General features: G+C 72.1%; 81 protein-coding genes (2 of these 81 cut by a window edge). 64 read left to right on the top strand and 17 right to left on the bottom strand.

Annotated features, from left to right (window positions below; genetic code table 11):
- From ACFWPT_RS08285 to ACFWPT_RS08275, 3 genes are all read right to left on the bottom strand, one after another.
- On the bottom strand, window positions 1-150 hold the 5' portion of the coding sequence (locus ACFWPT_RS08285) for a hypothetical protein (protein WP_380480598.1). The gene continues 135 nt to the left of window position 1, outside the view; only the first 150 of its 285 coding nucleotides appear in the window; it begins with the start codon at window positions 148-150; its stop codon lies beyond the left edge, outside the window.
- Window positions 147-1,871: a nitrite/sulfite reductase gene (locus tag ACFWPT_RS08280; protein ID WP_363368688.1), complete on the bottom strand. Its 1,725-nt coding sequence runs from the start codon at window positions 1,869-1,871 to the stop codon at window positions 147-149. The genes ACFWPT_RS08285 and ACFWPT_RS08280 overlap by 4 nt, the downstream gene beginning before the upstream one ends.
- Window positions 1,872-2,070: 199 nt before the next feature.
- Window positions 2,071-2,154, bottom strand: coding sequence for a putative leader peptide (locus ACFWPT_RS08275; protein WP_347878562.1), 84 nt, complete (start codon window positions 2,152-2,154; stop codon window positions 2,071-2,073).
- Between the two features lie 178 nt (window positions 2,155-2,332).
- Between ACFWPT_RS08275 and ACFWPT_RS08270 the strand changes: the two genes are divergently transcribed.
- Complete coding sequence (locus ACFWPT_RS08270; RefSeq protein ID WP_079135509.1) at window positions 2,333-3,625, top strand: YihY/virulence factor BrkB family protein; 1,293 nt, start codon at window positions 2,333-2,335, stop codon at window positions 3,623-3,625.
- A 211-nt stretch (window positions 3,626-3,836) separates the two neighbouring features.
- Here the strand turns inward: ACFWPT_RS08270 and ACFWPT_RS08265 are convergent, their stop codons facing one another.
- On the bottom strand, window positions 3,837-5,531 hold the full coding sequence (locus ACFWPT_RS08265) for an FtsW/RodA/SpoVE family cell cycle protein (RefSeq protein WP_380372427.1): 1,695 nt from the start codon (window positions 5,529-5,531) through the stop codon (window positions 3,837-3,839).
- A 302-nt stretch (window positions 5,532-5,833) separates the two neighbouring features.
- On the opposite strand from ACFWPT_RS08265, the gene ACFWPT_RS08260 reads away from it, so the two are divergent.
- From ACFWPT_RS08260 to ACFWPT_RS08245, 4 genes are all read left to right on the top strand, one after another.
- Window positions 5,834-6,829, top strand: a complete 996-nt coding sequence (locus ACFWPT_RS08260) for a cytochrome c oxidase assembly protein (protein WP_380372425.1) — start codon at window positions 5,834-5,836, stop codon at window positions 6,827-6,829.
- Window positions 6,830-7,152: 323 nt separating this feature from the next.
- A complete protein-coding gene (rsgA, locus tag ACFWPT_RS08255; RefSeq protein ID WP_380480550.1) occupies window positions 7,153-8,310 on the top strand; it encodes a ribosome small subunit-dependent GTPase A in 1,158 nt (385 codons plus the stop codon).
- A 530-nt stretch (window positions 8,311-8,840) separates the two neighbouring features.
- Entirely contained in the window at window positions 8,841-10,409 is a 1,569-nt protein-coding gene (locus ACFWPT_RS08250; protein ID WP_380480548.1) for a DNA-3-methyladenine glycosylase 2 family protein, read from the top strand.
- The gene (locus ACFWPT_RS08245) at window positions 10,406-10,915 is read left to right on the top strand and encodes a methylated-DNA--[protein]-cysteine S-methyltransferase (RefSeq protein WP_363368700.1); all 510 of its coding nucleotides are present in this window, start codon (window positions 10,406-10,408) and stop codon (window positions 10,913-10,915) included. Before ACFWPT_RS08250 ends, ACFWPT_RS08245 begins: the two co-directional genes overlap by 4 nt.
- A gap of 26 nt (window positions 10,916-10,941) precedes the next feature.
- Here ACFWPT_RS08245 and ACFWPT_RS08240 read toward each other — a convergent pair whose 3' ends face one another.
- Window positions 10,942-11,460, bottom strand: a complete 519-nt coding sequence (locus tag ACFWPT_RS08240) for a GNAT family N-acetyltransferase (RefSeq protein WP_380480546.1) — start codon at window positions 11,458-11,460, stop codon at window positions 10,942-10,944.
- Window positions 11,461-11,578: 118 nt separating this feature from the next.
- Window positions 11,579-12,085, bottom strand: a complete 507-nt coding sequence (locus ACFWPT_RS08235; protein ID WP_063347089.1) for a MarR family transcriptional regulator — start codon at window positions 12,083-12,085, stop codon at window positions 11,579-11,581.
- A gap of 191 nt (window positions 12,086-12,276) precedes the next feature.
- Here ACFWPT_RS08235 and ACFWPT_RS08230 point away from each other — a divergent pair, with 191 nt between their 5' ends.
- On the top strand, window positions 12,277-13,812 hold the full coding sequence (locus tag ACFWPT_RS08230) for an MFS transporter (RefSeq protein ID WP_380480544.1): 1,536 nt from the start codon (window positions 12,277-12,279) through the stop codon (window positions 13,810-13,812).
- A 16-nt stretch (window positions 13,813-13,828) separates the two neighbouring features.
- Here the strand turns inward: ACFWPT_RS08230 and pth are convergent, their stop codons facing one another.
- The 4 genes from pth to ACFWPT_RS08210 form a co-directional block, all read right to left on the bottom strand.
- A complete protein-coding gene (pth, locus tag ACFWPT_RS08225; RefSeq protein ID WP_380346131.1) occupies window positions 13,829-14,416 on the bottom strand; it encodes an aminoacyl-tRNA hydrolase in 588 nt (195 codons plus the stop codon).
- A gap of 110 nt (window positions 14,417-14,526) precedes the next feature.
- A complete protein-coding gene (locus ACFWPT_RS08220; RefSeq protein WP_380372410.1) occupies window positions 14,527-15,255 on the bottom strand; it encodes a DUF305 domain-containing protein in 729 nt (242 codons plus the stop codon).
- Window positions 15,252-15,917, bottom strand: a complete 666-nt coding sequence (locus ACFWPT_RS08215) for a DUF3105 domain-containing protein (protein ID WP_063347086.1) — start codon at window positions 15,915-15,917, stop codon at window positions 15,252-15,254. Before ACFWPT_RS08215 ends, ACFWPT_RS08220 begins: the two co-directional genes overlap by 4 nt.
- 103 nt (window positions 15,918-16,020) lie before the next feature.
- Entirely contained in the window at window positions 16,021-16,530 is a 510-nt protein-coding gene (locus ACFWPT_RS08210) for a hypothetical protein (RefSeq protein WP_380480542.1), read from the bottom strand.
- A 342-nt stretch (window positions 16,531-16,872) separates the two neighbouring features.
- Here ACFWPT_RS08210 and ACFWPT_RS08205 point away from each other — a divergent pair, with 342 nt between their 5' ends.
- Window positions 16,873-18,363, top strand: a complete 1,491-nt coding sequence (locus ACFWPT_RS08205) for a hypothetical protein (RefSeq protein WP_380480540.1) — start codon at window positions 16,873-16,875, stop codon at window positions 18,361-18,363.
- Window positions 18,364-18,425: 62 nt separating this feature from the next.
- On the opposite strand, the gene ACFWPT_RS08200 is transcribed toward ACFWPT_RS08205, so the two are convergent.
- Window positions 18,426-18,896, bottom strand: a complete 471-nt coding sequence (locus tag ACFWPT_RS08200; protein WP_380372403.1) for a hypothetical protein — start codon at window positions 18,894-18,896, stop codon at window positions 18,426-18,428.
- Window positions 18,897-19,042: 146 nt separating this feature from the next.
- Between ACFWPT_RS08200 and ACFWPT_RS08195 the strand changes: the two genes are divergently transcribed.
- Together ACFWPT_RS08195 and ACFWPT_RS08190 are read left to right on the top strand one after the other, a co-directional pair.
- Window positions 19,043-20,323: a sensor histidine kinase gene (locus tag ACFWPT_RS08195; protein WP_380372400.1), complete on the top strand. Its 1,281-nt coding sequence runs from the start codon at window positions 19,043-19,045 to the stop codon at window positions 20,321-20,323.
- Window positions 20,308-20,955 carry a response regulator transcription factor gene (locus ACFWPT_RS08190; protein ID WP_063347082.1) on the top strand — a complete coding sequence of 216 codons (648 nt, stop codon included), beginning with the start codon at window positions 20,308-20,310 and terminating at the stop codon, window positions 20,953-20,955. The genes ACFWPT_RS08195 and ACFWPT_RS08190 overlap by 16 nt, the downstream gene beginning before the upstream one ends.
- Window positions 20,956-20,987: 32 nt before the next feature.
- Here ACFWPT_RS08190 and ACFWPT_RS08185 read toward each other — a convergent pair whose 3' ends face one another.
- The 4 genes from ACFWPT_RS08185 to ACFWPT_RS08170 form a co-directional block, all read right to left on the bottom strand.
- Window positions 20,988-21,587, bottom strand: coding sequence for a TetR/AcrR family transcriptional regulator (locus ACFWPT_RS08185; protein WP_380372397.1), 600 nt, complete (start codon window positions 21,585-21,587; stop codon window positions 20,988-20,990).
- A 243-nt stretch (window positions 21,588-21,830) separates the two neighbouring features.
- A complete protein-coding gene (locus tag ACFWPT_RS08180; protein ID WP_380480538.1) occupies window positions 21,831-23,090 on the bottom strand; it encodes a tyrosine-type recombinase/integrase in 1,260 nt (419 codons plus the stop codon).
- A gap of 1 nt (window position 23,091) precedes the next feature.
- Window positions 23,092-23,298: a hypothetical protein gene (locus ACFWPT_RS08175; RefSeq protein WP_380480536.1), complete on the bottom strand. Its 207-nt coding sequence runs from the start codon at window positions 23,296-23,298 to the stop codon at window positions 23,092-23,094.
- A 107-nt stretch (window positions 23,299-23,405) separates the two neighbouring features.
- Window positions 23,406-23,828 (bottom strand): helix-turn-helix domain-containing protein, encoded by a 423-nt coding sequence (locus tag ACFWPT_RS08170; RefSeq protein ID WP_380480534.1) that lies wholly within the window; start codon window positions 23,826-23,828, stop codon window positions 23,406-23,408.
- A 164-nt stretch (window positions 23,829-23,992) separates the two neighbouring features.
- Here ACFWPT_RS08170 and ACFWPT_RS08165 point away from each other — a divergent pair, with 164 nt between their 5' ends.
- The 33 genes from ACFWPT_RS08165 (at window position 23,993) to ACFWPT_RS08005 (ending at window position 38,845) form a co-directional block, all read left to right on the top strand.
- A complete protein-coding gene (locus tag ACFWPT_RS08165) occupies window positions 23,993-24,235 on the top strand; it encodes a helix-turn-helix domain-containing protein (protein ID WP_380480532.1) in 243 nt (80 codons plus the stop codon).
- A gap of 1 nt (window position 24,236) precedes the next feature.
- Complete coding sequence (locus ACFWPT_RS08160; RefSeq protein ID WP_380480530.1) at window positions 24,237-24,482, top strand: hypothetical protein; 246 nt, start codon at window positions 24,237-24,239, stop codon at window positions 24,480-24,482.
- A 96-nt stretch (window positions 24,483-24,578) separates the two neighbouring features.
- Window positions 24,579-24,842, top strand: coding sequence for a hypothetical protein (locus ACFWPT_RS08155; protein WP_380480528.1), 264 nt, complete (start codon window positions 24,579-24,581; stop codon window positions 24,840-24,842).
- 14 nt (window positions 24,843-24,856) lie between these two features.
- On the top strand, window positions 24,857-25,195 hold the full coding sequence (locus tag ACFWPT_RS08150; RefSeq protein WP_380480526.1) for a hypothetical protein: 339 nt from the start codon (window positions 24,857-24,859) through the stop codon (window positions 25,193-25,195).
- The gene (locus ACFWPT_RS08145) at window positions 25,192-25,635 is read left to right on the top strand and encodes a hypothetical protein (protein ID WP_380480524.1); all 444 of its coding nucleotides are present in this window, start codon (window positions 25,192-25,194) and stop codon (window positions 25,633-25,635) included. The genes ACFWPT_RS08150 and ACFWPT_RS08145 overlap by 4 nt, the downstream gene beginning before the upstream one ends.
- Complete coding sequence (locus tag ACFWPT_RS08140) at window positions 25,632-25,805, top strand: hypothetical protein (RefSeq protein WP_380480522.1); 174 nt, start codon at window positions 25,632-25,634, stop codon at window positions 25,803-25,805. The genes ACFWPT_RS08145 and ACFWPT_RS08140 overlap by 4 nt, the downstream gene beginning before the upstream one ends.
- A 175-nt stretch (window positions 25,806-25,980) precedes the next feature.
- A complete protein-coding gene (locus tag ACFWPT_RS08135) occupies window positions 25,981-26,364 on the top strand; it encodes a hypothetical protein (RefSeq protein ID WP_380480520.1) in 384 nt (127 codons plus the stop codon).
- A complete protein-coding gene (locus tag ACFWPT_RS08130) occupies window positions 26,364-26,516 on the top strand; it encodes a hypothetical protein (RefSeq protein WP_380480518.1) in 153 nt (50 codons plus the stop codon). Before ACFWPT_RS08135 ends, ACFWPT_RS08130 begins: the two co-directional genes overlap by 1 nt.
- Window positions 26,513-26,638 (top strand): hypothetical protein, encoded by a 126-nt coding sequence (locus ACFWPT_RS08125; RefSeq protein ID WP_380480516.1) that lies wholly within the window; start codon window positions 26,513-26,515, stop codon window positions 26,636-26,638. The genes ACFWPT_RS08130 and ACFWPT_RS08125 overlap by 4 nt, the downstream gene beginning before the upstream one ends.
- Before the next feature lie 52 nt (window positions 26,639-26,690).
- Window positions 26,691-27,677, top strand: a complete 987-nt coding sequence (gene bet / locus ACFWPT_RS08120) for a phage recombination protein Bet (protein ID WP_380480514.1) — start codon at window positions 26,691-26,693, stop codon at window positions 27,675-27,677.
- Window positions 27,674-28,201: a hypothetical protein gene (locus tag ACFWPT_RS08115; RefSeq protein WP_380480512.1), complete on the top strand. Its 528-nt coding sequence runs from the start codon at window positions 27,674-27,676 to the stop codon at window positions 28,199-28,201. The genes bet and ACFWPT_RS08115 overlap by 4 nt, the downstream gene beginning before the upstream one ends.
- On the top strand, window positions 28,198-28,953 hold the full coding sequence (locus tag ACFWPT_RS08110; protein WP_380480510.1) for a 3'-5' exonuclease: 756 nt from the start codon (window positions 28,198-28,200) through the stop codon (window positions 28,951-28,953). Before ACFWPT_RS08115 ends, ACFWPT_RS08110 begins: the two co-directional genes overlap by 4 nt.
- Window positions 28,950-29,390 carry a hypothetical protein gene (locus ACFWPT_RS08105; protein WP_380480508.1) on the top strand — a complete coding sequence of 147 codons (441 nt, stop codon included), beginning with the start codon at window positions 28,950-28,952 and terminating at the stop codon, window positions 29,388-29,390. The genes ACFWPT_RS08110 and ACFWPT_RS08105 overlap by 4 nt, the downstream gene beginning before the upstream one ends.
- A complete protein-coding gene (locus ACFWPT_RS08100) occupies window positions 29,387-29,572 on the top strand; it encodes a hypothetical protein (protein WP_380480506.1) in 186 nt (61 codons plus the stop codon). The genes ACFWPT_RS08105 and ACFWPT_RS08100 overlap by 4 nt, the downstream gene beginning before the upstream one ends.
- A gap of 142 nt (window positions 29,573-29,714) precedes the next feature.
- Window positions 29,715-30,740: a hypothetical protein gene (locus tag ACFWPT_RS08095; protein ID WP_380480504.1), complete on the top strand. Its 1,026-nt coding sequence runs from the start codon at window positions 29,715-29,717 to the stop codon at window positions 30,738-30,740.
- Window positions 30,741-30,823: 83 nt separating this feature from the next.
- Window positions 30,824-31,687 (top strand): hypothetical protein, encoded by an 864-nt coding sequence (locus ACFWPT_RS08090; RefSeq protein WP_380480502.1) that lies wholly within the window; start codon window positions 30,824-30,826, stop codon window positions 31,685-31,687.
- Window positions 31,687-32,430, top strand: coding sequence for an ATP-binding protein (locus ACFWPT_RS08085; protein ID WP_380480500.1), 744 nt, complete (start codon window positions 31,687-31,689; stop codon window positions 32,428-32,430). Before ACFWPT_RS08090 ends, ACFWPT_RS08085 begins: the two co-directional genes overlap by 1 nt.
- An 11-nt stretch (window positions 32,431-32,441) precedes the next feature.
- Window positions 32,442-32,630 carry a hypothetical protein gene (locus ACFWPT_RS08080; protein ID WP_380480498.1) on the top strand — a complete coding sequence of 63 codons (189 nt, stop codon included), beginning with the start codon at window positions 32,442-32,444 and terminating at the stop codon, window positions 32,628-32,630.
- Window positions 32,631-32,640: 10 nt separating this feature from the next.
- On the top strand, window positions 32,641-32,823 hold the full coding sequence (locus ACFWPT_RS08075; RefSeq protein ID WP_380480496.1) for a hypothetical protein: 183 nt from the start codon (window positions 32,641-32,643) through the stop codon (window positions 32,821-32,823).
- A gap of 10 nt (window positions 32,824-32,833) precedes the next feature.
- Window positions 32,834-33,184, top strand: coding sequence for a hypothetical protein (locus ACFWPT_RS08070; RefSeq protein ID WP_380480494.1), 351 nt, complete (start codon window positions 32,834-32,836; stop codon window positions 33,182-33,184).
- Between the two features lie 27 nt (window positions 33,185-33,211).
- Window positions 33,212-33,499 carry a hypothetical protein gene (locus ACFWPT_RS08065; protein ID WP_380480492.1) on the top strand — a complete coding sequence of 96 codons (288 nt, stop codon included), beginning with the start codon at window positions 33,212-33,214 and terminating at the stop codon, window positions 33,497-33,499.
- Complete coding sequence (locus ACFWPT_RS08060; RefSeq protein WP_380480490.1) at window positions 33,496-33,687, top strand: hypothetical protein; 192 nt, start codon at window positions 33,496-33,498, stop codon at window positions 33,685-33,687. The genes ACFWPT_RS08065 and ACFWPT_RS08060 overlap by 4 nt, the downstream gene beginning before the upstream one ends.
- The gene (locus tag ACFWPT_RS08055; RefSeq protein ID WP_380480488.1) at window positions 33,684-34,094 is read left to right on the top strand and encodes a hypothetical protein; all 411 of its coding nucleotides are present in this window, start codon (window positions 33,684-33,686) and stop codon (window positions 34,092-34,094) included. Before ACFWPT_RS08060 ends, ACFWPT_RS08055 begins: the two co-directional genes overlap by 4 nt.
- Window positions 34,091-34,606 (top strand): hypothetical protein, encoded by a 516-nt coding sequence (locus ACFWPT_RS08050; protein ID WP_380480486.1) that lies wholly within the window; start codon window positions 34,091-34,093, stop codon window positions 34,604-34,606. The genes ACFWPT_RS08055 and ACFWPT_RS08050 overlap by 4 nt, the downstream gene beginning before the upstream one ends.
- A 2-nt stretch (window positions 34,607-34,608) precedes the next feature.
- Window positions 34,609-35,220, top strand: a complete 612-nt coding sequence (locus tag ACFWPT_RS08045) for a hypothetical protein (RefSeq protein ID WP_380480484.1) — start codon at window positions 34,609-34,611, stop codon at window positions 35,218-35,220.
- 129 nt (window positions 35,221-35,349) lie between these two features.
- The gene (locus tag ACFWPT_RS08040; RefSeq protein WP_380480482.1) at window positions 35,350-36,834 is read left to right on the top strand and encodes a DNA cytosine methyltransferase; all 1,485 of its coding nucleotides are present in this window, start codon (window positions 35,350-35,352) and stop codon (window positions 36,832-36,834) included.
- Between the two features lie 65 nt (window positions 36,835-36,899).
- Window positions 36,900-37,232 (top strand): hypothetical protein, encoded by a 333-nt coding sequence (locus ACFWPT_RS08035; RefSeq protein WP_380480480.1) that lies wholly within the window; start codon window positions 36,900-36,902, stop codon window positions 37,230-37,232.
- Entirely contained in the window at window positions 37,229-37,429 is a 201-nt protein-coding gene (locus tag ACFWPT_RS08030) for a hypothetical protein (RefSeq protein ID WP_380480478.1), read from the top strand. Before ACFWPT_RS08035 ends, ACFWPT_RS08030 begins: the two co-directional genes overlap by 4 nt.
- A 56-nt stretch (window positions 37,430-37,485) precedes the next feature.
- Window positions 37,486-37,623 carry a hypothetical protein gene (locus tag ACFWPT_RS08025; protein WP_380480476.1) on the top strand — a complete coding sequence of 46 codons (138 nt, stop codon included), beginning with the start codon at window positions 37,486-37,488 and terminating at the stop codon, window positions 37,621-37,623.
- A gap of 58 nt (window positions 37,624-37,681) precedes the next feature.
- A complete protein-coding gene (locus ACFWPT_RS08020) occupies window positions 37,682-37,927 on the top strand; it encodes a hypothetical protein (RefSeq protein WP_380480474.1) in 246 nt (81 codons plus the stop codon).
- A gap of 59 nt (window positions 37,928-37,986) precedes the next feature.
- Window positions 37,987-38,235 (top strand): hypothetical protein, encoded by a 249-nt coding sequence (locus tag ACFWPT_RS08015; protein ID WP_380480472.1) that lies wholly within the window; start codon window positions 37,987-37,989, stop codon window positions 38,233-38,235.
- A complete protein-coding gene (locus ACFWPT_RS08010) occupies window positions 38,232-38,435 on the top strand; it encodes a LuxR C-terminal-related transcriptional regulator (protein ID WP_380480470.1) in 204 nt (67 codons plus the stop codon). The genes ACFWPT_RS08015 and ACFWPT_RS08010 overlap by 4 nt, the downstream gene beginning before the upstream one ends.
- Window positions 38,432-38,845 (top strand): hypothetical protein, encoded by a 414-nt coding sequence (locus tag ACFWPT_RS08005; protein ID WP_380480468.1) that lies wholly within the window; start codon window positions 38,432-38,434, stop codon window positions 38,843-38,845. The genes ACFWPT_RS08010 and ACFWPT_RS08005 overlap by 4 nt, the downstream gene beginning before the upstream one ends.
- A gap of 11 nt (window positions 38,846-38,856) precedes the next feature.
- Here ACFWPT_RS08005 and ACFWPT_RS08000 read toward each other — a convergent pair whose 3' ends face one another.
- Window positions 38,857-39,003: a hypothetical protein gene (locus ACFWPT_RS08000; protein ID WP_380480466.1), complete on the bottom strand. Its 147-nt coding sequence runs from the start codon at window positions 39,001-39,003 to the stop codon at window positions 38,857-38,859.
- 11 nt (window positions 39,004-39,014) lie between these two features.
- Here ACFWPT_RS08000 and ACFWPT_RS07995 point away from each other — a divergent pair, with 11 nt between their 5' ends.
- From ACFWPT_RS07995 to ACFWPT_RS07975, 5 genes are read left to right on the top strand one after another with little or no spacing between them, the layout of a single operon-like run.
- Complete coding sequence (locus tag ACFWPT_RS07995; RefSeq protein WP_380480464.1) at window positions 39,015-39,248, top strand: hypothetical protein; 234 nt, start codon at window positions 39,015-39,017, stop codon at window positions 39,246-39,248.
- Window positions 39,245-39,499, top strand: coding sequence for a response regulator transcription factor (locus ACFWPT_RS07990; RefSeq protein WP_380480462.1), 255 nt, complete (start codon window positions 39,245-39,247; stop codon window positions 39,497-39,499). The genes ACFWPT_RS07995 and ACFWPT_RS07990 overlap by 4 nt, the downstream gene beginning before the upstream one ends.
- Window positions 39,496-39,663, top strand: a complete 168-nt coding sequence (locus ACFWPT_RS07985; protein WP_380480460.1) for a hypothetical protein — start codon at window positions 39,496-39,498, stop codon at window positions 39,661-39,663. Before ACFWPT_RS07990 ends, ACFWPT_RS07985 begins: the two co-directional genes overlap by 4 nt.
- A gap of 39 nt (window positions 39,664-39,702) precedes the next feature.
- Window positions 39,703-40,137 (top strand): Pycsar system effector family protein, encoded by a 435-nt coding sequence (locus ACFWPT_RS07980; protein ID WP_380480458.1) that lies wholly within the window; start codon window positions 39,703-39,705, stop codon window positions 40,135-40,137.
- Between the two features lie 31 nt (window positions 40,138-40,168).
- On the top strand, window positions 40,169-40,804 hold the full coding sequence (locus ACFWPT_RS07975) for a hypothetical protein (RefSeq protein WP_380480456.1): 636 nt from the start codon (window positions 40,169-40,171) through the stop codon (window positions 40,802-40,804).
- Between the two features lie 125 nt (window positions 40,805-40,929).
- Here the strand turns inward: ACFWPT_RS07975 and ACFWPT_RS07970 are convergent, their stop codons facing one another.
- A complete protein-coding gene (locus tag ACFWPT_RS07970) occupies window positions 40,930-41,217 on the bottom strand; it encodes a hypothetical protein (protein WP_380480454.1) in 288 nt (95 codons plus the stop codon).
- Between the two features lie 139 nt (window positions 41,218-41,356).
- Between ACFWPT_RS07970 and ACFWPT_RS07965 the strand changes: the two genes are divergently transcribed.
- The 17 genes from ACFWPT_RS07965 to ACFWPT_RS07885 all read left to right on the top strand — a co-directional run.
- A complete protein-coding gene (locus tag ACFWPT_RS07965) occupies window positions 41,357-41,737 on the top strand; it encodes a hypothetical protein (protein WP_380480452.1) in 381 nt (126 codons plus the stop codon).
- A gap of 57 nt (window positions 41,738-41,794) precedes the next feature.
- Window positions 41,795-42,880 (top strand): hypothetical protein, encoded by a 1,086-nt coding sequence (locus ACFWPT_RS07960; protein ID WP_380480450.1) that lies wholly within the window; start codon window positions 41,795-41,797, stop codon window positions 42,878-42,880.
- Window positions 42,881-42,976: 96 nt separating this feature from the next.
- The gene (locus ACFWPT_RS07955; RefSeq protein ID WP_380480448.1) at window positions 42,977-43,153 is read left to right on the top strand and encodes a hypothetical protein; all 177 of its coding nucleotides are present in this window, start codon (window positions 42,977-42,979) and stop codon (window positions 43,151-43,153) included.
- Between the two features lie 103 nt (window positions 43,154-43,256).
- Entirely contained in the window at window positions 43,257-44,279 is a 1,023-nt protein-coding gene (locus tag ACFWPT_RS07950; protein ID WP_380480446.1) for a hypothetical protein, read from the top strand.
- A gap of 23 nt (window positions 44,280-44,302) precedes the next feature.
- The gene (locus tag ACFWPT_RS07945) at window positions 44,303-44,710 is read left to right on the top strand and encodes a hypothetical protein (RefSeq protein WP_380480444.1); all 408 of its coding nucleotides are present in this window, start codon (window positions 44,303-44,305) and stop codon (window positions 44,708-44,710) included.
- Complete coding sequence (locus ACFWPT_RS07940) at window positions 44,710-45,720, top strand: hypothetical protein (protein WP_380480442.1); 1,011 nt, start codon at window positions 44,710-44,712, stop codon at window positions 45,718-45,720. Before ACFWPT_RS07945 ends, ACFWPT_RS07940 begins: the two co-directional genes overlap by 1 nt.
- Window positions 45,721-45,767: 47 nt before the next feature.
- Entirely contained in the window at window positions 45,768-46,157 is a 390-nt protein-coding gene (locus ACFWPT_RS07935) for an ATPase (protein WP_380480440.1), read from the top strand.
- A gap of 33 nt (window positions 46,158-46,190) precedes the next feature.
- The gene (locus ACFWPT_RS07930) at window positions 46,191-46,409 is read left to right on the top strand and encodes a hypothetical protein (protein WP_380480438.1); all 219 of its coding nucleotides are present in this window, start codon (window positions 46,191-46,193) and stop codon (window positions 46,407-46,409) included.
- An 89-nt stretch (window positions 46,410-46,498) separates the two neighbouring features.
- A complete protein-coding gene (locus tag ACFWPT_RS07925; RefSeq protein ID WP_380480436.1) occupies window positions 46,499-46,621 on the top strand; it encodes a hypothetical protein in 123 nt (40 codons plus the stop codon).
- A 178-nt stretch (window positions 46,622-46,799) separates the two neighbouring features.
- Window positions 46,800-47,003, top strand: coding sequence for a DUF6221 family protein (locus tag ACFWPT_RS07920; protein ID WP_380480434.1), 204 nt, complete (start codon window positions 46,800-46,802; stop codon window positions 47,001-47,003).
- A gap of 149 nt (window positions 47,004-47,152) precedes the next feature.
- The gene (locus ACFWPT_RS07915; protein WP_380480432.1) at window positions 47,153-47,431 is read left to right on the top strand and encodes a hypothetical protein; all 279 of its coding nucleotides are present in this window, start codon (window positions 47,153-47,155) and stop codon (window positions 47,429-47,431) included.
- A gap of 83 nt (window positions 47,432-47,514) precedes the next feature.
- Window positions 47,515-47,775, top strand: a complete 261-nt coding sequence (locus ACFWPT_RS07910; RefSeq protein ID WP_380480430.1) for a hypothetical protein — start codon at window positions 47,515-47,517, stop codon at window positions 47,773-47,775.
- A 75-nt stretch (window positions 47,776-47,850) separates the two neighbouring features.
- The gene (locus tag ACFWPT_RS07905; protein ID WP_380480428.1) at window positions 47,851-48,156 is read left to right on the top strand and encodes a hypothetical protein; all 306 of its coding nucleotides are present in this window, start codon (window positions 47,851-47,853) and stop codon (window positions 48,154-48,156) included.
- A 104-nt stretch (window positions 48,157-48,260) separates the two neighbouring features.
- Window positions 48,261-48,449 (top strand): hypothetical protein, encoded by a 189-nt coding sequence (locus ACFWPT_RS07900; RefSeq protein WP_380480426.1) that lies wholly within the window; start codon window positions 48,261-48,263, stop codon window positions 48,447-48,449.
- An 894-nt stretch (window positions 48,450-49,343) separates the two neighbouring features.
- Window positions 49,344-49,619 (top strand): HNH endonuclease, encoded by a 276-nt coding sequence (locus ACFWPT_RS07895; protein WP_380480425.1) that lies wholly within the window; start codon window positions 49,344-49,346, stop codon window positions 49,617-49,619.
- Window positions 49,620-49,713: 94 nt separating this feature from the next.
- The gene (locus ACFWPT_RS07890; protein ID WP_380480424.1) at window positions 49,714-50,151 is read left to right on the top strand and encodes a hypothetical protein; all 438 of its coding nucleotides are present in this window, start codon (window positions 49,714-49,716) and stop codon (window positions 50,149-50,151) included.
- Window positions 50,144-51,547, top strand: partial view of a terminase gene (locus ACFWPT_RS07885; RefSeq protein ID WP_380480423.1) — the 5' portion only. Its footprint extends 327 nt past the window's final position; only the first 1,404 of its 1,731 coding nucleotides appear in the window; it begins with the start codon at window positions 50,144-50,146; the stop codon falls past the right edge of the window. The genes ACFWPT_RS07890 and ACFWPT_RS07885 overlap by 8 nt, the downstream gene beginning before the upstream one ends.

The raw sequence follows: 51,547 nt of genomic DNA, 5'->3' as shown, positions 1-51,547 counted from the left end.
CGGGGCGGTCGGGGACAGCAGGCCGAGGAACTTCAGCTGGAAGGCGCGGCGGCACCCGTGGCACTCCCAGGCGCCGTGCCCGACCTCGGAGGGGCGCAGGTCCTCGTCCCCGCAATAGGGGCAGAAGAACGGTGCGGCACGCTCACTCACGACAGCTGCTCCTCGCCGGCCCGGGCCGCCCACTGGGCGAAGCGCTCGCCCTCGGTGCGGTCGGCCTGGTAGCGGGTCAGGACGCGCTCGACGTAGTCGGGCAGGTCGTCCTTGGTGACCTTGAGGCCGCGGACCTTGCGGCCGAACCCGGCCTCCAGGCCGAGCGCGCCGCCCAGGTGCACCTGGTAGCCCTCGACCTGCTCGCCGTTGCCGTCCGGGACGAGCTGGCCCTTGAGGCCGATGTCGGCGACCTGGATGCGGGCGCAGGCGTTCGGGCAGCCGTTGATGTTGATGGTCAGCGGCTCGGCGAAGTCCGGCAGGCGCTTCTCCAGCTCGTCGATGAGCGTGCGGCCGCGCTCCTTGGTCTCGACGATGGCGAGCTTGCAGTACTCGATGCCGGTGCAGGCCATGGTGCCGCGGCGGAACGGCGACGGGGTGACCCGCAGGTCCAGCGCTTCCAGGCCGGCCACCACCGAGTCGACCTGGTCCTCGGCGATGTCGAGGACCAGCATCTTCTGTTCGGCGGTGGTGCGCAGCCGGTCGCTGCCGTGCGCGGCGGCGAGGTCGGCGATCTGGCCGAGCAGCCGGCCGTCGACCCGGCCGACGCGCGGCGCGAAGCCGATGTAGTACCGGCCGTCCTTCTGGCGGTGGACGCCGACGTGGTCGCGCCAGCGGCCGCTGGGCTCCTGCGGGGCGGGGCCGTCGACCAGCCGGTACGTGAGGTACTCGTCCTCCAGCACCTGGCGGAACTTCTCCACGCCCCAGTCGGCGACCAGGAACTTCAGCCGGGCGCGGTTGCGCAGCCGGCGGTAGCCGTAGTCGCGGAAGATGCCGATGACGCCGCCGTAGACGTCGGCGACCTCGTCCAGCGGGACCCAGGCGCCCAGCCGCACGCCCAGCTTGGGGTTGGTGGACAGCCCTCCGCCGACCCACAGGTCGAAGCCGGGGCCGTGCTCGGGGTGGACCACGCCGACGAAGGCGACGTCGTTGATCTCGTGCGCGACGTCCAGCAGCGGGGAGCCGGAGACGGCGGACTTGAACTTGCGCGGCAGGTTGGAGAAGTCCTTGTTGCCGATGAAGCGCCGCTGGATCTCCTCGATGGCGGGGGTGCCGTCGATGATCTCGTCCTCGGCGATGCCGGCCACCGGGGAGCCGAGGATGACGCGCGGGGTGTCGCCGCAGGCCTCGGTGGTGGACAGGCCGACGGCCTCCAGCTTCTGCCAGATCGCCGGGACGTCCTCGATCCGGATCCAGTGGTACTGGACGTTCTGGCGGTCGGTCAGGTCGGCGGTGTTGCGGGCGTACTGCTCGGAGACCTCGGCGATCGCCTTCAGCTGGGCGACGGTCAGCCGGCCGCCGTCGACCCGCACGCGCAGCATGAAGTACTCGGCGTCGAGCTCGTGCGGCTCCAGGATCGCGGTCTTGCCGCCGTCGATGCCCTCCTTGCGCTGGGTGTACAGGCCCCACCAGCGCATCCGGCCGCGCAGGTCGGCGGGGTCGATCGAGTCGAAGCCCCGGTGCGCGTAGATCGTCTCAATACGTGTCCGTACGTTGAGACCGTCGTCGTCCTTCTTGAACTGCTCGTTGGCGTTCAGCGGAGTGAAGTGGCCCATGCCCCACTGGCCCTCGCCGCGGTGACGGGTCACCTTGCGAGGCGCGGCGGGGCGTCGCGCGGCGGCGCGGTCGGCCGTGGGCTCGGCGGTCTCGGGGGTGGTGGCCATGGTGAAGTCCTTCGGGGCAGATGGCTCTGACGCCGGGTGGGTCGCTGGGGGTGCGCGGCGGTGCGGTGCTGCTGTGACCTGCGGGTATTCCCAGGGCCGGGGAGAGCAGTGACCGTGGCCGGCCGGGCGCCCGCGCGTCCGCTCCAGCGGGGACTGCGAGGTGGGTGGCGCCCGGGTGCGGTGATGCGGCGGGGTGGGCTCAGATCGCCGGACAGATGGCGCTGGACACGCGAAGGAGATCGACGTGGAGTCGACCAACTAGGGTGGTTCCGGCGCTCGGCATGGCAAGAGATTGGCACGGCGCGGGACTTGCGGTCCACTAACATCCGGATGGTGGACGCTGATGTTTCGTTATGTGAGACAGTCGGGGATTCCCGCCGCTCCCCGCCCCGGCGCCCGTCCACGCGCCCGTACCCCGGGGGAGATCAACCGCGCGGCCCCGGCCCGATACCGTTAGACCCGTGCAAGCAGCAGGCGAGACGAGCAGACCGAACCCCGAACGGCCCTCCCGGCGCCGGGGCAAGGGCTCCCGACGCGCGGCCAAACAGGCCGCCTGGCGCCGTACGGCGTGGGAGCTGGTCAAGGACACCACCAACACCTGCGTCGAGTACCGGGTCACCGGACTCGCCGCGGAGGCGGCCTTCTTCACCCTGCTGTCGATCCCGCCGCTGCTCCTCGGCCTGGCCGGCACCCTCGGCTACCTCGACGAGTTCCTCGGGGCCGGCACCATCGACCGGCTCAAGCACGACATCGTCTCGGCCTCCGGGACGGTCCTGTCGGACTCGTCCGTCAAAGAGGTCGTGGTGCCGCTGCTGGACCAGGTCTTCGCCCACTCCCGGCCCGACCTCGTCTCGATCGGCTTCCTGCTGTCGCTGTGGTCCGGCTCCAGAGCGCTCTACATCTTCATCGACACCATCACCGTCATGTACGGGCTCGACGGCAAGCGGGGCATCGTCAAGACCCGGCTGATGTCCCTCGGCCTCTACTTCGGCGCCCTCGTCATCAGCTCCCTGGTGCTGCCGCTGCTGATGGCCGGACCCGGACTCATCGAGAACGCCGTGCCCGGCGTCGCCGGACTGGTCGGCGCCGCCTACTGGCCGGTCGCCATCGTGCTGCTGATCGTCTCCCTCACCACCCTCTACCACCTGGCCGTCCCCGTCTCCACCCCCTGGCGCGAGGACGTCCCCGGCGCCCTGGTCGCCCTGGTGGTGCTGGTCGTCTGCAGCGTCGCCCTGCGGATCTACCTGGTCAGCTCGGTCGAGGTCCCCTCGGTGTACGGCTCGCTGGCCGCGCCGGTGGCCGTACTGCTGTGGATCTTCGTGGTCGCCCTGGCCGTCCTCATCGGCGCCGCCATGAACGCCGCCATAGACCGCCGCTGGCCCACCCTGGAGACCGCCGACGCCCGCGCCGAGAACGAGCGCGCCCAGGAGGAGGCCGCCGCCGCCGTGGTCCGCGAGGTCGCCGCCCGGCGCGCCGCCGAACGGGCCCGGCGCGCCCGCGAACTCGGCCTCGCCGAAGGCGCCGAGGAGGAGTGGGGCGAGGAGGACGGCGACGACGTCGACGTCCCCTCCGAGTACCCGGAACGCTGGGCCGACGTCCTGGCCGCCGACAACGTCCGCGGCCGCCTCACCGCCCGCGGCGGGCCCCACCACCGGCCCGGGCCGCCCCCGCCGGACAGCGACCGGCCGGCCGGGCCGCCGCCGGAGCGGCGGGCGCCCGACTACCCGCCCCGGCCGCCGTGGGAGCAGCAGTAGCGCCCGGGGCTCCGGGCGTGACGGCGGACGCACAGGGCCTCCCCCGCATCCCGCGGGGGAGGCCCTGTGCGTCGGGTCGTCTCCTGACGCCGGCCGTCTCCTGACGTCCGTTCGTCTCCTGACGTCCGTTCTTCTCCTGTCGCAGGTCGTCTCCTGGCGTCGGCTCGCCGTTGCCCGGAGGGCGGCCGGCGGACGGTCAGGCGGCGGGAGGTCAGGCGGTGGACGGGTTCGGCGGGAAGGGGGACTGCGGGGCCGGGTGGTACCCGTACGGGGACTGCCCGGCCGGGGGGTGCGGGGAGGCCGGGTTGACCTCGGTCCGGTCCGGATCCGGGCCCGGGGCGGCCGGGCGTGGGAGCGTCAGCTCCGGGGCCGTCGGGTTCGGGCCGCTCGGCGCGGTCGGGTTCGGGCCCGGGCTCGGGTTCGGGCTCGGATCCACCGCGGCCGCACCGCCCGCGGCCGCACCGCCCGGGGCCGCCCGGCCCGCCGGCCCGGCCTGCGCCGGGAGCGGATCGGGGCTCGGCGGCGCCGGCTCCAGCGCCGTGCGCCCGGCCGAGTCGCTCAGCTTGATCAGCAGCGCCACGATCAGCCAGTTCGCCAGCAGCGACGAGCCACCCGCCGCCAGGAACGGCAGCGCCTTGCCGGTCAGCGGCACCAGCCCGCTCACCCCGCCGACCACCACGAACACCTGCAGCGCCAGCGCCGTCGACAGCCCCGTCGCCAGCAGCTTGCCGAACGGGTCGGTCAGCCCGACCGCCGTCCGCAGCCCGCGCTGGACCAGCAGCAGGTACACCAGCAGCACCGCCGTCACCCCGGCCAGGCCCAGCTCCTCGCCGATCGTGGTGAAGACGAAGTCGCTGCGCCCGGCGAAGCCGATCAGCCACGGCCGCCCCGAGCCCAGGCCCGTCCCGGTCAGGTGCCCGGTGCCCAGGCTGAACAGCGCCTCGGCGGGCTGGTCGGAGATGATCGCCGGGTCGTGGTGCTCCTTGTAGATGTCGAGCGGGTGCAGCCAGGCCTCGACGCGCCCGTGCACGTGCGGCTCCACGGTGCCGACCACGGCCGCGCCGCCGACCGCCATCAGCAGGCCGAGCACCACCCAGCTGGTGCGCTCGGTCGCCGCGTACAGCATCACGACGAAGACGCCGAAGAAGATCAGCGAGGTGCCGAGGTCGCGCTCGAAGACCAGCACCAGCAGGCTGACCACCCAGATCGCCAGCACCGGGCCGACGTGCCGCCCGCGCGGCAGGGTCATCCCCCAGATCTTCCGGCCGGCCAGCGCGAGCGCGTCCCGGGAGGCCATCAGATAGCCGGCGAAGAAGATCGTGATCGCGACCTTCACGAACTCGTCCGGCTCGAAGGAGAGCCCGAACAGGCGGATCCAGCGCTTGGCGCCGAAGTCCTCCGGCCGACCCGGGAAGAACGCGGGCGCCGCCAGCAGGATCAGCGCCCCCGTCATCAGCAGGTACACGTACCGCTGGAAGAACCTGTGGTGCTTGATCAGCGCGATCAGCGCGATCGCCACCGCGACCGAGACGAACACCCACATCAGCTGCGAGGGCGCGGCCGGGAGCTTCTGGTAGTCGCCCTTCTTGGCGTGCGCCGCCGCGTAGGAGATGTCCAGCCGGTCCAGCAGCATCAGCCCGAAGCCGGTCAGGAAGACGCCCAGCGGCAGGATCAGCGGATCCGCGTACGGGGCGAACCGCCGCACCGCCAGGTGCGCCGCCCCGGCCAGTCCGCCCAGCGCCAGGCCGTGGACCAGCAGCCCGGGCGGCATCTTGCCGGTCAGTGCCAGATCGGCGTCGATGTGCCCCGCCAGACAGACGGCCACCGCGAGCGCCAGCAGGCCCAGCTCGATGTTGCGGTGGCGCGCCGCCAGCCGGCGGCCCTCGCCGCGTGCAGTGCCTTGCACCCTTGTCGTCCCCTTGTCATCACCCGCGTGGCCGGTATCGCCGACGGTGCATCCTGCCAGACGAACACGGCCCTGCGCCGGTTGCGGTCCGGGGGCCGTCGAGGCCGGAACTTTGCCTGGGCAAAGCTTTTTCCGGGCTCGGTAAAGCTTTGTTCAGGCGCAGGTATAGAGGCGGGCCCCGGGCGCGGCGGGCCCCGGCCGGGAGGCCATCATGGCCGGGGCGCCGCGGTCCGGTCCGCGGCGCCCGACGGACCGCCGGACGGCGCCGGCGGCGGCAGGGCGCGAACGAGGTGGGCGGACGGATGGACGGCGCGGTGCGAGTGCTCGCCTACAGCGGACCACCGCCCTGGCAGTGGTCCGACCTGGCCACCGCGTGGACGGCCGAACCGCTGGTGCTCACCCTCTCCGTGCTGCTCGGCGGCTGGTACCTGGCCGCGGTGCGCACCGTCCACCGGGCCGGCGGCGAGCGCTGGCAGCCGTCCCGCACCGCCGCCTTCCTGGGCGGGCTGCTGCTGTGGATCTGGTGCACCTGCTCCGGCCTCGGCGTGTACGAGCGGATCCTGTTCACCGACCGGGCCGTCCAGGTCGTGCTGCTGCTGATGCTCGTCCCGCTGCTGCTCGCCCTCGGCGCGCCGGTCTCGCTGCTGGTCGCGGCCGCGCCGCCGGCCCGGCGCGAGCGCATCCTGCGGGCGCTGCGCAGCCGGCCGTCCAAGGTGCTGATGTTCCCGGCCGTCTCCACCGCGCTGCTGATGGCCCCGCCGTGGCTGCTCTACTTCACGCCCTGGTACGAGGAGTCGGTGTCCAGCGCGTTCGGGAACGTGCTGCTGCACCTGGCGCTGGTGCTGCTCGGGCTGGCGTACTTCTGGCCGCGGCTGCAGATCGACCCGGTCGGGCGCGAGTACCCGCACCTGGTCGGGCTGTTCATCACCTTCGCCGAGGTGATCTTCGACGCGGGGCTCGGGCTGGTGCTGATCTACGGCGGCCACCTGGTCGCCGAGCACCACTACGTGGCGCTCGGGCGGCCGTGGGGGCCGAGCCTGGCGCAGGACCAGACCTGGGGCGGCAACATGCTCTGGGTGCTGGGCGACCTGGTCGGGCTGCCGTTCCTGGCCGCGCTGGTGCGGCGGATGGTGGTGCAGGGGCGGGAGGAGATCAAGGCGGTGGACGCCGAACTGGACGCCCGGTTCGAGGAGGCCGCGGCGCAGGCGCAGGCGGCGGGGCTGCCGGCCGAGGAGGAGGCCGGGATGCGGCCCTGGTGGCTGGACGACCCGAACCTCAAGCACCGGTACGGCGGGTAGTCGGCTCCGGCGGGTTCCTGGGCGCGGGCCCGCACTTTTGTAGGTCCAATGTTGGTCCCTTGTGGATCCCTTCACCGCGTTTCCGCAGGTCAAAAACCAGTTGGCCCCGCCACCCCCACCAGCTAGCGTTTGTCCCGTCCAGATCGGGGGCCTTCACGGCCGCCCGAGGAGTAGAGAGCAGGAGGTGAACCCCGTGGTCGTTGTCGCCCCGATAGCTGCCTTGGGCAGTACCCGCGTTCACCTCCTCTTCCCGGCCGCCGGCTGACCTTTTCCGCGCCAGCCGCAGCCCGCCGGGATCATCTCCTCCCGAAGGGCCCACCGCGTTGTTCAACGCTGCCTCCACTTCGTCGTTCCCCTCCGCCTCCGCCTCTGGCTCCCCCTCTGGTTTCCCCTCTGGTTTCCCCTCTGACGAGCTGCCGCTGTCCGGCTACGGCTGGACGCCCGAGCTCGCCGAACTCTTCACCCCGCTCGCCGAGGCCGGGCTGATCCCGGCCCGGATCGTCCGGGTCGACCGCGGCCAGTGCGACGCCGTGCTCGCCGATCCGGAGACGGGCGAGCCGCGCACCGTCCGGCTCGACACCCGCCCGGTCGGCGACGCCGACATGATCAACTGCCCGTGCACCGGCGACTGGGCCGCCGTGGACCTCCACGCCCAGCCGATGGCCGCCGTCACCGCACTGCTGCCCCGCTCGACCGCGATCATCCGCAAGGTGGCCGGCAAGCGCTCCGACGGCCAGGTGCTCGCCGCCAACGTCGATACCGTCCTGATCGCCGCCTCGCTCGCCGCCGATCCGGACCTCGGCCGGATAGAGCGCTTCCTCGCCCTGGCCTGGGAGTCCGGCGCCGACCCCCTGGTCGTCCTCACCAAGGCCGACCTGGTGGACGACGCCGAGTTCATCCGCGCCGACGTCGAGGCGGTCGCGCCCGGCGTCACCGTGCTCGTGGTCAGCGCCGGGACGGGCGAGGGCATGGACGTGCTGCGCGCCTGCGCGCCCGGCACAACGGCCGTGATCGGCCAGTCCGGCGTCGGCAAGTCCACGCTCACCAACGCGCTCGCCGGCGTCACGGCGATGGCCGTCCAGGAGGCCCGCTCGGTCGACCAGAAGGGCCGCCACACCACGACCACCCGTGAACTGATCCCGCTGCCCGGCGGGGGTGTGCTCATCGACACCCCCGGGCTGCGCGAGGTCGGCCTCTACGGTGGCGAGGGCGTGGACCTGGCCTTCGCCGACATCGCCGGACTGGCCGAGGACTGCCGCTTCCACGACTGCGGCCACCACACCGAGCCCGGCTGCGCGGTGCAGGCGGCGCTCGCCGACGGCACCCTGCCGCAGCGCCGGATGGACAGCTACCTCAAGCTCCAGCGCGAGAACGAGTGGATCGCCTCCCGCTCGGACGCCCGACTGGCCTCGGCCCGGGCGAAGAAGTGGAAGTCGCTCTCCAAGTCGATGCGCGCCGCGGGAGGCTCCGTGAAGCGCTGACCAGGAAAGCCGATAAGGAAAGCCGACTAGGAAATCAGGGGGCCGCGGCCGGCCTCCGCCGAGCCACCCGGCTCGGCGGAGGCCGGACGGGCCGGCAGCCGGAAGTGCTTCAGGGCCACTGCGGTGGCGTCGTCCACGGTGAAACCCGGGTCACCGAGGGCGGCGAGCCGCCCTGGCCGGCGGCCAGACCGCGAGCAACGCGCGCGTGCGCCGAGCGCTGCGGCGCGGTGCGGTGCGGTCTTCCCCCGGGGTGGCCCCGGGGCGGGCTCTCCGGTGCGGGCGTCCCAGCGCGGGTCTCCGGGTGTGGGTCTCTCGGTGTGGGGCCTCCGGCGTGGGCGCCGGTGTGAGCCCCTCGGTGCGGGTTCCCTGCGCGGCCCTCCGGCGTGGTCCTCTGGTTGGGCCCCCAGCATGGGCCCCCAGCGCGGGCCCCAGCGCGGGCCCCGGCGTGGGCCCTCCGGGCCGGTGCTCGGATGGGTGGGTGGAGGTGGGCGGAGGGTGGGGTGGGGGAGGGGGGAGGGCCCCCAACGGCCATGTCCGATTCCCGCCAGTCACCCCCCGCCCAGTGCCGCAGACTGGACAGCGTGATCGACGACGACATCCGGTACCGAGCCGTGGACAGCCGAGACGCCCGCTTCGACGGCGTCTTCTTCACGGCCGTCACCTCCACCGGCATCTACTGCCGACCGAGCTGCCCCGCCGTGACCCCCAAGCGCGTCAACTGCGTCTTCTACCCCAGCGCCGCTGCCGCCCAGGGGGCCGGCTTCCGCGCCTGCCGCCGCTGCCGCCCCGACTCCGTACCGGGCTCCCCGGAGTGGAACCACCGCGCCGACCTGGTCGGTCGCGCGATGCGCCTGATCGGCGACGGCGTGGTGGACCGCGAGGGCGTCGCGGGCCTGGCCAGCCGCCTCGGCTACAGCTCCCGCCAGCTCCAGCGCCAGCTCATCGCCGAGCTGGGCGCCGGCCCGATCGCGCTGGCCCGCGCCCGCCGCGCCCAGACCGCCCGCCTGCTGCTGCAGACGACCGAACTCCCGGTCACCGACATCGCGTTCGCCGCCGGCTTCGCTTCGGTGCGGCAGTTCAACGACACCGTCCGCGAGGTCTACGACCGCACCCCCAGCGGTCTGCGCGCCGAGGTCGTGGCCGGCCGCCGCGTCGCGACCCCGGCCGGCGGCCTCACCCTGCGCCTGGCCTACCGCGGCGCGCTCGACAGCGACCACCTGATCGACTTCCTCGCCCTGCGTGCCGTCCCCGGCGTGGAGGAGGTCGTCCCCGGTCCGCGCTCCGGCGTCCGCACCTACCGGCGCACCCTGGCGCTCCCGTACGGGCACGGCATCGCCGAGGTCGACGGGCTGGCGCCGGGCGAACCGCGCACCCGCGGCTGGCTCGACTGCCGCCTGCTGCTCGCGGACCTGCGCGACCTCCCGACCGCCGTCCAGCGCCTGCGCGGCCTGTTCGACCTGGACGCCGACCCGGATGCGGTCGACGAGCAGCTCGGCGCCGACCCCGTGCTAGGCCCCCTGGTCCGGGAACGCCCCGGCCTGCGCTCGCCCGGTCACGTGGACCCGCACGAGCTGGCCGTCCGCGCGGTGCTCGGCCAGCAGATCACGGTCGGCGCCGCCCGTACGCTGGCCGGCCGGCTGACCGAGAAGTACGGCGCCGCGCTGCCCGAGCCGAGCGGCGGCCTGCGGCTGCTGTTCCCGACGGCGGCGGTGCTGGCCACCGCCGACCCGGAGGACTTCGCGATGCCCGCCGCCCGCCGCCGCGCGCTCACCGGCCTGTGCGCGGCTCTGGCCGAGGGGTCGGTGCGACTCGACGGCGGGGTGGACCGGGAGGAGTCCGAGGCCCGGCTGCTGGCCCTGCCCGGCATCGGCCCCTGGACCGTCGGCTACCTGAGGATGCGGGCCCTCGCCGACCCCGACGTCTTCCTCCCGGGCGATGTGGGCGTCAAGCACGGCCTCGTCCGGCTCGGCGCCCCCGGCGACCCGAAGAGCGCCGCCCGCGCGGCCGAGGCGTGGGCCCCGTGGCGCTCCTACGCCGTGCACCGGCTGTGGGCCGGGCCCGCGAGCGCCAGCACTGGAACGGAGAAGGCAGAGGCATGAGTACCACCGTCTACACCACCATGGAGAGCCCGTTCGGCCGGCTGCTGCTGTCCGGCGTCCTGCCCGAGGGCGGCGGCGCGGCGGCGCTGGCCACCGTCACCGCGCCCGGGCAGAAGTACGCGCTGCCCGAGCCCGCCGACGACTGGGTCCTCGACCCGGAGGCGCTTGCCGAGCCGGTCGCCCAGCTGACCGCCTACTTCGCGGGCGAGCGCACCTCCTTCGACCTCCCGCTCGCCCCGGTGGGCACCGAGTTCCGCCGGCGGATCTGGGCCGCCCTGGACGAGATCCCGTACGGCGAGACCGTCACCTACGGCCAACTCGCCGATCTGGCGGGGGAGTCGCCGCGCGCGGTGCGGGCGGTCGGCGGCGCGGTGGGCGCCAATCCGCTGCTCATCGTCCGCCCCTGCCACCGCGTCATGGGCGCCAACGGTTCGCTGACCGGCTTCGCGGCGGGCGTGGACTGCAAGCGCCGGCTGCTGGAGCTGGAGAGCGGCACGCTGTTCTGACGCGTCCGCCCGGGCGGCGGCGCGGATCAGCCCGCCGACGCCCGCAGGTCCACCCGCCAGTTGCGGCTGCGCATGAACCGCCCGGGCGGGAACTCGAAGTCCGTCTCGCCGACGAGGCTGAACCCGGCCTTCGCGCAGACCGCGTTGGAGGCCGGGTTGTCCACCGAGGGGAAGGCGTGCAGGTGGCGGTGGGCGGCCTCGCGGCGGGCGGCCGCGACGGCGGCGCGGGTGGCGGCGCCGGCGATGCCCCGCCCCTGGTGGCCGGGCAGGACGTTCCACCCCATCTCGTGGACGGTCTCGCCCTCCCAGGTGCGGGTGCCGTAGCCGACGGTTCCGACGGCCTCGCCCTCGGGGAGCAGCACGATCCGGTACATGCAGCCCAGGCCGGACGGGACGAAGTCGAGGTAGCGCCGGTGCCGGACGAGGAGTTGCTCCTCGGTCTCCGGGCCGCCGACGTGCTTCTTCATCTCCGGGGTGTTGACCCGGCGCAGCAGTGCGAGGTCGGCGTCCGTCCAGGGCTCGATCAGTACCTGTGCTGTGCTCATGCCGGGGACGGTAGCGGTCCGTACGGGTCGGTGACCAGCGGTTTTGCAGGCGTCCGGGGGTGCTGACCGGGGTTCGGCCCCGGGTTGGGCCCGGTCAAGGGCCTGGCCCGGCCGGGGTTCAGGCCTGGTCGGGGCCCTGGCCGGCCTCGGCGAGGGCGCGGGCGAGCTGTTCGAGGGCGGGCAGGGCGTGGACGACGGCGTCGCGGTCGGTGGGGTCGAGGGTGTCGAGGGCGGTGGCGATGCGGCGCTCGTGGGCGCGCTGCCAGTCGTCGAGCTGGCGCCGGCCGGCCGGGGTGAGGGCGATGCGGGCGGTGCGGCGGTCGCCGGGGTCGGCCTGGCGGTCGACGAATCCGGCGTCGAGGAGTTTGCCGATCAGTCCGCTGACGGTGTTGGGGGCGAGCCGCTGCCGGGCGGCGAGTTCGCCGACCCGCAGGGGTGCGGCGGCGAGGGTCTGGAGGAGTTCGACCTGCGCCATGGGCAGGGACTCCCACGGGTAGTCGGTGCGGATGCTGCTGCGCAGGGCGCGGCGCAGGCGGGTGACGGTGTCGGTGAGCCGCCGGGCGTGGTCGACCGCCGTTTCGGGGGTTTCGGTGGCGGGGTCGGGGACGTGTGGTGACGACGGCATGGCGGACAGCGTATCGCCTGGTACGGGCCGGTCCGGCGGGTTGTCCACCGTCGAGCGGGGGCCTCCCGGAGCTCTGCGGAGCTCGGTGGAAGTCTGCGGATCCCCTTGGAGCTCCGTGGGACTCTCCGGGATCCCGTCGGAAGGCGAGCAAGTCGTAGAAAGAACATATCTGCATCCGATATATTTGTGGCATGAACGCCACCGCTCTTGCCGCGCGGCTGCTCACCGAGCGGCCCCGGCCCCGCGGCATAGCCGGCTGGCGTCACGCCCACTGGCTGGCCGTCGGCACCGTCTGCCTCGGGGCCTTCCTCGGCCAGCTCACCGCCAGCGTCACCGCCCTCGTCTTCCCGGCCCTCGGCCGGCACTTCGACGCCGGCTTCGCGGCCGTCGAATGGGTCGCCCTCGCCTACCTCCTGGTACTGGTCGCCCTGCTCGCCCCGGTCGGCTGGCTCTCCGACCTCATCGGCCGCAAGACCATGTACCTCGGCGGCTTCGCCGTCTTCGCCCTGGCCTCACTCGGCGCCGGATACGCCGGCAGCCTCGGCGTGCTGGTCGCCTGCCGGGCCGTCCAGGCCGTCGGCGGCGCGATGATGCAGGCCAACAGCGTCGCCCTGGTGGCGCGCGGCGTCCCGGAGCACGCGATGCGGCGCGCGCTCGGCATCCAGGCGGCGGCCCAGGGGCTCGGTCTGGCGCTGGGGCCCAGCCTCGGCGGGCTGCTGGTGGAGCACGCCTCCTGGCGGTGGGTGTTCTGGATCAACGTGCCGATCGGGGTGCTGGGCATCCTGGCCGGCTGGTTCCTGCTGCCCCGCACCCGCACCGGGCCCCCGCCCGCCGTCGGTACCGGGCAGCAGCTCGCCGCCGGCACCGGGGGCCCGCCCGCAGGAGCCGCCGCGCGCCTGCCCGCTCCCCGCACCGAGGACGGCCCGCTCGCGCCGGGCGTGGCGAGCCCGCCCGCCACCGCGTCCGGCGGCCGCTTCGACCTGGCCGGCCTGCTGCTGCTCACCGGCTCCACCACCGCGCTGCTGCTCGCCCTGTCCACCGCCTCCGGACTGCCGCTGCCCGGCTGGGCCGCCGCCGCACTGCTGCTCGCCGCCGCCGTCCTCGCGCTCGCGCTGGTCCGTCAGGAACGGCGGGCCGCCCGGCCGATCCTGGCGCCCGGCCTGGTCAACACCCCCGGGGTGCGGTCCGGGCTGGTGGTTTCGCTGATCGGCTACCTGCTGCTGTTCTGCCCGCTCGTGCTCGGCCCGGTGCTGCTGACCGGCGCGGGCGTGCCGGTGGCCCGGGCCGGCCTGGTGATCACCCTGCTGCCCGCCGCGTTCGCGCTCGCCGCGACCGTCGGCGGCGCGCTGCTGCCGCGCGGCTGGTCGGACGTCGCCCGCTGCCGCGCGGGTGCGGTGCTCGCGGGCGCGGGGCTGCTGCTGTTCGCGCTGCTGCCGGTCTCCGGGGCGGCCGTGGCGGTGCCGCTGCTGCTCGCCGGCTACGGGCTGGGACTGCTGCTGCCCGCCAACAACGCGCTGGTGATGCGGGCGATCCCGGCGCAGTGCTCGGCGGTCGGCGGCGGCATGGTGAACATGGCCCGCAGCCTCGGGACGGCGCTCGGCACCGCGCTGCCCGTCCTCGGGGTCCATCTGGCGGGCCCGGCGGCCGGCGGCCGGACGGTGCTGCTCGCTCTCGCGGCGGTCGCGGTGGCGGCCGTGGCCCTGACCCGGCCGGTCCGCCAGGCCTGAGCCGGGACCTCTTCCCCTAAGCCTCCGAGCGGACGTTCAGTGCGTCCTGGGCCCGGTTGAGGCCGCGCCGCACCAGCGTGTCCAGCGCGTCCGCGCACCGGTCCAACACCCCTGGCAGGGCGGCCTGTTCGTGGTCCGAGAACTTCTTCAGCACGAAGTCGCCGGCGCTCTGCCCCTTCGGTGGGCGCCCGATGCCGAAGCGCAGCCGCACGAAGTCGGGGGTGCCGAGCACCTCGCCCACCGAGCGCACGCCGTTGTGGCCGCCGGGGCCGCCGCCGCGCTTGAGCCGTCCGGTGCCGAACGCGAAGTCCAGGTCGTCCTGCACGACCACCAGGTGCTCGACCGGGACGCCGTAACGCCGCAGCAGGCCGGACACCGGTCGGCCGGACAGGTTGATGAACCACTGCGGCTTGGCCAGCACCACCCGGTGGCCGTCGACCTCGATCTCCGCCACCAGGGCGCCGATCCCGCGCCGCCGGAACCGCGCGCCGTACCGTTCGGCCAGCCGTTCCACGGTCAGGAAGCCGGCGTTGTGCCGGGTCAGCCGGAACCACGGGCCGGGGTTGCCCAGTCCGGCGATCAGCCAGGGTGCGGCGGGGGGCATCGGGAACTCCAGGGGCTTGTCGCGGACGCGGGACGGCCGGGGCACGGTACGCACGGTACGGGACCGTCGACCGCGCCCCGGCCGTCCGAGGACACGCGCAGTGGGGTGGGTCAGGACTCGGGCACGCCGGGGGCGGCGCCGCGCTCCGTGAGCATGTCGGTCATCAGCTGCACCTCCGAGGTCTGCGCGACCACCATCGACTGGGCGAGCCGCTTCTCGGCGTCGTTCTTCGCCAGGTCCACATAGCCCTGGGCCATTTCGACGCCGCCCTTGTGGTGCTGGATCATCAGCTGCAGGTAGTACACCTCGGCGTCCCGCCCGCTGAGCGAACGCAGCTTCGCCAGCTGGGTGTTGGTGGCCATGCCGGGCATCAGCGAACCGTCGTGGGCCTGGTAGTCGTGGCCCATCCTCATCCACGTCATCGGCTTGGCCGCCGAGTGCTGCGGCAGCCCCCACTGGTCGATCCAGCCCATCATCATCCCGCGCTGGTTGGCCTGGGTGTTGATGATGTCGAAGGCGAGGGTGCGGGTCGGGTCGTCGCCGGTGCGGTCCCGGACGATGAACGACAGGTCCACCGCCTGCTGGTGGTGGGTCGCCATGTCGCGGGCGAACCCGGCCTCGGGCGAGTCGTCCGCCGGGACGGCCACCGAGGCCGACCCGGACGCCGACGTCCCGCTCGCCACCAGGGCGGGCACCCCGAGGGCCAGCGCGAGGGCGGCGGCCAGCGCGGCCGGCCACCACAGCCGCCGACGGGCCGGGCGCGGCGCCCCGGCCTCGTCCGCGAACTCCTCGGCGGCGTGCTCGGAGCCGTCCTCGGGCAGCGCCGCGTCGGCGGTCACATCTGCCCCATGGTGCAGGAGGCGCCCGGCTCCTGGGTCTGCTTGCCCTGGACGTACTTGGTGAAGAACTGGTTCACCCGGGGGTCGCTCGCGCTGTCCACGATCAGCTGGGTGCTCCAGGCGTTCAGGGTGATGGCGCCCTTCTCGTCCGGGTACGGGCTCATCAGCGAGTACGGGGTGGTCTTGACCTTGTCGGACAGGGTCTTGATGTCGTCCGGCGTCGCCTTGCCGTTGTACGTCACCCAGACCGCGCCGTGCTCCAGCGAGTGGACGGCGCGCTCGTTCTCGACCGGCTGGTCGTAGACGTGGCCCATGCAGTCCAGCCAGATCGCGTTGTGGTCGCCGCCGACCGGCGGGGTCATCGGGTAGCTGACCTTGTCCTTGACGTGGGTGCGGCTCAGCTCGCCGAAGGTCTGCACGCCCGGGATGTCCGCGTTGGCGGCGGCCTGCTCCTTCTTCTTGCTCTGGTTGGCGTCCATGACGATCCAGGTGCCGGTGGCGATCGCGCCGATCACCAGCACACCGGCCGCGACCGAGGCGATGACCTTGTTGCGGCGGTCGCGGCGCTGCTCGCCGGCGCGCAGCTCGGCTATCCGGGCGCGGCGGTCGGTCGGGCCGGGCTTGCCGGACTGCTTGCCGGACTGCTTCGAGGCGGAACCCATGGTGGTTGTCCTTGTCCCCGCCGCGCACTGCTGGTGGCGCGGCGGTCAGCTGAAAGAAGGGGAGGGGCGGATCCGCCGGCGGATGCCGGGCGGTGGGTTCCGCTCAGGACCGGTGTACTTGCAGCTCGTGCAGATCGGGCGCCGGATGCGGACCGTCCAGCAGCCCGGCGGGCACCACTCTGGGCAGCGCCTCGGCTGCCGGCGCGAGCGGTGACGCGGCCGGCTGCGGATGCGGCGGCGGGTTCGGCAGCTGGGCGTCCTGCGCGCAGTACGGGTGGCTGGAGCAGCCGTTGTCACGGCGGGGCTGCCCGCCGTCGGCGGTGCACCACGTCCAGTGCCGCTGCTCGCCGGCGTGCTGGCGCTGGTCGGAGGCCTTGGCGGCGGGGCCGGCGTGCGGGGCGTGACTGGAGACCGCCGTGACGGCGGTGACGGTGACGGCGGCGGTGACGGTGGTCGGCATCGGAGCGGCGTGCGCGCCGACCGCCTTCGACTGACCGGCGCACGGCAGCGTCGTGAGCAGCGCGACCAGCAGCAGAACCCACAGCACACCCACCGGGCGGCCCGCCGGAGCGGCCCTCCCCGGTCGAGGTGAGCTGGGGGCCGACGCGGTCATGCGCACATTTAATCAGCCGAACGAGTGAAGCGATGCCCCTCCTCCACCCCCATTTTCGGCCGCTCCCGGACCCGAACACCCCGGAAACGCCCTGCTCCGGGCACATCCGGCAAGCACGGACGGAACGGGACCGAACGCAGGGGTGAACCCGGGGGTGGACGCAGGGGCGGACGCGGCGCCGGACTCCCCGGTGAAACCCGAGGTCGACGCGGTGGCCGGGAACGGCCCGGCGCTGACCGGTTGTCGCCGAAACCCGGACAGCGTCGTTGCACTTGGAGACAATGACGTCGAGTCCGGCCCCGCCGGGGGCGGCGCGACCACGGACCGACCAGGAGCCGCCAGATGAGCAAGCAGGGTGCCCCCGCACAGCCGCACCGGCCGGACGACGGTTGGTGGGACACGGTCTACGACGGCCCGGCGGGCACCCTCCCCGACACCCCGCACGCGGACCCCGGCGACGGCAGCGTCGACGACTGGTTCGATACGGCGGTCGGCCTCATCGGCCAGCAGCGCACGGCCGAACCGGAGCCCGTCCTGGACGCGGAGCCGGAACCGGAGCCGGAGCTTGCGTCGGTGGCGGCGGCGGTGCCGGTAGCGGACGAGGTGCTGGAACGGGACAGCATCGACGACTGGTTCGACACCGCGATCGGCGTCATCGGACCCCAGCGGACGGACGAGGAGCGGGTGTTCGCCCCTGACGTCCAGGAAACCGAAGCCGACACCGCCCCCACACCGGTCTCCCTGGACAAGCCCACCCCCGAGCCCGCGCCGCAACCCGAGCCGCAACCCGAACCCGAGGCCGCCGCCGAGGAACCCGAGCCCGAAGCCGAGCCCGAGCCCGAGCCCGAAGCCACCGAGGAACCCGACACCCTCGCCACCGCCACCGTCCCCGACCCGCGCCCGGCCGTCCGCTCGCCGCTCGCCGACGGCGCCCCCACCGTGCCGCACATCGGCGAGCGCCCGCCGACCTACGGGCCGGAGCCGACCGCCGTCCCGGAGGCGGATCCGGGCGTCCTCGGGGCGCTCGTGCCGGACACCGTCCTGGAGGGCGCCCAGTACGGGTCGTCCGTCCTGCGCGCCGTCTCCGTCCGCGGCGACTCCGCCCGCTTCCGGGGCGAGTCGCGACGCGACGCGCTGCTGGTCACCAGGTTCGGGGACGGCCCGGACGGGCTGCTGCTCGCCGTGCTCGCCGGCATCGACCGGACCGGCACCGCCGCGGACGAGGCGCTCCCCCCGGAGGCCGTCGCCACCAGCACCCGTGAGGCCTGCCGCCATCTGGCCGCTGCGGTCGGCCGCAGCCGCGAGGGCCTGGCCGCAGACCTGCGCGACGGCGCCCGGGACCGGCTGCGCTACGGCCTCCAGCGGCTCGCCACCGGCGCCGTCGCCCCGCTGCGCGCGCTCGTGCCCGGAAACGAGGAGGACGGCACGCCGTCCCCGGCCTCGCTGCACTGCCTGCTGCTGTCGCTCGACCCGGCGGCCGGCCACCGGGCGGCCTTCGGGGTCGGCCCGGGCGGGCTCTACCTGCTGCGCTCCGGCCACTGGATCGACGCCTACGCGGCCCGCCTGCTGCACCACCCGGACGGCCAGCAGCCGCCGGAGGAGCCGAGGCCGTTCCGCTTCCGGCTGGTCCCCGCCACCCCGGGCGACGTGCTGCTGCTCTGCACCCCCGGTCTGGCCCGCCCGATCGCCGACGAGCCGGCCGTCGCCCACTTCCTGTCCACCCACTGGGCCCACCCGCATCCGCCCGGCACCGTCGACTTCCTCCGCCAGGTCCAGGTCCGTGCCAAGGGCTACGCCGACGACCGTACGGCGGCCGCCGTCTGGACCGACTGACGACCGAATGACGACCGGACGCCGACCGGACGTCGACCGCGCACCAGGCGCCCGACGCCCGGTCAGCGCGCCTTGGGAAAGGCGGCGCGCAGCGCGGAGCCGCGGACGGTGACCGCGGCCCGGAGGACGGGCAGCATGCAGACGACCTGCACGGCGGCGTACCAGGGCGGGCAGACGCCCGGGATCAGGTCGACGCCGATGATGGCGATCGGCATGGTGACGGTGAGGACGCCCAGTCGTTCGAAGGCCTGGCGGGATCCTCGGGAGGCGGCGACCGCCAGCCGGTGGACCAGCACGGCGACCACCGGCAGCAGCACCGCCCGGACCCACATGAACGTGTTCACCGGGTGGCCGCTGCCCGCCACCGCGATGACCGCCAGGAACGCGACGGCGCCGAGCGCGCCGTAGACCTTGACGCTGGCCGTCACCGTGCCGAAGGCCCGCCGGGTACGGGAGTCGTGGAGCAGCTCCGCCCGGGGCGTGTAGGGAATGTCCGTGCTGTGCGTGCCTGTGCTGTGCGTGTTGGTGTCCATGTCCACCGACGCTATGAACCGCCCGGCCGGGGCGGTATCGGTCTGGGCCCACACGTGGGTGGGGCCAGCCCCACTCCCCGGCCGATCGGGGCGGTGGCGGGCTCGGCGCGGTGCACAGTGGGAGCACCGTACGGAAGGGGAGAGACGTGGGACGGCTGGGTTCGTGGGTGGCGCGCGCCGGGGTGGGGTTCGTGCGGGCGTGCGTCGTGGCGGCCGTCTGCCTGCTGCTGCCGGCCGTGTGGGCCGCGGCGGTGGCGCTGGGGGTCTGGTGGGGGGCGGGCAACCCGTGGTCGTGGACGGCGCCGTTCGTGCTGGTGGGCGTGGGCACGCTCGCCCTGCCCCGCCCCGTCTGCCGGATCGTCCGCTTCCTCGTCGCGCGGTGGACCGCCACGGTGATCCCCGCCGGATACCGGCAGGCCGGGCCGGTGACGCGGATGTCCACCGGGTTCTGGTGGAACGGCTTCTCCTACGAGCGCACCCGCCGGGACGCGCTGATGGACCAGCGCTGGCGGGTCCGCTGGCGGGACCCGGCGAACTGGCGCGACCTGCGGTTCGCGGGGATCGCGCCGTTCACCGCCGGTCTGCTCGCGTGCCTCCCGCCGGCCGGGGTGGTCGTGGCGGCCTGCGCGGTCCTCGGGTTCGGCGGGCCGGAATCCGCCGCGGGCCTGGCCGGGGCGCTCGGCGCGGTCGTGGCCGTGGCCTCCGCCCCGTACGCCTGGCGGCCCGTCGTGCCGGTGGCGGTCCGCTTCCTGCGCCCGTCGCCGGCGATGGCGTTGGCGGAGCGGGTCGAGGAACTGAGGGCCCAGCGCGCGGACGTGACGGTCGCGCAGGCCGCCGAGATCCGCCGGATCGAACGGGATCTGCACGACGGGGCGCAGGCCCGCCTGGTGGCGCTCGGGCTCTCCCTGGCGACCGCCGGGAAGCTGATGGAGCGTGACCCCGACCAGGCCAGGGCGTTGATGCGGGACGCGCAGGCCGGTGCCGCCGCCTCGCTGGCCGAACTCCGCGACCTGATCCGGGGGATCAGCCCGCCGGTGCTGAGCGAGCGGGGGCTCGTCGACGCCGTCCGCGCGCTCGCCCTGGACGTCCCGCTGGAGGTGGCCGTCAGCGCCGGCGCCCCGTTGCGCCTGGACCCGCCGATCGAGTCCGCCGTCTACTTCGGCGTCGCCGAGCTGCTGACCAACGCCGTCCGGCACGCCGGGGCGTCCGGGGTGCGGATCTCCCTCATGCGGGACGGCACCGGTGTCGCCGCCGCGGTGGTCGCCGAGGTCGAGGACGACGGCCGGGGCGGGGCCGACGTCCGGGCCGGCGGCGGGTTGGCGGGCCTGCGCCGCCGGCTCGCGGCCTTCGACGGCACCCTGGAGGTCACCAGTCCGTCGGGCGGTCCGACCCGTGTCAGGATGACGGTGCCATGCGAATCGTTGTAGCCGAAGACCTCTACCTCCTGCGCGACGGGATGGTCCGCCTGATCGAGGCCTGCGGGCACCAGGTGGTGGCCACGGCCGCCACCGGGCCCGAGACGCTCGACGCGTTGCGCAGGTGGCGCCCGGACGTGTCCGTCATCGACGTCCGCATGCCGCCGACCCAGTCGGACGAGGGGCTGCGGGCGGCCCTCGCCGCCCGCGGCGAGATGCCCGGGCTGCCGGTCCTCATCCTCTCCCAGCACGTCGAGCAGCTGTACGCCCGGGAGCTCCTGGCGGACGGCTCCGGCGGCGTCGGCTACCTCCTCAAGGAGAGCGTGTTCGACGCCGACCAGTTCATCGGCGCCCTGGAGCGCGTCGCGGACGGAGGGACGGCCATGGACCCGGCCGTCATCGCGAGACTGCTGTCCAACACGCCACCGAACCGGGGGCTCGAACGGCTCACCGAACGCGAGTACGCCGTGCTGGGGCTGATGGCCGAGGGGCTCTCCAACCAGGCCATCGGCCGCCGGCTCTTCCTGAGCGAGAGCGCCATCGGCAAGTACACCACCGCGATGTTCGGCAAGCTCGGCATCACCGACGACGACGACACCAACCGCCGCGTCCGCGCCGTCCTCACGTACCTGAACAAGTCGTAGGGCCTGTCCACCCCGCCGCAGCCCCCGGGGGGTCAGGTGCGCAGGAGGATCGTGGTGACGGCGGCGGCCTGGGTGAGGGCGGCGGGGCGGTGGGCGGCGGGGAGGCCGATGGCGATGGGGACGGCCAGGCCGTCGAGGAGGGCGCGGATCTGGGTGGCCCGGTCGGCGGCGGGCCCGGGGGTGAAGTGGCCGGTGGCGGTGCCCTCCTCGATGAGGGCGACCAGGTCGGCCTGCCAGGGCGCCTCGATCTCCTGCTGCCCCTGGCGGATCTCGGCGCTGGCGGGGGAGCGCCCCCACACCTCGACCCACAGGATCCAGCGCGGATCGCCCGCCCCGTCGGGCAGGTAGAGGCGCAGGTAGGCGTCGAGCCGCTGCCAGGGGTCGCGCGAGCGGTCGGCGAGGGCGTCACGGCGCCGGGCGCCGAGCTGGTCCTCGCTCCAGCGGAGGGTTTCCAGCAGCAGCTGGTCCTTGCTGCCGAAGTAGTAGAGCAGGTGTCCGGCGCTCATCTGGAGCTGTTTGCCGAGCCCGGCCATGGTGAGTTTGGCGAGCCCGTGTTCGGCGATCGCGGCCCGGGCGGTGGCGAAGACCTCCTCGCGGGGGCGCGCCGGTCGGCGCGGGCGGGGGTCGGCCATGTGCGGTGCGCTCCCTCGGTGGTGCGGAGGTCGGAAGGCTGCCGGGGCGGGGGAGGTGCCCCCGCCCCGGCAGCCGGGTGGCCCTGGTGTCCAAGGTGGTCCAGGTGCCCCAAGTGGCCTGGGATCAGGCGGACTTCGGCTGCTGCTGGGTGATGCAGTGGATGCCGCCGCCATCTCCCTTGCATGGTCTCTGACCAGCAGTTTAGCCAACCAGCGAAGATCAACTGGGAGCCGAATGGGAGATCAACTTCTGCGAGCCTTCTCCCAGCGCTCCTGCAACGACTTGGCGATGCTCTGCTCCATGCCGGGCGTAACAGCAGCGTACACATCCTCCACCCCATGTAGCCGGTGCCCCATACGCGTCTCGACGGCAACCCGCGGGTGGCCATCTTCGTCGAGCCACCGCTTCATCGCGTGCCGAAGCCAGTGCGGGACCGCGTCCTCCAGGCCGTCGAGCGGCTTGATTGCGGGGCGGTGGAAGTCGGACCGCGCAGTCCGCTCCTCAGACCCCTGAATCACCGGTTTCCAGATGTAGGTCGAGAAGTCGGTGAGGAGCAGGGGGCCACCCGTGAGCGACGGAAACACCCACTCGCTGTCGTGCGACTCCAGCAGTTCCCTCAGCAGGTCTGCCAGGAATTGGGGGAGCACCAGGTCGCGCACCGACATGTACTTCGGCAGGATCAACTCCGGCTGGCGCTTGCCCCCCTCGGCGGGCCGCACGTACTGGTGCTGCCACTGAACCCGAAGGGCGGGCATGTCCTTGTATCGCTCCCGAGCAGTCTTTACCCGCTTATGCTCCACGGTCTTCCCTGCGGGGTTAGTTGGCCACCCCGGGTCGGAGGCCGACCAGTACGGGTAGCACCACTCCCGGCGAAGCCCGTAAAGCTCGCCCTGACGCAGCGCACAGTAGGCCTTGGTCAGCATTGCGACGTACCCGGTTAGACCCCACACGGCACGGGCGTTCTCGGCGATCTGTTCTACCTGCTCGGGTGTGAGAGTGGGGATCTCCTCCTGCACCGGTGCCACGTACCGGCCCCGGCGCCGGTTCACGGCCGGCAACGGCGAGACCTTCAGCAGCGGCGGTCGGTGCGCAACAGCGTCGTCAACGATCATCCGAAACAGGTGCAGGACAACCGATGCGTAGTTCGCGGAGAGCTCCCGCCGAGTGGTCTTCTCCCACACGCGGTAGTCGTTGGTGGTGATGCGGGACAGGGGGATATCACCCCACCGCAGGTTCAGCCGGCGAATCCGCTTGGCGTAGTTGTACTCGGTGTCGGCGGACACGTCGATCGTCGCCAGCCACTGGTCAGCCCACTCGGCGAACGTCATGGACTCACCAGCACTGGGGTCGAACCAGTCACCTCGGCGCACGTCAGTCTCTTGCGCCTGCCAGTACGCGTCGGCTTGAGATTTGGTTAGGAAGCCGGGCTCGGAGTCGTACCTGCCGTTGGGCAGCTTGAACCGTGCGCGCCAGGTGGTGCCGCGCTTCTCGGACCAACCCATGTCAATTCACCCCCCGGTTGAGACCGAGCGGGCATTCCGGGCAGGTGCCGCAGCTGACGCCGAGCCGACGCAGTAGGTCTGCCGCCTGCTGTGCAGTCTCGTCGTTGTCGAGCGCGCGCGTGGTGACGAGCGCGGTGATCGTTCCGTTCACTACGCCGGCCCAGGCGATGAATGAGGGTCCGAGGTCGGCGGACGTGCAGACGTGCATTGGCCCATCCCTGGTTGAGAGATGGCGCCCCCAAGTGGGGTTAATCATTCCACAAAATGACTGGCCGTGACTACACGTTTACCGGCTTTCGCCGCCGGGTATTCCGCTCAGTCGCCCGGCAGCAGGCCCTGTCGGCGGAGTTCCTCGATGGCTCGCTCCTGCAGCTCCTGGATCTGGGCGCCGGTGAGGTCGGGGGCCGTGGCGATCGTGGCGTTCTGAATTGCCCGCCGCAGAGCCTCGCTGTCCAGGGGGGCCTTCGAGAAGCGCGCCCCCTTGACCACCTCGGATGACATCGGCGTGAAGGCGGGGTCCTCGATCACCCTCGTGCTGGCACCTAGTGGCCATCCCATCACCTCGTCCACCCGGGCGTAGGTGACATCCCGAACTGGCTGTCCCTCTTCGACTCGACGCCACGTGGTGATGCTCATCCCCGCCTGACGCGCACACGCGTCCCGGGAGAGGCGGAGTTCAGCGCGTCGGCGCGCGACCGTCTCTGCCAGTCGGTGCAGGCCATCAGCTTGTCCAGGCATGGAACACATCATGACAGGACCGTCTGGTCATGTCAGGGCAGGGTGCTAGGTGGGCTGGTTTTCGCCCACCTTCCGCCATTACAAGATGCTACTTGATGCTACCACTCGCGCGCTTCCGCCAATTACTGCTAGCGGAAGCTGATGGAAGCTGATACCTTCAAGTCATGCCCGAGCGATCCACCGTCGAAATCGACGGTCAAGTCATCCGCAGAATCCGGAAACACGCAGGCGTGGACATGAACACGCTCGCTAAGGAGGTTGGCATCACCGCCAACTACCTGTCGCGGATCGAGACGGGCACGCGCCGACGGGTCCGGCCCAGCGTCTACGCCGCGATCCGACAGCACCTCGGCGCCACTGATGACGAACTCCTCGCCGACGGCGAGGTCCGTACGCAGAGGACCTGACATGGCAACCGCCATCCTGCCTGCCCCGCAGACCGTCGAGCGCGGCCGGTTCTACACCGTTGAAGAAGCCGGCGCCGCGTTGCGGATCGGCCAGCGAATCATCCGGGACGGCATCAACCACAACGGCTGGCCCCACAGCCGGATCGGCCGGCGGCTAGTGCTGAGCGGCGACGACCTTCACGAGATCTATGCCCTGTACCGGGCGACCTCGAAGGCATCCACCCGCGGCCGCCGTCGCGCTGCCTGACCCACCCGCCGCGGGGCGGGGCCGCCCCGGCTTGGACTCCGGGGGCGGACCCCAGCGCCCCACCGATTCAACCAGTACAGAAGAGAGGCAGGACGCGTGTCCTCCATCATTCCCTACCGCTCCCCGGAGACCGCAATGGCGGTCCGGAAGAGCGTCGTCAACGCCCTGTTGGACTCGGCGCTGTCCCGGCTGGCCGCGCCGCCGCGGCTGTCCTGCGTGGGTGTGGGCAGCGAGTACGACGAGTTGAACTGCCAGGTCCTCGACCACCTGTTCGGTCCGCTGCCGGAGCTGCCGGCGTGGTCGCCCGAGACGAAGGCCCTGGTCACCGAGCACTCGGCGCGGACGGGCGGTACCCGGTGAGCGATCGTCTGAGCGTGGAGGCCCTGGACGCGATCCGGGCGGCCTACGAGGGCCAGGATTCCGAGGAGGCCCAAACGATCCTGCGCCTGGTGGCCGAGATCGAGGTCATGGATCGGCTGTTGGGCGAGTCGGAGGACGAGGTCGAGCACTGGCGGGCCGCGGTGAAGCGACTGCGGGCGAAGGTCGAGCCGAAGGCGCCGTCGGCGTCGATCTCGAAGACCAAGTCCGGGAAGTGGGCCGTGCGCTGGCGCGAGGACGGTACGCAGCATTCGCGGTCCTTCGAGATGCGGCAGCAGGCCGCCGACTTCCGGGCGGCCATGCGTGGCCGCTGGGGCACTGGAGGTGCCTGGTGAGCGCGCTGGTTGATGTGTCGGTGCTGCGGTGGCTGCCGGCCGAGTCGGTCGATGTGGCCGAGGTGCGTACCGCGGTTGCCGGGCTGGTGGCCCGGACGCCGGGCGCCGGAGTCGAGTCGGTGGACATCAGCCCGAACGGCCGGGTGGTGTCGCTGCAGGTCGCGTCGGTGGTCTCGCTGTCGGCCTGGTACGACCTGGCAGGCCGGGCGTCGGGTGGTACCGCGTCCCGTGAGACCGGTGGTCTGTCCTGGTTCGTGAGGCTCCCGCCGTTCATCGAGCTGCCGGACGTGCGGGTCGAGCTGACCACGGTGTCCGGGGAGTTCGAGGTGTTGCCCAGGTCGGCGTTGGTGCGGGCGATGTGCCCGTGGATGTCGCGCCGGTGGGCGGTCCAGGATCGCGAGGCCGCTGCTGCGGCTGCCCGACTGAGGGTGGCGGCGTGATGGCGCTGGAGCTGCCGGTGCGTCGGCCGATGCGGGACGCGGCCACGCTGGAGCGCGACTTCGAGTTGATGTACGGCCCCCGGTCGGGCTGGGCCGACGACGTGTCCCACGCGTACGCGGCGGCTGTGGCTGGCCTGCGGGAGCGGTGGCTGCGGGGTGAGGTCTGGTGACCGTCGAGCCCAGCAGATGCGCGCACTGTGATGTCCCGCGCCGCGAGCACATGCAGCGGTGGGTGTCCGCCTTCGGCTGGCACGGATGGGTGCAGCCCTCGAACTCCCAGATCCTCGCGCGGATGCAGGCCCACCGGTCCGCCCGTGCCTCCAACTCCCCGAAGGGCGGTACCCGATGAACCAGGACGGGATGTTGCACGGCCGCATCGACCCGATGTGGATGCACGTGGTCCTGCGGGCCCGCGGGCCGCGGTACGACACGCTCCGGACGCTGGCTGAGGCGTGGGGTGAGTCGCGGCAGCGGGTGATCGATGCGCTGGATGCCCTGGCGGTGGTCGTTGACGAGGGCGGGCCGGCGTGGGACGCCGCGGTCGACGACGTCGAGGCGGACCTGCAGATGGACGAGGCCGAGGTCGAGCTGACGCACCTGGACGCCCGACGGCTCGCGGACGAGCTGCTCGTGGCGGCGTCGTTGACGATGTCGGCCCGGCGCGAGGCGGCCATGGCGCCCGAGGTCATTACGTTCCCGCACCAGCACGGCCGCGGGGAGGTGGCGTGATGCTCGCCTTCGTGATCGCCGTCTCCTCCGTGGGCTTCCTGCTGATGGCGTGGTTCGACTGGTCGGCGCGGCGCCGAGTCCGGGCGATCCGGGCCGCCGACGTGGAGCGCGTTCCGTACGCGACGTTCCACTCTGAGGAGGACGTCCAGTGATCCGCCGTCTCCGCGCCCTCGCTGCCCTGCGCGTCGTGCGCGTCACCTGGCCGTTCGCGGCCTTGGAGTTGGTCCGGCCCGACGGCCGCGGCTGGCTGATCTGCCGACTCCCCAAGAACTGATCAACCCCGGCCGGGGCTGCGACGCCCCGGCCGCTCTCCAACGGAGAACACGTTGAGCACTGACATCATGCGGTCCGGGGGCGCCCTCGCCATCCGGCCCGACCAGACCGACTGGACCCCCGAACAGTCCGCCGTCCTCCACCAGTCCGGCATCAGCAACGATGTGACCGCCGCCGAGCTGTCCGGGTTCCTGCACCTGTGCCAGCGCACCCAGCTCGACCCCTTCTCCCGGCAGATCTACCTGATCGGCCGCAAGGACAAGCGGGCCGGTCGCACCGTCTTCACCCCGCAGACCGGCATCGACGGGTACCGCGTCATCGCGCACCGCGTCGTCGCGGAGTCCCGGGAGAACTTCGGATACGAGGACACCCAGTGGTGTGACGGCGCCGGCCGTTGGCGGGACGTCTGGTTGTCCCCCGAGCCCCCTGCCGCAGCCAAGGTGACCGTCGTTCGCAACGGGCACCGCTTCCCCGCCATCGCGGTCTTCCGCGAGTACGTCCAAACCGGTTGGGAGAACAAGCCCGTCGGGCTGTGGGGCAAGATGCCGGCCGGCCAACTGGCGAAGTGCGCGGAAGCACTCGCGTTGCGCAAGGCGTTCCCGCACGACCTCGCGGGCGTTTACACCGCGGAGGAGATGGGGCAGGCGGATAACCCGGAACCGGAGGCCCGGCAGCAGCCGGAGCCGGTGACGCCGCAGCGTCCGGCGCGAAACTGGCTGGTGGAGGCGCGAGCGGCGGAGTCCGCCGACCAGGTACGCAATCTCTACCGCGAGGCGAGTGCGACCGGGGCCCGGGAGGTCCTGGAGGATCTGGCCGCGATCGGGCGCGAGAAGGCCGCAGAAGCCACGGTGGTTGAGGCCGAGGTCGTCGAGGACGACGAGCGCACGGCCGCCGTGGATGCCCTGCGGGGCGCCGCGCTCGCCGCCGGGGTTGCTGCCACCATCGGGCAGGACTTCCAGCAGTCGTACGGTGTGCCGATCTCCGAGGCGTCGGTCGAGCAGCTCGCCGAGATGGCTCAGCTGCTGGCGGGTGCGGCATGAGCCTCAAGGACACTGCTGGCCGCGCCGCCGTGCTGCAGGCCCTGTACGAGGAGATCGGCGAGCAGCTCAAGGCCGCGAAGGCCGAGCAGGCCGCAGGTATGAAGGCGGCCCGCCAGGAGAGCGGTACGACCCGGATCGAGGCGACGCTGCCGGACGGCACGGTCGTGGCGAAGGTGGCGTTGGTCGCTCCGCAGCCGGCCGCTGAGGTGGTCGACAACGCGGCGTTCCTGGAGTGGGTGCGGGACAACCGGCCCGACCAGATCAAGCGCGAGTTCGTCACCAGCGTTCGCGAGGCGTTCGTGAAGTCGCTGCTCAAGGAGCTGACTGCCGCGGGTGTGCCGCAGTGGGTGGATCAGGAGACCGGTGTGGTGCACGACGTGCCGGGGGTCCGGATGCAGCCGCGCGCCGCCCACACGCGGACGACGTGGGAGGCCGAGGGTCCCGGACGGGTTGCCGAGGCCTGGCGGTCCGGTGCGCTGGCTGCGCTGGTGCTGCCAGAGCTGACTTCGGGAGGTGCCGAATGAGGCCCTGGCACTACCAGCCGCTGGTCGGCTTCGACTTGGAGACCACGGGCGTCGACCCGTTGCGGGACCGGATCGTGACCGCCGCGGTGCTGCGGGTGGGCCCGCAGCGGTGGACGGCCCGCGAGGACAACGCCGGCCGCTGGCAGGCTCTCGATCGGTTCGGCTGGATCGCCGATCCGGGGGTGGAGATCCCCGAGGGCGCCGCCGCGGTACACGGCATCACGACCGAGCGGGCCCGCGAAGTGGGCCGTCCGGCCGCGCGGGTGGTGCAGGAGATCGGCATCGTCCTGGCTGAGCATGTCGCCGAGGGAACGCCGGTCGTCACGATGAACGCGCCGTTCGACTTCACGATGCTGGACCGGGAGTTGGAGCGTCACGGCTACCAGCCGCTCGCTGTGCAGGCCGGCCGCCCCGTGCTGGCGGTGGACCCGCTGGTCCTGGACCGGCAGGTCGACCGGTACCGGCGGGGGAAGCGCACCCTCGGCGCGCTCTGCGACCACTACGGGGTCCGCCTCGACGGTGCGCACGAGTCCGCGGCCGACGCGCTCGCCGCCGTGCAGGTGGCGTACGAGATCGCCGAGCGCCACCCCGCCATCGGCGAGGCCTCGCTGGCCGACCTCCACGCGGCACAGGTCGTGTGGGCTGGCGAACAGGCCGCCGGGCTGCGGCGGTACCTGACCGACCGGGGCCGCGACGCCGCTGGCGTTCACGGGCACTGGCCGCTGATCCCCCGGCAGGAGGTGGCGTCGTGATGACCGAGCAGCCTGGTGACACCGCCGAACGCCTGTTGCCGATTGCGGCCGGCCTGGCGTGCATCGTTCGGGGCGAAGGCGGCCCCCGCGAGATCGCCCACATCCTGGGCGAGTTGGGCGACCACGAGCGGGACGTGATGATCGTCGTCCTCGCCGGCCTCGTGGACCCCGACCGGCCGGTGGCCGAGGTACTCGGCTACCTGACGTGGGACGAGCACGGTCGGCCCACGTCGGCGCCGACGTTGGACAAGACGCTGCGGGAGATCGCGGTCATGCCGAACCTGCCGTCGCCGCTAATCAGCTGGCTCAAGGCTGAGCGACAGCAGGAAGCCCGCATGCGGTACCGCACTGGCGAGACGCAGGGCGAGATCGCCCAGTACATGGGTGTTGACGTGCAGACCGTCGGCCGCTGGATCCGCGCTGGAGTAGCGGCGTGACGGCCCGGAGGCGCCTGGACCCGGCGGATCGGGCGGAGGCGTACGGCGCCTCGCTGACGACCACTGTGGTACCCGAGGAGAACCAGGAGAGCGCCCGCCGGTATGTGGCCCAACGGGCCCGGGGTGAGGCGGACTTGTCCCTGCTGCTGGCCGCTCTCGGCCTCGACCAGCCGCCCGGATGACCTGCGGCCAGTGGCTGCCCGCGGTGCGCGAGTACTGCGGGCAGCCCGCCAGGCCCTACATCCAGGGCCCCCGATGCACCAGCCACACCCCGGCCGCGCAGGCCGGACACCCCGAACCACCCTCAACCCCGATGGAGAAGCCGTGACCACCGTGGCCATCACCACGACCAGCCTCCCCGCCCACCAGCTCGCCGATGCCATCGGCCAGGTCATGCCCCACATGGCCAAGCCCGCCAGCTCCACCCCGATCCTGTCGAGCGTCCACTTCGACAACGACGGCACACACCTTCACGCGGTTGCCACCGACCGCTACACCCTCGCCGTCGCCCGCCGCCGACTGCGGTCCTGCGAGGACGAGTGGACGGCCACCGTCGGCGGCATGCACGTCACCTACCTGCAGTCTTGGGCCGAAGCCCACGGCCACCGCGACACCATCGAACTGACCGTCGCCCCGGGCCAAATGACGGCGGTCAGCAACATGGGCCGCATCGTCCTGCCGACCATGAACGGCGCCCACGCCCCGTGGCGGGCTTTGTTCAACAAGCACCTGGAACCCACCGTCAGCCTGGTCGACATCTCGGGCCTGGACACGCAGTTTGCTCGCCGATGGGTGGCGGCCGGCCGCCACCTGCAGATCACCCAGGCCAGCCCCGAGGCGCCGTTCATCCTCGCCGGGCCGGACTTCCTCGGCATGCAGATGCCGATCCGGCAGATTCGCGGCGAGGCCCCGAGCCGAGCCGCCCTCGCTGCCGAATGGGCCGGGTCCCTCGGCCTCGCCAACGACCCGAACGCCGATCTGCCGATGCAGGCTAGTGGCGATGAGGCCCCGGCCATGACCGAGGAACTCCTCAAGCAGGTACTCATCTCGACGCAGGACCTGCACGAGGTGGTCGGTGGCGAGGACCCGGCCGTGACGGTCGCGCATGCCCAGGCCAGCGCCCACGCCTGGATCGCACACCGGCTGCTGCAGGTCCTGCGAGTGATCGACCCGCGGACCACCGAGCTGGCCCTCGCCGACCTGCGTGAGGAATTGGACGCCGGCGACTTCTCGGAGATCGCGTTCGACGAGGCCGAGCAGCTTGGCCACCAGCCGCAGGCGTGGATCGACTCCTACGTCGCCAAGCGCCAGAAGCACGCCGAGCAGTCCGCCGAACGCGCTGAGGCCTAACCAGCCTGACTGCCTGGGGCGGGGTGACCGTCCCCCGCCCCAGGCCACCAACCACCCTCACCAGCCCTACGGAAGGCCCGCACGTGACCCTGGACGCCATGGACTGGGTGTGGAAGCACTCCCAGTCCCGAGGGAACGCGCGGATCGCGCTGTTGGCCGTTGCTGACCGTGTGCGGACACCGGCGTGCGAGGTACAGGTCAGCTACTCCGAGTTCATGGGTGCGCTAAACGCCGGCCGCTCCGTCGTTCGGGATGCCGTGCAGGCCGCGTTGGACTCGGGCGAGCTGGAGTTGGTGGCGGCGGGGAAGGGCACCCGGTCGGCGTTGTACCGGCTGTCGAAAGCCGTTGGTTACGTCCGGAGGGCCGTTTCTAGCAGTTCGGATTACGGACCGCTAGGCGCCTCGAACGCCCTGACCAGTGTGCCGGATTCCGAACCGCAAGCTCCTTGCAGTGGTTCGGATTCCGAACCGCAAGCCTCCGACCAAGATCACGCTAGTGGTTCGGAATCCGGCACAGAGTGGTTCGAAATCCAGACCGCTAGTGGTTCGGAATCCGGCACACACTCTCCATACCCAGCTCCCAAGAGGGAGCGAGCGATCGACGCAGACGGTTTCCCCGACTTCGCCCGACCGCTCTCCGACCAACTCACCCTCGCCAGAGTCGTCGTCCGCTGGCCTTTCAACGAGACCGAGTGGTTCAAGCTCGCCGCCGCGATCAAGAAGTCCGGCATCCCGGCCCTCGTCGAGTACGCCCGACGCACCTGGGACCGCCAACACGGCGACATCGACTCGGCCCGCTACTTCCTCAACGGCTGGTGCCAACTGCCCCCGCTGCCCTCGGCCGACGCCGAACGGCCCCCGCTTCGAGCAGTCGCCGGCGGAACTCCTCATGGCTGGCAGCCCTACACCAACCCCGACCCCTCCGTGTACAAGAACGGCTGGACCTGATGCCCGAGCCCCAGCGCATGAACCCCGCCGCCGCCATGGCCGCCCTCCGGGCCCGCCTCGACGCCCGCGGCATCGACCTCCCCGGCCGCGGCCCCGTCGACGACATGCCCAGCCCCGACGAACCCGGCCACCCCGACTACCACCACCGCATTCGCGCCGAGTTCGCCCTCGCCCGCTGGACCGCCGCCGTACCTCGCCGGTACGCCAACGCCCGCATCGTCACCGACCCCACAGTCACCGCCTGGGCTCAGCAAGTCGCCACCAACCCAGCCGACGCCCGGTCCCTTCTCCTCACCGGCACCACCGGCACCGGCAAGACCCACCAGGCCTGGGCCGCCCTTCGGATGATCGCCGAGGCCGGCCCCGCCCGATACGAGCTCATCGCTACCACCGCCGCCGACATGTACGGCCGGCTCCGTCCCGGCGGATCCGCCAACGGCACCGAACACGAACTCGGCCGCCTCACCCGCGTTCCGCTCCTGCTGCTGGACGACCTCGGCAGTGCCAAGGCGTCCGAGTGGGTGGAGGAGATCACGTATCGGTTGATCAACGAGCGCTACAACGCCTGCCGGCCAACGATCTTCACCTCGAACTACTCCACCCAGGCACCCAGAGACAGGGAGGGCAATGTCCTGGGCCCCGGCCTCGACATCGTCCTCGGCGACCGCATCGTCTCCCGCCTCACCGAGATGACCGACGTCGTTGTCATGGCTGGCCAGGACCGGCGCCGGCGGGCCGCGTGATGGGCGCCCCGATGCCCGCCGGCCTCCGCCACCACGACCGGCCGCCCGAATGGGCCATCCCCTGCCCCGTACCCACTTGCCGCGCCAAGAACGGCACCCCCTGCCGCCTCCGCACCACCGGCCGCCCCCACGCCGGAGGCAGCCACCCCAGCCGGCTCGACGCCTGGCTCGTCCACCAGACCACCCAACCCGCCGCCTGAGGAGACCGCCATGACCCGCACCGTCTTCCCCGACGCCCAGCCGCCCGCCGACATGCCGATCTGGGCCCGCCTCCGCCTCATCGACCGCGACCTGCCGTTCACCGACGTCGCCGAGTGGCACTACGAACAGCCCGGCCTCATCTCGATCACCATCCACGGCGGCTTCACCACCGTCACCCGCAACGCCACCTGAGGAGACCCCGATGCCCAAGCGCTCCACCGACCCGACCGTCGCCGCCCGTACCGCCCGCGACGCCGTCGAGAAGCTCAACCACGCCACAGCCGAGACCGGCATCCCCGCGCCCGTCATCAGCGCCACCACCCAGACCGTCCTCAACCTGCTCCAGCACCTCCCGCAGGCCCTGGAACAGCTCACCTGGGAGATCGCCGCCCGCCAGCGCGCCAACGAGATCCGCATGGACGACGGCACCGACCCGGCCGACGCGGTCCGGGAAGTCGACGAGGCAATGCGCGCAACCGTTCGTGCCCTCCAGGTGGCCGCCACCCGCCTCCAGCGCGCCGCGACCCCGCTGTTCCACATGGCCACCCGCTAATCCGTCCTGCCACCTGAGGAGACGACCGTGACCACCCGCGAACTCCTGCTCGACGTCATCAGCTTCACCGAGTGCGCCAACAACGGCCGCACCCCGGAGGGACTCCTCGACGCCTACCGCAAGGAGGTACTTGCCGAGGCCGCCACCCAGCAGCGAGCCGCCTCGGACCGCCTCCCCGACCACCTCGCCGCCGCCCGCCCCCTGATCGGCACGGTCGCCGACCTGATCGACCCGGATGCCCTCGTCTGGTTCGCCCCTGCCCGCATCCGCGACGCCGCCTCCGACCTGCTCGCCACCGAGGAGACCACCCGATGAGCACCCGACCCGTCAGCGGATCCACCAGCGCCGTACTCAGCGTGATGATCCAGCTGCCGCCCACCGCCTACATCGCTATCACCGGCACCGCCCCGACCTGGGCCCGCATCTGGCTCACCGCCTACATCACCGCGTGGCTCCTCGCCACCGTCGCCATCGCCGGCCGCAACAAGGACGGTGCCCGGTGAGCAACCTGACAGCCGAACAGTGGAACGCCACCTACCCGGTCGGTACGCCCGTGACCGCCTACCCCGACCTTCGCCCCGAGCATCCCGCCTTCGCCGAGTTCCGCTCGAAGCGCCTGGAGACCCGCACCCGCTCCATCGCCTGGAACCTCGGCCACGGCGAACCGGTCGTCCTGATCGACGACTACAGCGGCGGCATCAGCCTGAAGCACATCGACCTGCGCGAGGAGCCCTGCCCCGCCGAGTTCACCCCGCCGTCCGCCGACGCCCCCATGCCCTGCACCAAGGCCGCACATCCGGGCGACCAGTGGCACGAGGCCGCTCCGGTCGGCGACCCGGGACGTTCGTGGACGTGGCAGGACGGCGCGCCCGGAACGACCAGGCCCACCACCGAGGAGACCAGCCGATGAACCAGCCCCAGCCCGAGGCCGACCGCATCACCGCCTACCTCGACGCTCTCCCGCCCGTCACTGCCCAGCCGTTCATCCTCCGCCGCCACCACGACGTCACCGGCGTTTCCGGCACCGGCATCGTCGCGGACGGCGTCCTCTTCCCCGCCGCCGGCAAGTCCCGCGCCGTCGTCCGCTGGCGCGGCGAACGCGGCTCCACCGTCGTCTGGGACCACCTCGGCCACGTCAAGGAAATCCACGGCCACGACGGCGCCACCGTCATCGAACTCGTCCCCGTCGACGAACTGATCGCCGCGCTCAAGGCCGTCGCCGCGATCCCCGACATGACCGCCAACGAGGTCGGTGACGACGACCCCGACTCCCGCGGCACCGTTGCGGGCTACACCGACGCCCTCTCCGACGTCCGCCACGCCATCACCGACGCCATCGAAGCCCTCCACAACCACGACGCGGACGACCGGTACGAGGGCGTCGACTTCTCCGGCACCACGATCACCGCCCAGGAGGCCTGACCATGACCCCGCCGCCCCTCGACCTCGGCGCCATCCAGGCCCGGCTCGCTGCCGCCACCCCCGGACCGTGGCGCCGCGAACACTGCGGCCCGCTCGGCGAGGACACCCTCATCGGCCGCACCGGTGCCATCGTCGGCTCGCTCGTCTTCGGGGACGGCGAAGAAGCCGACGCTGACCTGGAGTTCGTCGTCAACGCCCACCAGGACATCGCCGTCCTCGTCGCCCGGGTCCGGCAGCTGGAGGACCGGATCGACGAGCGCACCGCCGACGTTGCCGAGCATGCCCTGGAGAACGCCCAACTCCGCGCCGAGAACGAGCGACTTCGCACCGCCTGGCACTCCGCCAAGGCTCGCGCCAGCACCGCCCGCGAGCACCTCGACATCACCGAACACGGCCGCGACCGCGCCATCGAGGCCGTCGAACAGCTCCAGGCCGAGCTGGCGACCGAGCGCGCCGTCGCCGAGTCCAACCAGCGCGCCGCCCGCCTGCTCGCCGCCGACGTCCATCGCCTCACCGCCGAGCTGGCCGAGGCCCACGCCGCCACTGAGACCAACCGCGAAGTCGGCCGCGTCCTACTGACCGAACTCGCCACCCACCGGAAGCCCGCGACCTGACGGCCCCGTGCGCGGCCAGGACCGGACCCCTAACGGCCGCGCACGGCCCACCCGGCACCCAACACCACCCGAACACCCGCAGGGCCCCAGAAGGGCCGCCACACCACCCACTCACCAGGGAGACCACCCGTGCTCACCGTCACCGACTTCTTCTGCGGCGCCGGCGGATCCAGCCAGGGCATGCACAACATCCCCGGCCTCCAGGTCGCCACCGCCGCCAACCACTGGCAGCTCGCCGTCGACACCCACCAGCAGAACTTCCCCGACGTCCGCCACGACTGCGCCGACATCAGCCAGATCGACTTCCGCCGCTACCCCCGCACCGACCTCCTCTGGGCCTCGCCGGAGTGCACCAACCACTCCGTCGCCAAGGGCGTCAAGCGCGGCGCCGACCGCCAGCCTGACCTCTTCGGCGAAGTCCTCCCCGAAGAAGCCGCCGTCCGCTCCCGCGCCACCATGTGGGACGTCCCCCGCTATCTCGAAGCGATGAGCCTGCGCGGCCGGCCCGTTCTCGGCGGCGCCGTCGAGAACGTCGTCGACGCCCGCAACTGGGCCCTCTTCGACGCCTGGTGCATGGCGATCCGCGCCCTCGGCTACGACATGCAGATCGTCTACCTCAACTCGATGCACGCCAGGCCCCGGTTCGGCACCCCGCTCGCCCCGCAGTCCCGCGACCGCATGTACGTCCTGTACTGGCGGACCGGCAACCGCGCCCCCGAGGTCGAGAAGTGGACCCGCCCGGACGCTTCGTGCCCCGCGCACGGCCGGGTCCACGCGGTGCAGTCCTGGAAGAACCCCGACCGGGTGTGGGGCCGCTACCGCGCCCAGTACGTCTACCGCTGCCCGGTGGCCGGCTGCTGGGCCGTCATCGAGCCGTGGGCCCTCCCGGCCGCTGCCGCCATCGACTGGAACCAGCCCGGCCAGCGCATCGGCGACCGCACCAAGCCCCTCGCCACCAAGACCCTCGCCCGCATCCGGGCCGGCCTCGCCAAGTACGCCCGCCCGCTCGCAGTCCCCGTCGAAGGCCGCGAAGGCAAGGCCGCCGCACCGGCAGACGGTCCGCTGCGGACCATGACCACCCGCAACGAGACCGGCGTCGCCTGGTTCGAGCCGTTCCTCGCCGAACTGCGCGGCGGCGGATCCGACCACCGGCCCGCATCCGACCCGCTCGCCACCGTCTGCGCCTCGGGTAATCACCACGGCCTGGTCGCCCCGCCCATGCTTGTTCCCGCTGGCGGCACCTGGAACGACGAAGCCCGCCCCATTGACGAACCGTTCCGTGCCCGCACCACCCGGGAGACCGAGGCGCTCCTCGTCCCGTACTACGGCAACGGCACCGCCCGACCGACCGGCCAGCCCGCACCGACCGTGACGAGCGTCGACCGGCACGCCCTCGTCACGGCGGAACTCGCAGTCGAGGAATGCCTCTTCCGGATGCTCAGCCCGCGCGAGATCGGCGCCGCCATGGCCTTCGGCACCGACTACACCGTGCTCGGCACCAAGCGCGAGCAGGTCCGCCAGTACGGCAACGCCGTCACCCCGCCCGCCGCCGAAGTCCTGATGAGCGCCCTGGTCGAATCCATCACCGGCGAAGACCTCCAGGCCGCCGCCTGACCTGCACACCACTTTCGGCGGCCGGCACCCACCGGCCGCCACACACACCCACCACGGAGACCCGCGTGATCCTCGACGACCTCATCGCCACCCTCGAAACCGCCGACCCCGACCTCGTCATCACCGACGGCTTCACCAACCCGCACTCCTACCGCGGCTACTACGAGGACATCGCCTTCGAGCCCGCCGCCAACGTCCGCGTCGGCGACATGCTCGCCGAAGCCCGGGGAGCCCTCGGTAGCACCTACCAGGGCTGGAAAGGCGGCGACTTCACCATGCAGGGCTACGCCGACTGCTGGCTCGCGGAGCAGGGCAACCTCGGCGAGACCATCGGCGCCCTGCTGCTGAAGCTCATGCTCCAGCAGACGATCGCCCCCGCCGCCGGCAGTGTCCGGTGACCGACACCCCGCCCAGCCTCCGCGAACGCCTGATCACCGCACTGGACGCCCTCGCCGCCGTCCGCCTGCTCCACCAGCCCCAGGACCACGCCGGCTGGCAGATCTGCACCGGATGCTCCCGCCGCGGCCACTACGTCGAGCCGTGGCCCTGCGCCACCGCCACCGCCATCGACGCCGCCCGCACCCCGACCAGCTGACGCCCGTCAACGCCGCCCGTCACCGCGGACGGCCCACCCCCGGAGAGGCCACCACCGTGGACCACGACCAGCTCACCGAGGTCATCGAGACCGCCCTGAACGCCATCGAGGACGAGGTCGGCATCGACGAGATGGAGATCCCCGACCTCGCCGCCAGCCTGGCCAGCGCCATCGAGCGAGCCCAGTCCCGCTGACCCGCCCCGGCCTGCCGTCACTCGGCGGCAGGCCCAACTCCACTGCCAGGCTGGACATATGACCTACACGCCCGCCGAACTCACCCGCTGGGAACCCCGCTACACCGACCGCCTTGATGACGCCGGCGCGTCGCACATCATCCACCCAGACACAAGCAAGACCTGCTGTGAGGCCCCGGCCGGCCCTGAGCTGGCACCCGGAGTGCCACCGTGCCGCCCGATCTGCCGCATGTGCCGACTGCTGTTTTGCCAGCTCACGAACCGCGAGCGGCACGACGCGTACTGGTCCAACCAGACCCGCTGACTACCTACCCCGGCCTGTCGCCTACCGGCGGCAGGCCCAACCACCAGGAGGAACACACCGTGACCGACCTGCCCACCTGCCTCGCTGACGGCCCGAACCCCCTCGACGAACTCGCCACCGCCGCAAAACAGATTCGGAACGGCGACCACCGCATCAGCCCGGACCTCAGCGAGCCCGTCGCCGCCCTGCTCGACGAGGCCGCCACGATGATCCGCAGCCTCACCTGGAACGACCCGGACCACGAGGTCCTGCACCGGGCCCTCGACGTGGCCCGTACGGTGCTCGGCCAGAACGGCGGCCAGCAGTGACCAGGGCCCTCACCGCCTTCGAGGCGGACGTTCTCCGCCACCGCGCCCAGGGCTACAAGGACTACGAGATCGCCCGCGCCCTCAACCTCCCTGAGCGAGACGTCCGCAACGCCCGCCTCCGCGCCGTCCGCGCGCTCGGCGCCCACACCCTCGACCAGGCCATCCAGAACCTCAACCAGCCCCCCGGAGACCAGCCGTGACCGAACAACCCCGCCTCTTCACCCTCCAGCGCGACACCGACATCACCGGCATCAGCGGCACCGGCACCATCGCCCACGGCGTTCAGTGGCCCGATGGCGCCGTCACCATCCGCTGGACCGGCGACCGACCCTCCACCGTCCAGTGGACCGGCATCGACGACGTCATTGCCATCAACGGCCACGGCGGCCACACCCGCGTCATCTGGGACGACGCTCCAGGAGCCACTGGCGACGAACTGCCCCGTCTCCACGCCATCGCCGCCAACTGCTGCGGCATCAAGATCACCAACTTCGACATCCCCAGCCGAGCCCCCATCAAGATCGCCATCACCGCCACTCTCCTCGGCTGGACCCTGAGCCGAGACGGCGCGTGGACGTGCGTCGACCACACCACCGAACCCAACGCGTGACCCTCGATCCCCTACTGGTCCTGGCCGGCGCCCTCGGCGGCGCCGGCCTTGGGGCCGCCCTCCTCGCCCTCCACCCACACGGCCGCTCCCAGCAGCCACCCGAGCCACCCGACCCCGTACGCCAGGCCGCCGAGACCAGCGGCCTCATCCCCAGGCAAGGAACGTCAACGTGATCAAGCCCGGCCAGGTCTACACCGCCTGCGACCCCCGAGGCGGAGCCACCATCCGCATCGTCGACTACACCCCCGGCAGCAACCGCGCCGACGTCGTCGACGCCACCACCGGCAAACGCCCCCGAAGCGTCCTCGCCAGTCACCTCCACGAGTCGGCGACCACCCGCGACGGTAAGCACCGTCGCACCGGCCACGTACTCGTCCAAGACGTTGAAGAGCCGCAACCGTGACCATCCACGCCCAACCCGGAGCCCCCCTCACCACCGCCGAGATCGAAGCCCTCGTCCTCGCCGCTGACGGATACACCAGCGAGCAGACCGCCCGCCGTCTCGGCATCAGCCGTAAATCCGTCCTCGACCGCACCGCCGCCGCGCGCCGCAAACTCGGCGCCCGCAGCACCACCCACGCCGTCGTCCTTGCCTACCGCACCGGCCAACTCAACCTCGACACGGCCACCCACCAGCCCAGGAGCGCCGCATGACCAGCAACGACACCGGAACTATCCACATCGACCTGTGCCCCAACTGCCACCACCCCGCCCACCCGGCCGAGACCTGCGAGCAGGCCGCCCAACCGCAGGCCGAGTTGCAGGCTGCCTACGCCGAGTGCATCGCCCACATCCACCGCGAGCACACGCAGTCGTAACCCACCTCGACAGCCACCAGCCCACTTGAGGAGAAGCCCGTGACCACCGACCCGATCGACCGCGAACTCGCCACCGTCACCGCCGAAATCGCCCGCACCGACACCAAAGCCTCCACCCTCCTGTCCGCCGGCGGAATCCTCGCCGCGGCTCTCGGCCTCACTACCAGCGGAGGCCACACCCACACGGCCTCCACCGTCATCGCCGCCGCCGTTCTCGGCGCGGCCCTGGTCCTCGCTGCCATGGTCATCCGCCCCCGCCTCGGCGGCAACACTGACGGCAGCTACCTCCAGTGGGCAGAACTCCACCCCAACGACATCGCCGGGGAAGTACAGCAAGACCGGCGCGCCGCCCGGTTGGTAGCTCTGTCCGGCCTGTGCGCCCAAAAGATGATCATGCTCCGCTGGGCTACCGACACGACCATCGCCGCCGTGATCGCCATAGCCGCGAGTGCGGCACTCACCGCCGCCAACTGACCCACCAGACCAGCGCAGACCAGGAGACCGGATGCTCCCCGCCCCGCACCTCGACCGCCTCCGCACCCAGCTCGCCCAGCTGCCCGAGCTCATCGTGCGCGCTCACCTCGCCCTGCAGCCCGGTGCCGGCCGGCGCGGGGCCCGCGTCTCCGGCGCCACCCGCACCGCCCCGCTGCCCTGCAACGCCGCCACCCTCTCCCTGATCGGCCCCACCGCCCCCGAGGCCGTCCACGACGAATACGGCGACCAGGACCAGACACCCGGCCTGGACCTGCTCTCTTCCTGGGCCCGCACCGTCCTCAACGACCGGCAGCGCGCCAACGACTGGACCGCCTGGACCCGCCCCGCCGGCCACGACTGGGAGCGCACCGTCAGCCGCGCGGTGAAGGTGCTCGACTTCCACCTCGACTGGTCTGCCGGCCGCCTGTACGCCCGGGACATGGCCGCCGAGATCGGACGCCTCCACGGCCACCTCAACCGCGTCACCGGCATGCCGATAGCGCCGCCAGCCCGCCGGCAGGTCTGCCCCCGCTGCCAGCTCCTGACTGTCGCGACCCGGCCGGACGGGATGCGCGAGTGTTCCGCCCTCGACTGCCGAGCCGTCCTTACCGTCGACGAGTACGCCGACCGCGCCGAGCGCACCCTCGCCGAACTCGCCGCAGCGTGACTGCCAACGATCGCCCGGCCAACCCCTGATGCGCCACTGATGCACGCCTGATGCGCTGCAGGTCAGCGGCATGACAACGGCCCCACCCGAACATCCGGGTGGGGCCGTGATGCGCGGGGAATGCGTCAGGTGGAAGGAGACCCCGGGGCGGCCGGCTTGGCGCTGACGACGGTGCGTTCGCGCAGGGGAGGGACACCGCCGGCCTTGGCAATCCGGCCGACGTGCTGGCGCTCGTACGGAACGATGCGGGTCACTTCGGACGGACCGAGCGTGCGGGCCTTGAGTACGACGACGATGCCGTCGTTGAGCGCCTCGCGGGCGGCTTCGAGCTTCGACTCGGCTTCGGCGTAGGCAGCACTGAGCTCGGCGAGCTGGTCGCGCGCTGCCTGCTGCGCTCTCTCGGTGCTGGTCATGCCCCGATGATGCCACGGTCGGGTGCGGCCCTGATAGATACGCTTCTTGCATCTCAATGATGCATCTTGACGTTGCAACTTCATGATGCAAGTATGGGTCACGTAGGCACCAGCCGCCACCCCCAAGGGGAGGGAACCCATGCGCGTCACCATCAAGATCCGCGCCCGCAACACCACCCAGGCCCGTGACACCACCCGGGCCACCCAGTACGCCACCCTCAACGGCCGACTGCAGGCCGCCCTCGACCGCGGCGACCTCACCCGCACCGGCGACCACCTCACCCACCTCGGCATCCAGCTCCCCGACGGCCAGCAGTCCTGGTACGGCCGCCACGTCGCCAAGGCCCACCGCGCCACCACCGGCCACGACGCCCGCCGCGCCTGGGTCCAGCACCGCACCACCAGCCGCTGGATCGCCGTGTACGTCTACGCCCCCGACGCGCCCGCCCTCACCACCGGCCTCTGGTCCTACAAGGCCACCCGGGCCGCCGCCGAGCGCCTCTACGCGGAGGCCGCCTAGACCACCCAGGCCGCTGTCCTCCCGACCAACTGCCCCGCTTCCCCGGAGCTCACCACCATGACCACCACAGCCTCGCCCCCCGAGACCAGCGCCTACGGCTGGACCGCCGCCATGGCCCTCGTCCGCACCGCCGCCGCCCTCACCGCCGGCTGGTCCCTCTACGTCGTCGCCAGGCACTACCACGTCCCCCGCCCGCTCGCCCTCACCGCCGGCCTGGTTTTCGACGGCGTCGCCTACCTGTGCTTGCGATCCGCCAGCGAGGCCGTCCGCGCCGGACGCTCCGCCGCCGGACCCATCCTCGCCACCCTCGGCATGGCCGGCGTGTCGATCTACCTCAACTTGGTGCACGCCCAGTTCACCGACGGCGGCCGCCCCGCCGAAGTGCTGTACGCCGCTCCCGCCATCGGCCTCCTCGTCGTCTCCGCGCTCTCCTGGACCGCCGAACGAGCCACCGCCCGAGCGGCCCGCGGCGAGATCCCGATGCGCATGCCTGCCTTTGGCGCGCTCGGCTGGCTCCTTGCCGGCAGCAAGGCCTACGACGCCCTCAAGGGCCAGGCCGAAGCCCACGTGACCAGCAGCGCATCACCGGAGCATCAGACCGCAGCACCCCCCGCGGCCCGCACCGCCGAGGACATCATCGCCGCCGAGTTCGCCGAACTCGGACCCGCCACCGCCGTTCAGCGCGTCGCCGCCGCCACCCCCGGCGCCACCGACGCCGAGATCGCCGAAACCCTGGCCACCTACAAGGTCACCATTACTCCGGGGCAGGTCGCCCTGCTGCTGGAGCGCGCCGCAGTCCCCAGCGTCACCCTCGACCGGGTACCCCATCCGCCGGCCGTCGACGAGCAACCCGCGCTCGACCCCGCCCGGGCGATGCGCGGCGATGCGCCCCAGGTCAACGGCATGAGCAAAGCCGATGCCGTGATGGAGATCGCCTGGTGGCTCGGCGGCTCGAAGCCGTCCCCCGCCACCATCGTGCAACACCTCGCACTTCAAGGCATGGCCACCGACACCGCGTACGTCCGCACTGCACTGCACCGCGCACGCAAAGCCGAAGAGGCCGCTGCAACGGCAATCGATGCCGAGGCCGAGCAGCAGCGCGCCGAGTACGAGCGCCGCCACGGCAACGGCGGATACGCCTGAAGGTACGCCTGAAGGACACCACCGCGGGTGCGGGCCCCGCCGAGCGACCCGCACCCCCAGCGCCCTCACGACCACCCTCCACGCCAGGAGATGACCATGGGTCTCTGGTCCAAGCTCACCGGCGGCCAGCCCGCCGAGTCCGGCCAGCAGCGTCGGGCCAAGGCGGTCCGCGACGCCGACCGCGCCGGACAGGCCGCCATGAACGCCAAGACCCGCCGCAGCACCGCGCTCGACAACAACCCGCCGCCCCGCGCCTGGTGGCGCAACTCCTAACTTGGGAGACCTCCGTGCTGGACTGGCTCCTCACCATCGCCTGCCCCATCATCACCATCGCCGCCGGCCTCGCCGTCTGGCACCTCCGCAAGGGGGAGGAGCGGTGACCACCACGCCCCCGCCCCCGCCGCCGCCGACCGAGCCGCCCACCGCCGGTATGCCGACCCCCGAGCCGGTGGGCGAGTGGTGGCGCAAGTCCGGCCCCCGCATCCCGGCCCAGCCGGGCACCACCGTCTACACCCCGATCCCGGTCGGCGCCGCCCCCGCCGGACCGCCCTCGATGGAGGCCGCCGCCGAGGCATTCTGGGCCCCGGCCGGCAGGCTCTTCGCCGAGCAGGCCACGGCGATCGCCTCCCAAGTGGGGGAGCAGATCGGCCAGTTGCTGACCGAGACCGAGGCCCAGCGCCAGGCCCGTCAGCAGGTGGAGTACGAGACCCTGCTCGCCGCCCAGCGCGCCCGGATGGACTCGGCACTCGGCAAGGTCGGAGAGACCGACCAGGAGAAGGCCCGGCGCCACCGCGTCGAGGACATCCTCACCCCCACCGGTCCCAGCCACCGGGACGACCTCGTGGGCTTCGCCGACCTGCTGGCCGAGCGGATCAGCGAGACCCCCGGGGACCGGGCCGCCCGCCTGGAGGCCAACCGCGAGCTCGCCAAGGAACGCGCCCGGGTCCAGGAGGACCAAGCGCGCGCCGCCGCGGGGGAGACCCCCACCCAGCGCACCCGGCGCCACCGTCAGCAACAGCTCGCCGACCAGCGCGAGGCCCGCACCCGGGCCCGCCGGGAACGGCGCCGGGCCGCCCGCGTGGCCGGGCCGTCCGACCGCGCCAAGCGGTTCCGCCGCTGGGCGATCCTCACCGCGATCTCGGCGGTCGGCGGCTACGTCACCGGCCTCGTGCCGCTGATCACCCCGGGCGGTCCCATGGTCGGCGCACTCGTCGCCGCCCTCGGCCTGGGCCTCGACGTGCGCACCCGCGACATGGGACGCCTGCGCGTGAGCGAGGTCCGCGGCTGGCCCGTCGTCCTGCTGATCCTCCTGCGCATCCCGGTCGCCTCCGGCCTTGCCGTCGCCTGCGGCCTCGCTCCCCTCCTGGCCGCCACCGGCCACCAGCTCCACATCTACTGACCACACACCAGAGGAGTACCACCATGTTCGGAGCCATCGGATCCGGCGGCATGATCCTGCTCATCGTCGTCGCGCTGGTCATCCACAAACGGGGCGGCGGCAAGCTCCAGCCAGTCAAGGACCACCACATCATCTACTGGGGCGCGGCCCTCGGCCTGCTCGCCGCCAGCGCCGGAACGGCCCTGGCCCAGATCGGCACCGTGTCCACCAACATCAGCGACTCAATTAGCTCGCAGTCCGGCACCGTCGGCCCCATCGGCGCCGGCGCGGTCGCACTGATCCTGATCCTGATCGGGTTCGGCACCAAGCCGGGCATGGCCAAGGACCTGATCGTCGGCGTGGCGCTGCCCGGCGCGCTGTCGACCGCCGGGGGGCTGCTGGCCGTCCCGGTGACCGTCCTGGGTTCCCTGCTCCACGGGCTCGGTGCCTGATGGACAACCACCTCGCCGAGTCGCTCGCCGTACACGCCGAAGCCCTCGCCGCGTGGCGCGAGTGCCGTACCAAGGCGCAACGGATCGAGGACCCCGAAGAGCGCGTGGCCGCCCTCAAAAACCTCGCGGGGGAGCGACCCGTCCACCCCTACCTCGGCGGCCTCACCCTCACCGCGCTCCGCTGGGGCAACCGCCGCATGCTGGCCCCGGTCCAGGCCCGGCACTCCGATGCCCGCGCCGAGCACGCTGAGACCCTCGCCGCATGGAAGAAGCGGCACAGCACGGCCCAGCAGATCGAGGACCCGGAACAGCGCACCACTGTGCTCGACGCGCTCAAACGCGAGCGCCCGACCCACCCCGTCCTGGTCGCCGCCGGATGCGCCGTCGTGTCGGCCGTCGTGCTGGCTGGCATCCCCGCCGTCCGCCACTACGCCGGAGTCGCCATCACCGGCGGCCTCACCCTGTGGGTGATCGCCGCCCTCATCCTCGGCAACACCACCGCGCCGGAGAAGGCCACCGGGCAGACCCCCGCCGCCGACCCCGACCCCGGCATCGCGGAGGCCGCCGACGAGGACCAGGAGGAGGAGCCCGAAACCACCTCCCCGACACCCGCCGAGACCCACCTCCTGACGGTCTCCCTGACCGCCTCCGGGAGCTCCGTTCTGCACACCCGACTGGCCGCCGATCTGGCCGCCGCCCACCCCGGTTGGGAGGCCTCCACCAAGGCCGTCAAGGTCCTGCTCACCGAGGCCGGCATCCCGTTCCGCGAGGGGGTCCGTACACCGGACGGCAACGGGCCCGGCGTCCACCACCAGGACGTGCCGTCGCTCCCCTCCCCCTCCCAGGACGCCCCCGCTCCCCGCGTTGCTGCCACCGTTGGCGCAGGTCAGAGTGCCAACGCCAACGCCAACAACGCCGATGAGACCGAGCCCCAGAGGAAGTTCACCACCGTGCCCCACCCCACCGATCCGGCCCGCACGATCGTCGTCCACTCGGTCGGCGCCGCCTGACCGACCACCCCACCGACCAGCCCATCACCCCGACCAAGGAGAACGCCATGGCCCCGACCATCCAGATCATCACCCTCGGCCTCGGCCACGCACCCGCCCCCGACACCGACCTGCCGCTCATCGACATGCGGCCCTACCTCGACCCCCACATCGACCCGACCATGCGCCAGCGCACCGCACTCGACCAGGACGTCGTCGACCACGTCCTCACCACCCCCGGAGTCCGCGAACGCCTCGACCGCGCAGTCGCCGACATCATCAACTACGCCACCGGCCCCGGCCGGAACCAGGCCAACATCACCGTGGCCACCGCGTGCACCGGCGGCCGCCACAGGGCACCCGCCGCCGGCATGCGCATCGCCGCCCTGCTCCTCAACCGCGGCTGGACCGTCGACCTGCACCACCGCGACCTGAACCGGCCCGTCATCGAGCGCTGACCCACCGACCACCAATCCCTGAGGAGACCCAAGATGACCACGGACCAAGCCGCAGCCCGCGCCGCCATGATCGCCATCCTGCAGCGAACCTTCCGTCTCACCGACACCACCGCCAGCCGCCTCGTCGACATCGGCCTCGAAGCCGAACGCAACGGCCAGCGACCCTGGCCCGCGATCAACGCCGCCGTCACCGAAGCCGCCGACCGCGGCGAGAACTGGGCCGTCGAGGCCCTGCACGCCAGCACCAACTGACCTCGCCCCGGGGCGGCCGGCTTGCTGGCAGGCGGTGCGGCCGCCCCGGGCCCTCCACCCACCGCACAGCAGCAGAGGAGACCGCCATCATGGCGTACGCCAACGGCCCCGCCCAGCAGGACCCGCAGCAGCCTGAACCCATCGTTGTCGAACGCGGCAACGGAGCCAGCGTCATCTGGCCGCAGCCGAACCCGCAGCCGCCGACCAAGTAGGCCGACTACACCGTCCGCCCCGGTACTACCCGGGGCGGACGGACCCGCGAGAGGATAGACACATGACGCGCATCATCCGCAGTTGGATCCAGGCCCCCGGATTCGTGGAGGTCATGGCCAAGTCCGCATTCGCCGCAGCCATCTGGTGCAGCCTGATCGTCGCGCTGCGAGCGATCGGGTGACTGCTGACCTGGTGGCGTTCCTCGCCGCCCGCCTCGATGAGGACGAGCAGAATGCGCGCCAAGCGACTACCGGTCCGTGGCACGTACTCGGAGGCGGGAGCGACGAGTACGCCATCAGCACCACGCCGGACGGCAAGGTGCTGTCCGCCGAGGTTGCCGCGCCGGGCTACGCCGAGCACCCCGACTACCGGCCCGAGTGAGCGCCCGACGCCTGATCGGCCATGCCGCTTGCGGAGTGATCGCTTCCCGTCGTAACCTCGACTGCAGCAGGTAGTCCCTGCCCAGATTTGTTTCGAAGGCCCCGCAGGCACCACGCCTCGGGGCCTTCGTGCTGCCCGGGGAGGTGCCGATGGTCCGCTACCCGAACCCCCCACTCAACCAGATCAACCCGGCCGACATCGCCGACCGGACCGCCACCGCCGAAGCATTCGGCGTCAGCGAATCGACGGTGAAACGGTGGGTGTTCGAGGGCCTGATCGAGGCGCTCAACATCCCCGGCGGCCAACTGCTCTACCACCTGCCCACCGCAGCCCACGCCGAACACCACACCTGGCGCAACGGCGCGGCCCGGCCCGCACGCGGTGGCCGCCGGCCCGGATGGCGCGTCGGAGAAGTCGCGGCGGCATAAGAAGAGTTACGAATCGATCAAGCCACTCCCCGACCGACCCGCCCACCTGGCACCGTGGCCCCACCAGCCACCAGGAGGCCAGCATGGGGTTCATCAACAAAGCCAAAGGCAGCACCGCGACCCGCGAGGCAACCGAAGCCCACGAACGCGGCGATGCCGTGTTCGTCTACAAGGCCATCGAAGCCAACATCAAGTCCATGACGACCGGCTCAATGCCCGGCATGGCCGAACAGATCCAGGGCATCGAAGAAGTTGGCTGGTCTCTGCAGCACATGGCCGTCGGAGAGGGCAAGGCCCTCGGCGGCGAGCGCATCGCCATCGTGATGATCTTCCGGCGTCGCTAGACTCAAACCGCTTCAGCGGGCCCTCGAAGAGGGCACCCGTCAGGCACTCGCCAACCGACCGAAGGAACCAGAACCGTGGTCGCTCCCCACAGGTCGAGCCTGGACCCAGTCGAACTCTGGGTCGATGACCGACTTCTCGACTCCTTCGATCGCGTCCGTAGCCTCCTTGCCGGAGTCGAACTGGGCCGGCACCCGCATCCCGACTCCGAGGGCATCACCGTCGTAGAAATGCAGATGGAGGATGCCCCCATGGGGGCGGTGAGAATGGAGCTGACCGTCCAACGGGTGCCAGACGACTTCTCGGCGCCCGCCTGCTTCATCCCGACGCTCCAGGTCAAAGAGATCGCCTGGTTCGACGAGAACGGCCACACCATCAAATGAACGGGGGGTGGGCGGGCTCCGATCGAAAAGCCCGGCTGCCTTCCGGCTGGGCAAAAATCCGGGCCGGCATTCTGGCCCGGGACCCGATCTGCGTACTGTGCGGGGTGCGACCGAGCACCTGCGCCGACCACATCAAGCCCAAGACCGACGACCACCGGCCCGCGGGACTCCAAGGCGTCTGCGGGCCCTGCCACGACCGCAAGAGCGCCCGCGAGGGCGGCCAAGCCGCCGCCCAGACCCGCACCACCACGCGCAGGCCCCCGGAGCCACACCCGGGCACCATCTCCTCCTGAGCTGGCCAGCAGGCCATCCTGGGCCGGGCGCGATGGGATCTGCGCTACGGCCAAGCCATGGCCGATCGCAGTCGGGCCGCCAGCGCCGACGCCTCCCCTCGCTGCTCAAGCCACTGCCGGGATCGACTGAGCGCCCCAGGCGACGGGTGACGCCGCGCTGCCGAAGCCGGCGGGGGCTTCGGGTGGCAGGTTGAGGGTCATTGTCGGCCCCGTCGAATGGCTTCTACCAGCATGATCACCAGCGCCCGAACCCAGGCCCACAGGGCCGGTCGGGCCAGGAGGTCGGGCCGGGCGAGCAGCCGGTCAGGCAGCGGTACCGAGGCTCGCCAGGCCGCTGGCCGTGACCACTGTCCGTCACCGGAAGCTGCCAATCCAGCGCACCGAGAGTGACCAATGGCCGGGTCCACAGATGGGGTGAAACGGACATATGGACCGGCGGCAACTCCTTTCCAAATGCGGCCGAAACGGACATTTCAAGAGCTTAGTTACCGACCAGTAAGAGGCTTAACCCCCTGGGGGTACACCCCCCTACCGGCCTTCCCGCTGATCGGAGCCGTATAGCACGCGAGGTTCCGCCCGGGTTTCCATGGCGCGGCCGTCGGCTTGGGTGGAGGTGCCGTGCTCCTCTGCCTCTGGTGTGGAACGGACCTGGTCCGACCGGCAAGAGGGCCGATGCCCCGCTACTGCTCTGCGGTGTGCCGAGCTCGGGCCTGCGATTCGCGTGCCACTCAGGACGGCCGCCTGTCCCTCTGGCGCCAAGCGACACGCATCCGTCGGCGCAAGCAGCCGAACTCCCATACCTGCGGGTTCTGCCAGTCAGAGTTCGAGGCGGCCAGACCTCGACCTGCACACTGCGGATCCCCAGGCTGTCGTGCTCGGTGGCACGCCGCCCGGATGCGGCCCTACGTGCAGGCCCGGCGGGCTGCGGAAGCCGAGGTCGGTGCCGAGCGGTTCGATCCAGTGGAGGTCTTCGAGCGCGACAACTGGGTCTGCGGGCTGTGCGGTCGTGGGACAGACCGGACCGCCGTCTTCCCGCACCCGGCGTCACCATCGCTCGACCACATCATCCCCCTGGCCAGGCGCGGTGAGCACACCAAGGCGAACACCCGGTGCACCCACCTGATTTGCAACTTACGCAAAGGCGACCGCCCCACGGTCGCCGAGGCCTGAGGCGTAAGCCGTCCCTGGTGGACCGCTGCGGCTCCGGGCTACTCGCATCGCCGCCCCGGAGGCGGCCGCTCCGACGTCGACCCGGGAGGTCACCATGGGTGCACGCGGCCCGATCCCCAAGCGCTCCCAGGAGCGGATGGGGCACCGCTCCAAGGAAGAGAAGGGCTCGCTGACCACCGTGCCGGCCGGTCGCCCCGACGACCTGCCGGACCTGCCCGAGCCGGATGCCCTGTGGCATCCGATCGCCGCCGACTGGTACCTGTCGCTGCAGGACTCCGGGCAGGCCTGCTTCTACCAGCCGTCGGACTGGGCGACCGCCCGGTACGCGGCTGAGCTGATGTCGCGGGTGCTGCTGGCGGAGCGTCCGAACGGACAACTGGTGGCCGCGCTGAACAGCGTGATGGCGACCCTGCTGGCGACGGAGGGCGACCGCCGGCGGGTGCGGATCGAACTGGAACGGCGCACTGTTGTGCAGCAGGCCCCGGCGGCGGTGACAGCGCTGGCCGACTACCGGGCCACGCTCGGTGGCTGAGGAAACGGTTCCTCAGGTCGTCGAGCCCGCAGTCATCGGTCCGACGTGGCGCCGCAGTGCGGACGGGCGGTTCGCGCTGCCGGAGTACACGCTGGGCTGGCAGGCCCTGGCCTGGACGGCCACCTACCTGCAGCACCACGTCGGGGCGCCGTGGCGGTACACGTCGGAGCAGGCCCGGCTGACGCTGTGGTGGTACGCCATGGACCCGGCCACGAACCGGTTCCTGTGGCGCGACGGAGTGATCCAGCGTCTCAAGGGCTGGGGCAAAGACCCGTTGGTGGCGACCTGGTCGGCGTTCGAGTTCGTCGGCCCGTGCCGGTTCGGCGACGTCGCCGAGGACGGCAACGAGTGGGGCGTCCCGGCGGGCCAGCCGCTGGGGGTGCAGCACCCGGCGGCGTGGGTGCAGATTGCGGCGGTCAGCCAGGACCAGACCCGCAACACTATGACCCTGTTCCCATCGATCTTCACGAAGCGGGCGATCGACGAGTACCGGATCGACCTCGGCAAGGAGATCATCTATGCCGACAAGGGCAGGGCCCGGATCGAGGCGGTCACCTCCTCCCCGCGCGCCCTTGAAGGCGGCCGGCCGACTTTCGTGTCCCTCGGGGAGACGCACCACTGGGTGGAGGCGAACGGGGGCCATGAGATGGCGGCGGTCATCGAGCGCAACGCCACCAAGAGCGCGGACGGTTCGGCCCGGACGCTGGCGAACACCAACGCCTACGAGCCCGGCGAGGACTCGGTGGCGGAGCGGACGAGGGAGGCGTACGAGTCGGCGGCCGCCGGGCGGGCGGTCGACACCGGCCTGTTCTACGACTCGCTGGAGGCGCCGGCCGAGGCGAAGCTGACGGATGAGTGGATCGTCCCGACGCTGCTGGCGGTGCGCGGGGATTCGAAGTGGCTGGACGTTGAGCGGCTGAGGGCGTCGATCCTGGACGTGCGCAACCCGCCATCGCGTTCGCGCCGGTTCTGGTTCAACCAGATCGTTGCCGCCGAGGACGCCTACCTCGCGCCGTACGAGTGGGACGCGTGCCCTCACGAGGGCATCGAACTCGGGGACGGTGACGAGCTGGTGCTGTTCTTCGACGGATCCAAGAGCGACGACGCCACAGGCTTGGTGGGCTGCCGCATGTCGGACGGGCACGTGGTGACGTTCGGGGTGTGGCAGCGGCCGGCGGGCTGGCCGCAGGACCGGCCGTGGCGAGTGCCGCGCGAGGAGGTCGACGGCGTCGTCGAGCAGGTCTTCGCCCGCTACCGGCCGCTCGCGTTCTTCGCCGACCCGGGCGCCGGACAGGACGACGCGGACGGCGAACGCTACTGGGACGGCTACATCGACGCATGGGCTCAGCGGTACGGCAAACGGCTGCGGCTCAAGGCGGTTCCGTCCGGGCAGGGC

Source organism: Kitasatospora sp. NPDC058478 (assembly GCF_042720345.1).
Lineage (GTDB): Bacteria > Actinomycetota > Actinomycetes > Streptomycetales > Streptomycetaceae > Kitasatospora.
Note: the sequence above shows the minus strand (reverse complement) of the source record. Positions and strands in the feature narration are given on the sequence as shown.

Coding starts and splice junctions, on each gene's coding strand:
- ACFWPT_RS08250 (WP_380480548.1), top strand. CDS start 8,841: ATGTCCGATTCCCGCCAGTCACCCCCCGCCCAGTGCCGCAGACTGGAC.
- ACFWPT_RS08185 (WP_380372397.1), bottom strand. CDS start 21,587: ATGGCCGACCCCCGCCCGCGCCGACCGGCGCGCCCCCGCGAGGAGGTC.
- ACFWPT_RS07930 (WP_380480438.1), top strand. CDS start 46,191: ATGACCACGGACCAAGCCGCAGCCCGCGCCGCCATGATCGCCATCCTG.
- ACFWPT_RS08180 (WP_380480538.1), bottom strand. CDS start 23,090: ATGGGTTGGTCCGAGAAGCGCGGCACCACCTGGCGCGCACGGTTCAAG.
- ACFWPT_RS07940 (WP_380480442.1), top strand. CDS start 44,710: ATGGACAACCACCTCGCCGAGTCGCTCGCCGTACACGCCGAAGCCCTC.
- ACFWPT_RS08045 (WP_380480484.1), top strand. CDS start 34,609: ATGACCCCGCCGCCCCTCGACCTCGGCGCCATCCAGGCCCGGCTCGCT.
- ACFWPT_RS08050 (WP_380480486.1), top strand. CDS start 34,091: ATGAACCAGCCCCAGCCCGAGGCCGACCGCATCACCGCCTACCTCGAC.
- ACFWPT_RS07945 (WP_380480444.1), top strand. CDS start 44,303: ATGTTCGGAGCCATCGGATCCGGCGGCATGATCCTGCTCATCGTCGTC.
- ACFWPT_RS07925 (WP_380480436.1), top strand. CDS start 46,499: ATGGCGTACGCCAACGGCCCCGCCCAGCAGGACCCGCAGCAGCCTGAA.
- pth (WP_380346131.1), bottom strand. CDS start 14,416: ATGCCCCCCGCCGCACCCTGGCTGATCGCCGGACTGGGCAACCCCGGC.
- ACFWPT_RS08070 (WP_380480494.1), top strand. CDS start 32,834: ATGCCCAAGCGCTCCACCGACCCGACCGTCGCCGCCCGTACCGCCCGC.
- ACFWPT_RS07970 (WP_380480454.1), bottom strand. CDS start 41,217: ATGACCAGCACCGAGAGAGCGCAGCAGGCAGCGCGCGACCAGCTCGCC.
- ACFWPT_RS08110 (WP_380480510.1), top strand. CDS start 28,198: ATGAGGCCCTGGCACTACCAGCCGCTGGTCGGCTTCGACTTGGAGACC.
- ACFWPT_RS08020 (WP_380480474.1), top strand. CDS start 37,682: ATGACCTACACGCCCGCCGAACTCACCCGCTGGGAACCCCGCTACACC.
- ACFWPT_RS08275 (WP_347878562.1), bottom strand. CDS start 2,154: ATGCCGAGCGCCGGAACCACCCTAGTTGGTCGACTCCACGTCGATCTC.
- ACFWPT_RS08080 (WP_380480498.1), top strand. CDS start 32,442: ATGCCCGCCGGCCTCCGCCACCACGACCGGCCGCCCGAATGGGCCATC.
- ACFWPT_RS07910 (WP_380480430.1), top strand. CDS start 47,515: ATGGGGTTCATCAACAAAGCCAAAGGCAGCACCGCGACCCGCGAGGCA.
- ACFWPT_RS08115 (WP_380480512.1), top strand. CDS start 27,674: ATGAGCCTCAAGGACACTGCTGGCCGCGCCGCCGTGCTGCAGGCCCTG.
- ACFWPT_RS08160 (WP_380480530.1), top strand. CDS start 24,237: ATGGCAACCGCCATCCTGCCTGCCCCGCAGACCGTCGAGCGCGGCCGG.
- ACFWPT_RS08075 (WP_380480496.1), top strand. CDS start 32,641: ATGACCCGCACCGTCTTCCCCGACGCCCAGCCGCCCGCCGACATGCCG.
- ACFWPT_RS07935 (WP_380480440.1), top strand. CDS start 45,768: ATGGCCCCGACCATCCAGATCATCACCCTCGGCCTCGGCCACGCACCC.
- ACFWPT_RS07975 (WP_380480456.1), top strand. CDS start 40,169: ATGCTCCCCGCCCCGCACCTCGACCGCCTCCGCACCCAGCTCGCCCAG.
- ACFWPT_RS08060 (WP_380480490.1), top strand. CDS start 33,496: ATGAGCACCCGACCCGTCAGCGGATCCACCAGCGCCGTACTCAGCGTG.
- ACFWPT_RS07895 (WP_380480425.1), top strand. CDS start 49,344: ATGCGGCCCTACGTGCAGGCCCGGCGGGCTGCGGAAGCCGAGGTCGGT.
- ACFWPT_RS07890 (WP_380480424.1), top strand. CDS start 49,714: ATGGGTGCACGCGGCCCGATCCCCAAGCGCTCCCAGGAGCGGATGGGG.
- ACFWPT_RS08210 (WP_380480542.1), bottom strand. CDS start 16,530: ATGACCGCGTCGGCCCCCAGCTCACCTCGACCGGGGAGGGCCGCTCCG.
- ACFWPT_RS08085 (WP_380480500.1), top strand. CDS start 31,687: ATGCCCGAGCCCCAGCGCATGAACCCCGCCGCCGCCATGGCCGCCCTC.
- ACFWPT_RS07965 (WP_380480452.1), top strand. CDS start 41,357: ATGCGCGTCACCATCAAGATCCGCGCCCGCAACACCACCCAGGCCCGT.
- ACFWPT_RS08245 (WP_363368700.1), top strand. CDS start 10,406: ATGAGTACCACCGTCTACACCACCATGGAGAGCCCGTTCGGCCGGCTG.
- ACFWPT_RS07955 (WP_380480448.1), top strand. CDS start 42,977: ATGGGTCTCTGGTCCAAGCTCACCGGCGGCCAGCCCGCCGAGTCCGGC.
- ACFWPT_RS08205 (WP_380480540.1), top strand. CDS start 16,873: ATGAGCAAGCAGGGTGCCCCCGCACAGCCGCACCGGCCGGACGACGGT.
- ACFWPT_RS08130 (WP_380480518.1), top strand. CDS start 26,364: ATGCTCGCCTTCGTGATCGCCGTCTCCTCCGTGGGCTTCCTGCTGATG.
- ACFWPT_RS08165 (WP_380480532.1), top strand. CDS start 23,993: ATGCCCGAGCGATCCACCGTCGAAATCGACGGTCAAGTCATCCGCAGA.
- ACFWPT_RS08170 (WP_380480534.1), bottom strand. CDS start 23,828: ATGCCTGGACAAGCTGATGGCCTGCACCGACTGGCAGAGACGGTCGCG.
- ACFWPT_RS08190 (WP_063347082.1), top strand. CDS start 20,308: ATGCGAATCGTTGTAGCCGAAGACCTCTACCTCCTGCGCGACGGGATG.
- ACFWPT_RS08230 (WP_380480544.1), top strand. CDS start 12,277: ATGAACGCCACCGCTCTTGCCGCGCGGCTGCTCACCGAGCGGCCCCGG.
- ACFWPT_RS08175 (WP_380480536.1), bottom strand. CDS start 23,298: ATGCACGTCTGCACGTCCGCCGACCTCGGACCCTCATTCATCGCCTGG.
- ACFWPT_RS08240 (WP_380480546.1), bottom strand. CDS start 11,460: ATGAGCACAGCACAGGTACTGATCGAGCCCTGGACGGACGCCGACCTC.
- ACFWPT_RS08280 (WP_363368688.1), bottom strand. CDS start 1,871: ATGGCCACCACCCCCGAGACCGCCGAGCCCACGGCCGACCGCGCCGCC.
- ACFWPT_RS08260 (WP_380372425.1), top strand. CDS start 5,834: ATGGACGGCGCGGTGCGAGTGCTCGCCTACAGCGGACCACCGCCCTGG.
- ACFWPT_RS08235 (WP_063347089.1), bottom strand. CDS start 12,085: ATGCCGTCGTCACCACACGTCCCCGACCCCGCCACCGAAACCCCCGAA.
- ACFWPT_RS07985 (WP_380480460.1), top strand. CDS start 39,496: ATGACCAGCAACGACACCGGAACTATCCACATCGACCTGTGCCCCAAC.
- ACFWPT_RS07915 (WP_380480432.1), top strand. CDS start 47,153: ATGGTCCGCTACCCGAACCCCCCACTCAACCAGATCAACCCGGCCGAC.
- ACFWPT_RS08200 (WP_380372403.1), bottom strand. CDS start 18,896: ATGGACACCAACACGCACAGCACAGGCACGCACAGCACGGACATTCCC.
- ACFWPT_RS07960 (WP_380480450.1), top strand. CDS start 41,795: ATGACCACCACAGCCTCGCCCCCCGAGACCAGCGCCTACGGCTGGACC.
- ACFWPT_RS08135 (WP_380480520.1), top strand. CDS start 25,981: ATGAACCAGGACGGGATGTTGCACGGCCGCATCGACCCGATGTGGATG.
- ACFWPT_RS08215 (WP_063347086.1), bottom strand. CDS start 15,917: ATGGGTTCCGCCTCGAAGCAGTCCGGCAAGCAGTCCGGCAAGCCCGGC.